A 56,120-nucleotide genomic window follows, 5' to 3' on the forward strand; every position below is an offset into this window, starting at 1 on the left:
CGCGGTCAAGGGGTTCAGCTACAGCGGCGGCAATCTCAATCTGCGCACGCCATTGCTGACCGGCGAGGCCGCCTCGGTCAGTGAACTCAAGGCGGGCAACAACCTGACTCTGAGTGGTAGCGCCACAACGGCTGCCGCTGATGCCCTCGGTGCGCAACTGAGCCTGACGGCACGCAGTGTTGTGCTCGACAGTCGCATCGTCCTCGCCAGCGGCAAGCTGCTGGTCAATGCCGAGGATGATCTGCTGCTTGGCAGCGGCGCGCAGGTGGACATGGCGGGCCGGGTTCTGCCGTTCAATGATGTGCAGAAATACAGCTGGGGCGGCGACGTGTTGTTGCAGAGCAACAACGGCAATATTCGTCAGTTGGCGGGCTCGCGAATCGATCTGTCCGCCGTCAACAATCAGGCCGGGCAATTAAACGTTGTGGCCCTGGCCACTGACGCTGGACAGGTTGATCTGCAAGGGCAGATTGTCGGCAGCAGCAGTGGCTATTACGACGCGGGCGGTACGTGGGTGCCGTACAAGGCCGCTGGCGTGGACATTCGCGCCCAGCGCCTGGCGGGTGATTTGAGCGAGGCCTTTGCCAGCCTTAACCTGCGCTTGAATGCCGGCGGGGTAGTGGGCAGTCGAAGTTTCCAGTTCAAGCAGGGCAATCTGCGTATCGGTAACGAACTCAAAGCGGGCCAAGTCAATGTCTCGGTGGACAACGGCAACCTGACCGTGGACGGGGTGATCGATGCCAGTGGTGAACGGGTCGGCAGCATTCGCCTTGCCGGCAAAAACGGTTTGAACCTGACGGGCAACGCGCTGCTCGATGCCCATGGCCGCGTACTGCGCGTCGACAGCTACGGCAAAATCATCGACGCACCGAACCGCGCCATGGTTGAACTCAATTCAGGCGACGGCGTGCTGACGCTGGCCGCTGGTGCACGGATTGATCTGCGTCACGGCACCGATGCCGTGCCTGGAAACCAGGCGGGACAACGCGATGACGTGTTGCGTGGGACGCTGGAGCTGAATGCACCGCGCCTGGGCGGCGGTGACATTGCGGTGGATGCCAGCGGTACATTGAGTATTCAAGGTGCCCGCTCCATCGGGCTGAATGCCGTGCGAAGTTACAGTGATGCTGCCGATGGCACCGATCCGGCGGCCAGCGGTCGCCCGTATCAAGTGATCGATCAAGCCTACCTGGATCGCATTCACTCAGACAGCAGCGGCTTTATCGATGCGGCGCTGGGTAACAGTGATCTGCTACAACGCAAACTGGCCGGCCTCAACAATGCGACCTATGCCGATGCGTTTCATCTGCGCCCGGGGGTGGAAATCGTCAGCAAAACCGCTGACGGCGATCTGGTGGTGCAGGGCGATCTCGACTTGTCCGGCTACCGTTACGCCAGCCTCAACCCGCACACTCGCCGGACCTCGGTGTATGGCAGCGGGGAAGCGGGCAGCCTGTTGATCCGTGCCGGTGGCAACCTCGACATCTACGGCAGCATCAACGACGGTTTCGCACCGCCGCCGGAAACCGTGGACGACGCTGGCTGGAAACTGTTGCCGGGGATACAGCCTTTCGGCGGTGACCTGATCGTACCGGGCAGTGGTGTCAGCCTTGCCGAAGGGACGCTCTTTCCGGTTGGCGCCACCTTGAATTACGACCTGCCGATTCAAGCCGCCACACTGGCCGCGGGCACGGTGTTGCCGGTTCAGAGCACTTTGGCCGCACCTTACGTGTTACAGGGTGGAACGGTGCTGGCCGGCGATGTGCATGACGCGGCGGGTAACCTGATGTATGCCGCCGGTACGTTGCTCGACAACGCTGTGACCCTGCCGGCCGGCAGTCGTTTGGGTGCAGGTATTCGCTTGAACAACGCCACCGCACTGCAGGCCCTGCTCTGGCCCAAAGGCGTGCCGCTGCCGGGTGCGGTTGATGCCGACAATAAAACGGTGGGTGTTGTGTTGAACGGAACGTTGGCGCTGTTGCGGGGTTCGCTGATCCCCTCCATGACCAACGTGAAGCTCGCCGATGGCACGGTATTCCTCGACCTGCGTCCTGCCAATGGAAACCAGCAAGGTCGAAACTGGGCGATCGCCAGCATGCTGCCGGCGGGCAGTGCGTCGTGGTCGATGCGCATGGTGGCAGGGGCCGATCTGACCGCGGCCGACAGCCGTAGCGTGAAACCTCAGGCTAGCGTTGGCAACTTGCAGATGGCCGACACTCACTATGGTGTGAGCATGATCGAGGTGGCCGGCAAACTGGTCTGGGCGGTGGATAACGAGTATGGCTTTACACCGTACGAACCGGTTCCCGAGGAATACCTTGTGCTCTGTGATATCGCTCCCGGTTCTTGCGCGCCCATGGCGCGCAGTGTGTGGGCGCCTGGCAACTGGATGGGCATGCCGGATTACACACCGATGAACGATGACGAATTGTTCTGGTGCTCCATCGACCCGGCACTGTGCATTGAAAACAATCCGAGCAAGAGCGCCCAGGCCCACACGCAGATGTTCAGCGTTTTGCGTACTGGCACCGGCGACCTGGACTTGATAGCGGCCGGTAACCTGAGCATGGCTTCACCTTTCGGCGTCTACACCGCCGGCACCCAATCGGCAGACGTCGACGCGCGTTATAACCAGCCCCGCGGAAGGCTGTCGGCTGATGGCTCGGTATTGGGCAGCGCTGGCAGCGATTACGAAAAATGGGTCGATGGCGGCAGTGCCAGCCTCTATCAGGCCTGGTATCCGCAGATGGGCGGTAACCTGACGATCAATGCCGGTGGGTCTGTGTCGGGTGACGTGCTTGGCCGTCGCTCGGTCGCCACGGGCGACGGTACGCGGGAGCAGGTTCCGAGTGTGGCGGTGGGCAATTGGCTCTGGCGCCAAGGTACCGGCAACAACGATGTACCGACTGCCTGGTGGATCAATTTCGGCAGCTACGCTGCGCAGCCATTGCCAGCGCTGGGCGAGGAAACGAGACCTTATCTGGTGGGCTTTACCGGGTTCGGTACGCTGGGCGGCGGCAACATCAGTCTGAGCGCCGGCGGGGATGCTGGCATGCTCAAGACCATGGGCGACGACAGGTATGCGTCGTACCCTCGCAGTCAGGGGTTGATCGTGGCTGTCGGCAGTACGGGCCGCGTGGACAGTGACGGGAACCTGCAACTGACCGGTGGCGGAGATCTGGATATTCGTCTGGGCGGTGTCCTTAATCCGTCTCTGCAGGCACGTGCCGGCCTCGCGGGTACCGGCACGCCGACGCACGACTTGCAGGGCGCGCTCATCAACCTGCGCGGTGCGGCGCAACTGACGGGCGCCGCGTTGGGCGGTATCAATCTGCAGTACGGCGCCTCGGCGCTGTTTCATGACCCACGGGAAACGCGCGCCTTCGACCCGTTCAACTCGACGGCCAGTAATGCCAGTGGTGGGCTGGTGCTGATTCCCGGTGACTCCGGCATGCGCCTCAACACCCGCGGCGATCTGGTGTTGGGTGGCGCCGCCGATCCGGGCCGCGTGAGGTTGCAGAACTCCACACCGTTTACCACGGAGGATGGCATTTACCATGCCGGTGGCGGTTTGAGTGGTTTCTCGCTGTGGACCGATCACACGGCCATCGATTTGTTCTCGGCCGGCGGCAACCTGACGCCCAGCACCCAGTTGATGGAAACCACCGGGCAGGACCCCGTCGCCGGGCTTAACGGGTCACCGACCGATGACCGCTTCGTCTTTCCTTCGATATTGCGTGCCGTGGCCGGCCAGGGCTCGATTTATGCGGGACCATCAGCGGCCTACGGCATAGGCAACCCGGCGCCGGCTCTGGCCTGGTCATTGCTGTTGGCACCTTCCAGCGCGGGGCAGCTTGAACTGATCGCTGGGGATTCGATCTATGCCGGCGGCTACGCCATCAACCAGTCAGGGGCCAGCCCGGCGGCGCTCGCCACACCGTTTGCACCCGCGTTCAATGGCTACGGCAACAACCAGTCCGCTCGGCCGATTACGACCAACGCCGGCAGCGATGGTGTGCTGGCGCAAACCAATTCGCGCTATCCACTGTTTGCCTTTGGTCCCGATAGCTACTCGGGGTTGAGCAGTGTTCAGGGGCCGGCGCGCTTCTATGCACTGACCGGTGACCTGGTAGGAATTCGCACGGGCGAAACGCTGGCGTTCGCGACCACGAAGCGCACCTGGTATGAATCGGCAGGCCCGGTGTGGATGGTGGCGGGGCGTGACATCGTGGCGTCCGGTACCAATTTGGGGCAACCCACGTTTGCGCCCGTTGGGGCCATGGGTCGCAATAACGAACAGATCGCGTCTACCGGCAATCTGTTCGTGCATAACGATGCGCGCGACATTTCGCGGATTTCGGCCGGGCGAGACATTCTCTACAGCAGCTTCGACATTGCCGGCCCGGGTGTTCTGGACGTCAATGCCGGGCGCAATATCCTGATGGAAGATCGCGCCAGCATCACCAGCCTCGGTCCTGTCGTGGCAGGCGATCAGCGCCCCGGGGCGAGCATCGTGATGCAAGCGGGTGCGGGGGCGCAGGGGCCGGATTACTCACGGTTAATTGCGCGTTATCTGAACCCGCAAAACGTCGCGGATTCGGCTGTGGCCCTGAGCGCGCAACCGGGCAAAGTGGTCAAGACCTACGTCGAAGAACTGCAGAGTTGGCTGAGCCTGGGTTATGGCTTCAAGGGTGGCGACGAACAGGCGCAAGCGTTCTTCGCCGCACTTCCAAGTACCGAACAGGCGATCTTCGCCCGCCAGGTGTACTTCGCCGAATTGCGTGCCGGTGGCCTGGAATACACCGATGCCGATGGCCCACGCACTGGCAGTTACCTGCGCGGTCGCAACGCCATTGCGGCGCTGTTCCCGACCACTGATGTCGCCGGCAATCCGATTCGCTACGACGGCGATATCACGATGTACGGCGGCGCCGGGGTCAAGACGCTGTTTGGCGGCGATATCCAGATGCTCACGCCGGGCGGTGGTCAGGTGTTCGGCATCGAAGGCGCGGCGCCGCCGTCGACGGCGGGGATCATCACCCAAGGTTCGGGCGACATTCAGTTGTACTCGCAAGGCAGCATTCTGCTCGGCCAGAGCCGGATCATGACCACCTTCGGCGGCTCGATTCTCGGCTGGTCCGCCGAGGGCGACATCAACGCCGGTCGCGGCTCGAAAACCACTGTGGTCTACACGCCGCCAAAACGTGTCTACGACACCTGGGGCAACGTCACGCTGTCGCCGTCGGTGCCGAGTACCGGGGCCGGTATCGCCACACTCAACCCGATCGCCGAAGTGGCACCGGGCAACATCGACCTGATCGCGCCACTGGGCACCATCGATGCCGGCGAGGCGGGGATTCGCGTCTCCGGCAACGTCAACATTGCCGCGCTGACGGTGGTCAACGCCGCGAACATTTCGGTGCAGGGCAAGGCAACCGGCGTGCCGGTGGTGTCGGCGGTGAATACCGGCGCGATCACCTCGGCCAGTTCGGCGGCATCCTCAGCCACCCAAGCCGCCGAAGACGTCGCGCGGCAGCAACAGGCAGCGGCGCGGCAGAACCAAGCCTCGGTATTCACTGTGCAGGTGCTCAGCTTCGGCAACGAGCAACTGGCACCAACGCGCGATGGTGCCAGTCGCGCGCCAGCGACGGGTTATAACCCGGACAGCCCGGTGCAGGTGCTGGGCGCCGGGGCATTGGATGAACAGGCTAAGCAGCAGCTGACCGAGGAGGAGCGTGGGCAGCTGACGTTGTAAAAGGCTCTCGTGCAGTACGTTTGGGCGGCCGGTTGGCCGCCTTTTTTTATGAATGGTTATGGATATTTTTTACGGGCGTGCAACACCGTCAGAATTTTGATGTGGTCTGTCACCTGATAGACCAGTAAATAATTCGAGTTGATGACCATTTCGCGAGTGCCCGGTATTCGGCCGGAGCGGAAACCATGCGGTATCCAGGAAAGCCTTCGCGCTGCGGCGCTGAGCCTTTGGTGCAGTGCAACTGAAGCGACAGTGTTGCGTTGTTCTACGTATTCGATGATGTCAGCCAGGTCTCCAAGAGCCGGTTTACTCCAGCTAACCGGCAGCGCGTCGATTCTTGCGTCTCTCTTCCAGCATCTGACCTAGCAGCACCATTGCCTCATCGTGGGGAATAGGCGGACGTGGATCATCAAGTGCGGCTTGTACCTTGGCGCGATACCAAAGATCGTAATCCGCAGCCTCTTCTTCGGTTTCGAAGTCTGAAACGATAAGTGAAAGTTCAGCGCTCATCATGACCTCCATGATCAATGTGAAGCAGTCTAAGGGGATGTGGGCTCGTTGTCGTCACTGGCGGGACGAGGGAGACATCATCCGCAAACAGACGATGCAAATCTGTCAGACGCTTCGCTTGTGATGCACGTGAAGTCGATCAGCTGTGTAGTTCAATTCTGTAGGAAATCAGCTTTTGGTCATCGGGCTGACAGCCGCCGCTCAAAGCTGCGGCCACAGCCACGCTGCACTCAGTTACCGTCTGCAACCTTACGCTCGATCTCATCGACTTTGCGCTGTAGCTCTTCAGCTTCCTGCTCTTTGACCCGAGTGGAAGACGGCGTGATGATTTTGTCCACGCCTTCGGTTTTGCCGTCGCGGTCCTGCAGATCGCGCTCGACCACGTTCACCGGTTTGCCGCTGGCATCGGTGGGTGGGGCGTTGGGAGTTTTGTCGTCGTTGGGGTTCATGGCGCTGGCCTCCTGTGGGTGTACACATTGGAGACAGCGCGGCGGCAGACGTTCGAAATTTTTCAGCTGCGAGGCCCTCTCCGGCAGGAGAGGGCGCTGCGGCTTTTTCAGTCCTTGAGAATGTCGCGATCCTTGGTTTCCGGCAGGAAGAACGTGCCGAGTATTGCCGTCGCCACTGCAATCACGATCGGGTACCAGAGCCCGTAGTAGATATCGCCGGTGGCCGCGACCATGGCGAACGCCACGGTCGGCAGGAAGCCGCCGAACCAGCCGTTGCCGATGTGGTAGGGCAGCGACATCGACGTGTAGCGGATGCGCGTCGGGAACAGTTCGACCAGCCACGCGGCGATCGGGCCATAAACCATGGTCACGTAGATCACCAGCACGGTGAGCAGGAGCAGCATCATCGGGTAATTGATTTTCGCCGGGTCGGCTTTTTCCGGATAACCGGCGTCTTTCAACGCTGCGCCGAGGCTGGCGGTGAAGGCGTCGTTGCGGGCCTTGAAGTCGGCGGCGGTGAGGGCGCTGCCTTCGAAGCTCTCGACAACGCGGTCACCGATGCGCACCTGCGCGACGGTGTTCGGTTCGGCGGCGACGTTCTCGTACGGGATCGCGCGTTTCGCCAGCAAGGTTTTCGCCAGGTCACAGGAGCTGGTGAATCTGGCCTTGCCCACCGGATCGAACTGGAACGAACACTGATCAGGATTGGCGATCACTTTGACCGGATTTTTTCCTGAGCGACGAACACGTCCGGGTTGCCGTACTGGGTCAGCGCAGTAAAGATCGGAAAGTAGGTCAAAGCAGCCAGAATGCACCCGGCCATGATGATCGGTTTGCGCCCGATGCGATCGGACAGGCTGCCGAAAATCACGAAGAACGGTGTGCCGATCAGTAGCGATCCGGCGATCAGCAGGTTGGCGGTCTGCGCGTCGATCTTCAATGTTTGCAACAGGAAGAACAGCGCATAGAACTGCCCGGTGTACCAGACCACTGCTTGCCCGGCGGTGCCGCCCAGCAGCGACATGATCACCACTTTGAGATTGTCCCAGCGCGCAAAGGATTCGGTCAGCGGTGCTTTCGAGGCCTTGCCTTCGTCCTTCATTTTCTGGAACACCGGCGACTCGCTCAGTTGCAGGCGGATGTACACCGACACGGCCAGCAGAATGATCGACAGCAGAAACGGAATCCGCCAGCCCCAAGCCTCGAACGCCTCGTTACCCAGCGCGGTGCGACAGGCGAGAATCACCAGCAGCGACATGAACAGACCGAGGGTGGCGGTGGTTTGAATCCACGAAGTGAAAAAGCCACGGCGGTTGCGTGGCGCGTGCTCGGCGACGTAGGTCGCCGCGCCGCCGTATTCACCACCCAGCGCCAGGCCTTGCAGCAAGCGTAGGGTGATCAGAATCACCGGGGCAGCGACGCCGATGGTGGCGTAGCCGGGCAGGAGACCGACGATTGCGGTGGACACGCCCATGATCACAATGGTGATCAGAAACGTGTGCTTGCGCCCGATCATGTCACCCAGACGCCCGAAGACGATGGCGCCGAACGGCCGCACCGCAAACCCGGCGGCGAAGGCCAGCAGGGCAAAGATGAATGCGGTGGTTTCGTTGACGCCGGCGAAGAAGTGTTTGGCGATGATCGCCGCCAGCGAGCCGTAGAGGTAAAAGTCGTACCACTCGAAAACCGTGCCCAGCGAGGAAGCGAAGATGACCTTGCGCTCCTCCTTCGTGATACCGCCGCTGCGGGGCGGTGTGCCGGTGGATGCTGTGTCGATTGTGGCCATGGGTGTTCTCCGTCGTGCTTATTGTTGTAGGCCGGAGTCCCCCGTTACTGCCTGTCGCACTCTGGCCCGTTGGCATCTGCCGCCGTTGCTCTAGCGTGAAGCTTGCACAGTCTGAAGCCCGGAAGCATAATCAGCTTTTGCCAGATATCCACTCGGCCTACGCTTTGACCCAACGCTGCCGGCTCCAGGCGCTCAACCAATCGACCAGAAACACCAGCAACAGCATCGCCAGAATCACCGTACTGGCCTGGGCTTCCTGGAACAGACTCAAGCTGACATACAGCATCTGGCCCAGGCCGCCAGCACCGACAAAGCCCAGCACGCTGGCCATGCGGATGTTGTTTTCCCAGCGATACAGGCAGTAGGCGAGCAGTTGCGGGGCAAGGTTAGGCAGGGTGCCGTAGCAGAACGCGAGGATCGGATTGCCGCCCTGCAAACGGATCGCCTCGGCCGGTTGTGGCGGAGTGTTTTCCAATGCTTCGGCAAATAGCCGACCGAGCACCCCAGTGGTGTGCAGGGCAAGGGCGAGGGTGCCGGCGTTCGGTCCGAGACCGGCGGCAAGCACCATCAGCGCCGCCCAAACCAGCTCTGGAATCGCCCGCAAGCCGTTGAGCAGCAGGCGCGCCGCACTTTGCAGCGGCCAGCCGAAACGCCCGGCAGCGGGCAGCGCGAGAACGATGCCGAACAGTGCCGCAAGCAGGGTGCCCAACGCGGACATGGCCAGGGTTTCCAGCGAACCGTGGGCAATGGCTTTCAGGTAACCGGCGCTCAAGTCGGGACTTAGAAAGCGCTGCACGTAACTGCCCATCTGCTTGAGGCTGTTGGCGCTGCCGAGTTCGGCGAGATCCAGTTCCAGATAGGCAAAAGAGGCGACCACCGCGACCGCAATGGCGGCGAGCAGCAGCAGGTTGATCAGGCGCCTCATGCCAGCCTCCAGCGCAGCAAGCGGCTGAGTTGATCAGCGCACAGCACCAGCAGCAGGAACGTCAGCAACATGCTGGCGACTTCACCGCCGGCAAACATGCGGATCGACAGGTCGATCTGTTGCCCCAGCCCACCGGCACCAACAAAGCCCATCACCACTGAGGCACGGATCGCGCACTCCCAGCGATACACCGTGTACGAGAGCAGTTCGGCGGCGACATTCGGCAGCGTGCCGTAGGCAAACGCCGCCAGTCGACCGCTGCCGGCCTGCAACAATGCGTGCGCCGGGCGCTGGTCGGTGGATTCGAAAATTTCTGCGTAGACCTTGCCGAGCATGCCGCTGTAGGTGATGGCGATGGCCAACACGCCAGCCGCCGGGCCGAGGCCGACCGCGCGCACAAACAACAGTGCCCAGACGATCTCCGGCACGCTGCGCAGAAAGATCAGCAAGCCACGCACCGGCCAGCGCAGCAAACGCCCGGGCAGGCTCGGCACGCCGCCCCGGGACGCCGCCGAGAGCGACAGCGCGCGGCTCGCGATCAGGCTCGCCGGCACCGCCAGCAGCAACGCCAAGGCAATTCCCGCCGTGGCAATCGCCAGGGTTTGCAGGGTGGCTTTGAGCAACAGTTGCAGGAACGCTTGATCGTGCGCCGGCGGCCAGAATGCCGAAACAAAACGGCCCATTTCGTTCTGGCTATCGGCCTGAAACAACACGCCCAAGTCCAGTTCGCTGAGCTGAATGCCCGGCCACAGCAGGGCCAGCGCCAGCAATGTCAGCAACAATCGCGGCCACGCCGCAGGGTCCCGTGAATCGGCCTTCAGCATCGCGGAATCTGCACAATCAAAGGCGCGACCGCTGGTGCAGGCGATTGCAGTTGTTCATTGGCGTACAGCGCATCGAGTTTGTCGCGGCTGACTTCAGCAGAAGGGCAATCGAAAAGAATCTGCCCGTCGCGCAAACCGATGATCCGTGGAAAGTGCGCCAGCGCCAGGTCCACCGCGTGCAGGCTCGCCACCAGCGTGACGTTGTGCTCACGGGCGTGGCGCGACAGGATCGACAGCGTGTGGCCGGCAAGCACCGGGTCCATGGCCGAGACAGGTTCGTCGGCAAGCAATATTTCCGGCGCCTGATACAGCACTCGCGCAATGCCGACGCGCTGCAATTGCCCGCCGGACAACTGCTGGCAATGGGCGAAGAGTTTGTCGCCCAGATCCAGCCGCGCCAACGCCGCGCGAGCGCCCGCCACATCCAGTGGATGCAGCAGGTTCAGCAGACTTTTGCCCAGACTCCACTGACCGAGCTTGCCGGCCAGCACCGCCGTAATGACCCGCTGACGCGGCGGAATCGGCGGCGCCTGATGCACCAGGCCGATGCGCGCACGCAGGCGCTGCCGCTGGTGCGCCGACAAATGCCAGGCGCGTTCGCCGAGCACTTCGATGTCGCCACTGCTGGGCTTGAGCGCGGTGGCCAGCAGATTGAGCAGGCTCGACTTGCCAGCGCCGGACGGGCCGATGATTGCGACCTGTTCGCCAGCGCCAATCTGCACGTCGATGTTACGAAGGGCATCGACGCCATTCGCATGGCGCAGGCTGCCCTGGGTGAGGCGTAGGGTCATTTCAGCAGTTCGGCAGCGCGGGCGGCTTCCTCGATGCCCTTGTAGTTCTCGGGCTTGGTCTCGATGAAGCGACTGGCGGCCTGCAGATCGAGGATCTTCTTCTGCTCAGGATTGGCCGGGTCGAGGTCGAGGAAGGCTTGCTTGATCTTCGCGGCCAGCTTCGGATCAAGGGTGCCGCGCACGGTCCAGTTGTAATCGAAGTAGGTCGGGGTGGTGGCGAAGACTTTGACTTTGCTGGTGTCGACTTTGCCGGCGTCGACCAGTTTCTGCCAGACGCTGGCGTTCAATACACCAGCGTCGACCTTGCCGGCCTGCACCCAGGCAACGGTGGCGTCATGCGCGCCGGAGTAGGCGACGCGGCTGAAATAGCCTTCAGGCTTGATGCCGTCGTTTTTCAGCATGAAGTAACGCGGCATCAGGCTGCCCGAGGTGGACGACACCGAACCGAAGGCGAAGGTTTTGCCCTTCAGATCGGCGAGGCTTTTCACGTTCGGGTCGGCGGTGATGAATTTGCTGGTGAACTGCGCATCCTGTTCGCGCTGCACCAGCGGGATCACAGGTGTAGTGGCGTCGGTCTTCAAACGTGCCTGCACAAAAGTGAAACCGCCGAGCCAGGCCATGTCGAGGCGATCGGTGGCCAGCGCTTCAACCACCGCCGGGTAGTCGGCGACAGGCACAAACTGCACCTTCATGCCCAGTTGCTGTTCAAGATAAGCGCCCAGTGGTTCGAACTTGCGCAGCAGCTCGGTCGGGGCTTCGTCGGGAATCGCGCTGACGCGCAGGACATCAGCGGCTTGCGTCATCAGGGCAGAAAAGGACAGCGCCAGACCGGCGGTGAGGGCGAGGGTACGCTTGAACATAGAATTCTCCGTTTCGTAAGCGTCAACATTCGAAGGGCAGCCGCTACCGGGCGGCGCGCCACGTCAGGGTAGACGAAACGGCGAGGTTATACGCATTCGCGAGGAGATTGGCCAGCCTCCGTGCCGGCGCGGTGTGTCTGTTTGTGTACGGTTGCGGTCAAGCCGCTTCCGGCAGTTTGGCAATCACCTTGATTTCAAAATCGAAACCCGCCAGCCAGGTCACGCCGACAGCGGTGATGGTCGGAAACGGCGCTTCGCCCCAAAACTCCGGCACCACAGTCCAGATCGTTTCGAACGTCGAGTGCGGATCGACCATGAACACGGTGACATCCACCGCATCATCGAAGCTGCAACCGGCCGCAGCGAGGATCGCGTTGAGGTTGTGGAAGGCGGTGCGCACCTGATCGCGCAGATCGGCCTCGGGCGAGCCATCCTCACGGCTGCCGACTTGTCCGGAGACAAACAGGAAACCGTTGGAGCGAATCGCCGGCGAGTAACGGTGACGTTCATACAGGGCGTGGCGGGCGGGTGGGAACACTACATCGCGCTTGGACATGGGGCTGACTCCATCAGTGGTTGATGGAGTGACTTTAGGTATTTGCAGCTGCTGGATAAACGCGCAAGCTTGGCGTTCACTGTTTGCAAATTCCAAACAATCGAGGGGCGCGGATGGACCGGTTCGATGCGATGCAGGCCTTTGCCCGGGTGGTCGAGGCGGGCAGTTTCACCAAAGCTGCCGAAACCCTGCACATGAGCAAGACCACGGTGACGCAACTGGTGCAGCAGCTGGAGGCGCGGCTGCGGGTCAAGCTGCTCAATCGCACTACGCGCAAGGTCAACGTCACTGCCGATGGTGCAGCGTATTACGAGCGGGTGATCAAGTTGCTGGCCGACATGGATGACGCCGAAACCAGCCTGCCCGGTGCCGCCGCACGGCCACGGGGGCGCTTGCGCATCGACGTGCCGAGCCCGTTCGCGCGGCACATTCTGGTGCCGGCGTTGCCGGAGTTTCATGCGCGCTACCCGGACATCCAGATCGACATGGGCGTCAGCGACCGCATCGTCGACATCATCGATGAGAACGTCGATTGCGTGGTGCGCGGCGGTGAATTGCTCGATCAATCGCTGATGGCGCGCAAGCTCGCCAATCTGCCCTTGGGGGTATTTGCCGCGCCGGCTTATCTGGCCCGAGAAGGGACGCCTGAGCACCCGCTGGAACTGCAAGACTCCCATCACCGCGTCGTCGCTTTCCTCTGGGCTCGCACTGGTAAACCTCTTCCGTACACGTTGCACAACGGCACCGAGCGCCTGCAGATCAAGGGCCGGCATGTGCTTGCGGTGGATGACGGCAATGCCTATCTGGCGGCGGGACTGGCGGGCATGGGGGTGCTGTGGTTGCCGACGTATATGGCCGATGCGCATGTCGCGCGCGGAGAGCTCGTGCCGCTGTTTGAGGGCTGGCGCCTGGAAAGCATGCCGCTTTACGTCGCGTATCCGCCGAACCGGCATGTCAGCTTGAAATTGCGGGTGTTTATCGACTGGATTGTGGCGTTAATGGCGTAGGGCTCTGGTGCGCTTATTGCTTTACGTGAAGGCAAGTCGTCAGAAAAACAACCAACCCGGCGACCCGAACGTGCTCGTGATGAGAGGCGCACGTTCGACCCAAGGAGCTATGCGCGTAATGAATATGTACATCGATATCGTCGGCGCCTGCAATCTGAGCTGCCCGTCATGCCCGATGGGTAATTCGGAAAATGCCAATTTCAAGAAAGCCATGCAGCTCGATATGTTCACGCAGATTGTCGACAAGGCACGGCGTGAAGGGGTCAAGGCGATCTTTTTGTACAACTGGACCGAGCCGTTGATTCACCCGCGCATCGGTGAGTTCGTCGAAATCATTAACGCTGCAGGTTTGCAAAGCGGCATCAGCTCCAACCTGAACCTGGCCAAGAACATTGAAAGCGCGATGCTCGCCAATCCCTGGTTCTTCCGTGTCTCCCTTTCCGGGTTCCACCAGGACACCTACCGCCAAGGGCATGTCGGCGGCGACATCGAAGTGGTCAAGCAGAACATGATCAAGCTGCATGACCTCAAGCAGCGTCACGGCCTGAATACGCTCATCGAGGTCTATTACCACCGCTATCTGGATAACCTCGAAGAAGAGGGGCTGATGCGCGAGTTCAGTGAGCGCCTGGGTTTCAATTTCTCCACCGGCTACTCGGTGATGATGCCGCTGGAAAAAACCTTCGCCATCGTCGAAGACGATGCCTCGGTCACCGACACGGACCGGGAAACCCTCAAGCGCCTGGCGTTGCCACCGTATGCAGACCTGGTCAATCTGGTCAAGCAATACCCCAAACAGGCGTGCACCCTGAAAGATGATTGGCTGGTACTCGATTGCAATGGCAATACCGTGCTGTGCTGCACGATTTTCAATCAGGCGGAATACAGCGTCGGCAAGTATCTGGACATGCCGGTGCAGGAATTGATGAGTCGCAAATCCACGCAAAAGAACTGCGTGGACTTGTGCAACCGCTGCGCGAAGAACGGTCTGCACATCTACTCCGCATCGCCCAACAAGGGGCCGCTGGAAAGTCATGCGGTCAATCGCATCATCGACTTTCAACGACGCACGATTCTCGAACAGCCGATCGATAGCGAACGTCTGGGCCGTACAGGTGAAGTCAGCGCCGAGCACTTCGATGAGGAGCAATATTTGCGCCTCAATGCCGACGTAAAGACTGCAATCGCCACAGGCGCCTTCTCCAGTGGCTATCAACACTACGTCCTGTTTGGGCGTCTCGAAGGGCGGCTCGGGGCGGGGTTGAATACGATCGTTTGAGATACCCGGGGCGACGGCCATGGGTTGTTTGAAGGTGTGGCCTGATGACGTGATTGACTCTTTACCGGTTCCGGCCAACTATCGGCGCACAACAATGTGACCGATGGATTGAAACTTGACCGAACGACGCCAATTCAGCGGAGGCATGAAGGGGAAAAACCTCCGCTATCTGAATGAGCAAAGCGATAACGCGCAGTTGACGCGCACCGGTTTTCTGCTGCTCGAACACTTTTCGCTACCGGCCTTTACGCAGACGCTGGACGCCGTGGTGACTACCAATCTGTTGCGCCCGGGGCTGTTTACCTCGCGCACCTTCGGGCTGGGTGAGGGCGAGGTCATCAGCGACCTGGGGCTGGTGATCCGCCCCGATGCGCGTCTGGACTCAGCAGCGCTCGAGGAATTGGATCTGCTGGTGGTCTGCGGCGGTTACCGCACTGAACTGCGAGCGAGCGATGGGTTTGTGCACTTGCTCAAACTCGCGGCGGAGCGGGGCGTCAGTCTGGCCGGGTTGTGGAATGGTTCGTGGTTTCTCGGGCGTGCCGGGTTGCTCGACGGCTACCGTTGCGCGATTCACCCGGAACATCGCCCCGCGTTGACGGAAATTGCCAAGGCTACGCACGTCAGCAGCGAGCCTTATGTGATCGACCGCGACCGTCTCACCGCGTCGAGCCCATCGGGGGCTTTCCACATGGCGCTGGACTGGATCAAAGGCCTGCACGGCAAGGCGCTGGTCGAGGGTGTCGAGGACATTCTGGCGTTTGAGGAATCGCGCTACCGGCGGATCAAGCCGGATGAAAACATCTGCGTCAGCGCGCCGTTGCGGGAAGTGATCAAGCTTATGGACGCCAACCTCGAAGAACCGCTGGAGCTGGAACAATTGGCGGTCTACGCCGGCCGCTCGCGGCGCCAGCTCGAGCGCTTGTTCAAGGAGCAACTGGGCACCACGCCGCAGCGCTATTACCTGGAACTGCGCATCACCGAAGCACGGCGCCTGCTGCAACACACCGAGCTGTCGCAGGTGGAAGTGCTGGTGGCGTGTGGTTTTGTCTCGCCGAGCCATTTCAGCAAGTGCTATAGCTCGTACTTTGGTTATCGGCCTTCGAAGGAAAAACGGCTGGTTAAATAGATCGACCGGTGCAATCCCCAAAAACCCTCACCCCAGCCCTCTCCCAGAGGGAGAGGGAGCCGACCGAGGTATCTTGCGCTGTACATCGACCTGAAAGATGGACGTCGACTTTGGATTCAATACAGCGCTTTCAGGTCGGCGTAAATCTCGAATATCCCCCAATCAGTTCCCTCTCCCTCCGGGAGAGGGCTAGGGTGAGGGGTATTGAGGGCGGGTCTGTCAGAGACGATCAGCATCGATTACAGCTTGCGCAAACGCCGCCGGGCTTTCCTGGGGCAAATTGTGCCCAACCCCACCCTCAATCAACCGGAACTGATATTTCCCGGTAAAACGCTTGGCATAGTCCTCAGGCTTGGGATGTGGCGCACCATTGGCGTCGCCTTCCAGGGTAATCGTCGGCACGCTGATCGAAGGCGCAGTAGCCAATTTTTCTTCCAGCGCGGCATATTTCGCCTCGCCCTGCACCAGGCCCAGCCGCCAGCGGTAGTTGAACACGGTGATTTCGACGTGATCGGGGTTCTGCAACGCTTGGGCGCTGCGGTCGAAAGTGGCGTCGTCGAACTTCCACTGCGGCGAAGCCAGCTGCCAGATCAGTTTGGCGAAGTCGTGGGTGTTCTTTTTATAGCCGGCACGGCCGCGTTCGGTGGCGAAGTAGAACTGGTACCACCACTGCAATTCGGCTTTCGGCGGCAGCGGGTTTTGCCCGGCGGCCTGATTGCCGATCAGGTAGCCGCTGACCGCCACCAGCGCCTTCACGCGCTCTGGCCATAGCGCTGCGACGATGTCCGCCGAACGCGCGCCCCAGTCGTAGCCGCCCAGCACTGCTTGTTTGATTTTCAGCGCGTCCATGAAGTCGATCACGTCGCTGGCCAGCGCCGCAGGTTGGCCGTTGCGCAGGGTGTTTTTGGACAGGAACTGCGTGTCGCCATAACCCCGTGCATACGGCATCAGCACGCGGTAACCCTTGGCCGCGAGCAGTGGTGCGACATCGTCGTAGCTGTGAATGTCGTAGGGCCAGCCGTGCAGCAGGATCACCACCGGGCCATCGGCAGGACCGGTTTCGGCGTAGGCTACGTCGAGCAAGCCAGCCTTGATGTGCTTCAGCGGGCCGAAAGGAGAGGGTGCGGAATAGCTGACGGCGGCGGGTTCTGTGGTTTGCGCCTGAGCGCTGCCGACGGCGCCGAACAGTGACAGCGCCAGGACTGACAAGCCGAGCGCGGCGGTGATTTTAGAGGTGTGCAGAGCCTGTTTCATGCTGACGTCTCCTTTGCGAGCCTGTGGCCAAGGGGCTGGATGAACCCTTGAAACCCTGGGTGCATTGAAGCGTGGCGAGGTATCTGCTCTGTGTCGCCAGAGAGCGTTTTTGCATTGGGTTGTGTAGCAGCGGGGCGCGTACACAGTGTGATACATGGCGATGAAACGGTGAGTTTTCGCGCGAAAATAATAAGTGGCTGTTTTAAAACAAAAAAAATTTTATTTCGGGCTTCCCAAATGAAATGAATGTTGTTAAATTGCGCACCGTTCTCACAGCGATCCTAACGGAGCCGCTGATCAGAGCTACAGGGGCGTCGCCAAGCGGTAAGGCAGCAGGTTTTGATCCTGCCATGCGTTGGTTCGAATCCAGCCGCCCCTGCCATCTACGAAAAAAACGCCAACTTCGCAAGAAGTTGGCGTTTTTTTATGCCTGCGATTTACCGCGCTCGAGCCAGGCATGCGTGCGCGATGCCGAAGCACCGCGCACGCCGGTCACTCAGTGCGGTGCGCGCGGGATGGTTTTCATCAGGTCTTCAGGGCTGATGTGGCCGACCACGCTGCCCGGCTGCGGCAGGTTCAGAATGTGGCCTTTCATCTTGCCGATGATGTGCATCTCGCACGGCTTGCAATCGAACTTCAACGTCAGCACTTCATCGCCGTGGATCAACTGCATCGGCGCGACCTTGGTGCGCACGCCGGTCACGCCTTTGGCCTGTTTCGGGCACAGGTTGAAGGAGAAACGCAGGCAGTGCTTGGTGATCATCACCGGCACCTCGCCTGGCTCTTCGTGAGCTTCGTACGCCGCGTCGATCAGCTTGACGCCGTGACGGTGGTAGAAGTCGCGGGCCTTCTGATTGTAGACGTTGGCGAGGAAGGTCAGGTGCGAATCCGGGTACACCGGTGGCGGCGTGGTTTCGGCCTTGCGGCTGCCACGCGGATGCGCGGCGACGCGGGCCGCCGTCAGCGCTTCGATCACTTCACGACGCAGGGATTTGAGTTGCGAGTTGGGAATGAAGAACGCTTGCGGCGCATCCAGCTTGATGTCGGTGGCGTGGTACTGCGTGGTGCCGAGCTGGCCGAGCAGGTCGCGCAGTTGCTCCAGCGCTTGTTCAGGCTTGTTGGCAACGCCGAACGGCCCGTTCAGCGTGACGCTGGCGCTGATGCCTTCTTCGCTGGTCGCGGTCACTTCCAACTGTTCTTCGCGCAGGCGGGCGAACCAGCTCAGGGCTACGCGACGTTCCGAAGAAGTCTTCTGCAACGCCTGTTGCCAGTTGTGATCAAGGTTGCGATTCAACGGGTGGCTTGGACGCAGCTTGAACAGGCCCTCGGGCATTTCGTTCGGCTCGACGCGGTAGCGGTAGCGCTTCTCGCCGTCTTCTTCGAACTCGCCTTTGGCCTCGGCGATGTTGGCGCGGAAACCGACCACTTCGCGCTTGACCAGCACGTTCAGGCCGTCGCCGTTGGACAGCGGCTCGTGAGTGACAACCTGCATGTCACGCTTGCCGACTTTTTCCACCGTGCCGACCGGCAGCCCGGTGAAGGTTGGTGAATCGAAGGCGCCGATGTCGATCTTGCGATCGGTGACGAAGTAATCGGTGCTGCCACGGTGGAAGGTCTTTTCCGGGTCGGGCAGGAAGAAATGCACGGTCCGGCCGCTGGAGGCGCGGGCCAGGTCAGGGCGGTCTTCGAGCACGTCGTCCAGACGCTGGCGGTAATAGGCAGTGATGTTCTTCACATAGCCCATGTCCTTGTAGCGACCTTCGATCTTGAACGAACGCACGCCTGCTTCGACCAGCGCGCGGATGTTGGCGCTCTGGTTGTTGTCTTTCATCGACAGCAGGTGTTTTTCGTAAGCGATCACGCCACCCTTTTCGTCTTTCAAGGTGTACGGCAAGCGGCAAGCCTGGGAGCAGTCGCCACGGTTGGCGCTGCGGCCGGTTTGCGCGTGAGAGATGTTGCACTGACCGGAGAAGGCCACGCACAGCGCGCCGTGGATGAAGAACTCGATGGCCGCGTCGGTTTCATCGGCGATGGCGCGGATTTCCTGCAGGTTCAGTTCTCGGGCCAATACCAACTGGGAGAAACCGGCCTGATCGAGGAACTTCGCCCGCTCCAGCGTGCGGATATCGGTCTGGGTCGAGGCGTGCAGCTCTATCGGCGGAATGTCCAGCTCCATCACGCCCAGGTCCTGAACGATCAGCGCATCGACGCCGGCGTCGTACAACTGATGGATCAGCTTGCGCGCCGGCTCCAGTTCGTTGTCGTGCAGGATGGTGTTGATGGTGGTGAAGATGCGCGCGTGGTAACGGCGGGCGAATTCGACCAGTTCGGCGATTTCGCTGACTTCGTTGCAGGCGTTGTGGCGTGCGCCGAAGCTCGGGCCGCCGATGTACACGGCGTCAGCGCCATGCAGGATGGCCTCGCGGGCAATGGCGACATCGCGGGCAGGGCTGAGCAATTCCAGGTGATGCTTGGGCAAGGACATAGTTTTTTAGTCAGGCGGTCACGGGCAAGGGGCCCATTCTACCCGTGAAACGCGCGGCGGGCACGTGTGCGCTGCCCGATGGTGGCTGGCGATCGGGTCAGTTCGGTTGGCGGTTGTGTTGAATGTTCCGGCCCCTTCGCGGGCAAGCCCGCTCCCACAGGGTTAGCTCCGGGCCGGAATACATCCACTGTGGGAGCGAGCCTGCTCGCGAAAGCGGTCTGTCATCCGAAAACCATTGAGTGACATCCGCAAATTCGATCAGCCCTTGGCGGCCATCGCCGTCACTTCCACACGCATCCCCTCAACCGCCAGCGAGGCGACGCCCACCGCTGCCCGCACTGGCCAAGGCTTGGCGAAATAGCGTTTGTAGACTTCGTTGAACGCCGCGCGATCAGCCATGTCGGTGAGGTAAATGGTCAGGTGCAGCACCCGGTCCATCGAACTGCCAGCACGTTCCAAGGCGACTTTCAGCGCTTGCAGCGTGCACTCGCTTTGCTCGGTGATGCCGCCGAGTTCCAGGCTGCCATCGGCGCGGGTTGGAATCTGCGTGGAAACCATGATTCCGCCGAAGGTGGCGACGTCGGAAGAAATCGAATCGGTGTCCGGATCAGGCGTGAAGATGATGTCTTGATTAGCCATGGGCATCTCTTGTTTGGGTGGATGAAGATTGCGGCAGTTTACAGATTCTTTCCCACCATGGCCCGGACGGGGACCGCGACACGTTTGTATAAGCGTGTATCACCGCTCAGCCGATACACACGGCAACACCAAACTGCGCTTTCGAGACACATCCGCCTTACATGCCAAGCCCAAAGTAGCCCTCACACCAACACTACGTTCAAGAGGGCACCACCATGTACCGTCCACTGTTTCTGGCTTCTGCCGTTGTCTTCGCCTCCCTTGCCGGTTTCGCCCATGCGGCGGATGCACCGGCGACGAGTTGGCAGAAAGGTCTGAGCCGTACTGATCTGGTTCGCCAGGATCTCGGCGCTGACAATCGCGAAGTGATTCAGGCGCGTATCGATTTTGATGCTGGCGTCACTTCGCCTCGGCATGCTCATCCCGGCGTGGAAGTCGCCTATGTCATCAGCGGCACGTTCGAGTATCAGCTTGAAGGGCGAGCGCCGGTGATACTCAAGGCCGGCGATTCGTTGTTCATTCCGGCGGGCGTTGCGCATGTGGCCAAAAACGTTGGCAACGACAAAGCCGTGGAACTGGCCACTTATGTCGTGCCGAAGGGCGAACCGCTGCTGATCCTCAAGCCGTGATGCGTCGGCCTGCTATTTCGAGCGCGGCTTGCTCATTGCGCGCTTGATGCGCATCCAGTCCTGATAGGCCGCCGTTCGCTTGGCGTCGGCCAGGGCTTTTGCTTCGCTGAAGCGAGCCCAGTCCTCAGGACTGTCGGCGTCATGCTCAATGATTCTGTAGGCCGCCTCTTCCAGCAGGTCGGCCTCGCGGAACATCGCGGCGTTTTCTGCCATCTCGTCACCCCAGGATCGGCCGAAACCGAATTTCAACGTGTGCTCATTCATTTTGCGTGATCCTCCTCCCAGACCAGGGGTACTGATTCTCGCCATCGCACCCCGGTCACGCCAAAGCGCTCCGCCATCGGTTTGGAAAAACGTTTCAACGGAGGCCTACCGGGGCGGGGGATGGGCGCGATTCCTGCGTCGCAACTTGCCCACTGCCACGCTTCGGCGTTGTTCATGTTTTTTGTGCGAATGACGAATGACCTGGGCTTTCCATGTAACAGGTACTCGATCACGTACAAGTCCACTGCGCTCATACATTTCCTCCGTCTGTTAAAAAGAGGGATGTCTGGCGAAATGAATAATTCAGAGAAAATTCTTTTGGCTGGGATGACCGGCATACGCCGCTTGTTTAGCGTTATACCGCGCGTTGGGGCGTGTACAAGTTGAGGCGCCAATGCACTACATGATCTTGTAATGTCGCTGCTGAGAGTGGCGATCTGAATAGAATGAAACGCATCTAAAACGACGCGTTATTCAGGAGGGGCTTCAGGAGTAAATGCATGAGCAGACAAAGTCTGCGTGAATCTCGGTGTCTTCAACCGCTGTGATCAGCCCGGCATGCAAAGCTTCTTCAGGATTGATAATGCGCGGAGCCGCTGTCAGGTATTTCTCTGTCTCCAACGCATTTTTCCCGTTACTGGTACGCTCGGCGACAATCTGCGCGTACAGATGCAAGTCGTAATCCAGACTCATGGCATATTCCGACATGCGCGAATGATCAACCGCTCCCTGCAAGTGCCAATGAAAAGGGTGAAACAGAAACTTGCTATGAGTGCACGCAGTGCGGCGCTGGCCGGCGAGGAAAACGATATTGCCCATCGACTCGACCGTTCCCAGGTTATGCGTGTGTACCGGCACGGGCAGCGCCATCAGAAAGTTGTACATCGTGAAACCGTAACTGCATTCGCCACCCATGGTAGCGATGTTCAGAATCAACCTGGGGGCATCTTCCTTTAGCGCACGCGAGGCTCTGTCAATCAGCTGACCGCAGGTTGAAGCATTGATCGGGCCGGTAAAGTTAATCACGTGAACAGGCATGGCAATTTCCTCGACGGGCCGGGGCTCTGCGAACGGGCTCTTTGCGCAAGGACTGGTGCCCGTGAGTCAGGAGCAGCGTTCGTACGTTGGCGTCGTTTGCGTTTCTCGAGAGTTTTCAGAGTCAACGTTCAACTGCCTGCGCTCGTAACATTCATGTTGGGCACGATCGCTGTGCTGCGGGTGGCCTGGTTCTCTTTCAATGCACGAAGACCCAGCGTCGTCCGGCAGTTTCTCCGGGGAGCTGCGCGTCGCTTCTGCTACAACTTCAGCGCCTTCGTGTTGGTGTAACTGGCTTGGAGGCGTATGTGTGGAGGTGTTCATCTTTGCGCTCCGTCGAATATTACAAGGGCAGCGAGGCTGCCCTTGTATTGCTCATTTACGACTTGCGACCTCCACTGTGGCTGGATTGTCCGCCCTTGCGACCAGCTTCGGATGCTTTTTCACGATCGTTGGCGAAGTTGCCGCCAGACTGTCCGCCTTTTTTCCCGGACTCTTGCATCTTGTCACGATCGTTGCCGGCGTTACCTGTATTTTTATTTCCGGTGGTCATGATAGCTCTCCGATATCTATTAACGTTTCGCTAGTGATGTCCGTTTTCGTCATGGACACCTACTTCGATTACATATCGGTTCACGGTGTTTTGATTTTTTTAATTGATCCGATGAGCGGTGCCTGCACTTTCAACTTGTATTGGCCAGTAGTGCATATATACCTAAAGGGGCTACGCTCAATCGCGATGGATAATAAAGAAAAACACTTACACCGATGCCGAGCCGGTTGTTGAAGTTAATTGAACCTCGACTATCTGAATCGTGGCAACGGCCGATCAATTGGCTTGAGCGTCGAAAGCGTATCGCGAATAAGCGGCGCATCTTTTTCGATGTCATGCAGTCGGTCGCGAATGCGCAAAGCTGTCGGATGCCCGCCTTGATGATCAACCCAGTCGGCGATCTCTTTGCAGGCGGCTGCCAGGCGCGCCTGACGGGCGTCGAGCAGGGTGAGGAGGGTGGTGATGGACTCTTTCTCGGACATGAAACACCTCCGTTCGCTGAAACGGCTGAGTTGCAACAAAAAGCCCGCGTGGCGCGAACCTTCAGATCAACTATAGAAGCCCTGCGCGATCGTGCAAAAAATACCCGGCTCAGCTCATCGGCAAATCTTGTAGGAGTGAGCCTGCAGGGGGTTGTGCGACTCAGGACGCCTCGCTCACCTCACACATCCGCTCGAGAAACATCGCCAAGGCCACTTCCTCGGCGCGCAGGCCTTTGCGCACTCGCGGGCGGGGCAGTTCGGCGAGGGCACCGAGCATGAAATGTTCGAGCACGGCAGGGTGGATGTAGCATTTGCGACACACCGCTGGCGTGTTGCCCAGCTGTTTGGCGACGTTCTTCACCGCTTCGACCACATGGCGCTTTGCCTCGGTTTCCGACTCATGCTGCAGCTCGCGCAGCACTGCCAAGCCAATGCGCTGCCCGCCCAGGTGCGGTAGTCCTTGGCGGTGAATTCAGCGCCGGTGAGCTTTTGCAGATAGGCGTTTACGTCGGAGGAAGTGACGGTGTGCCGTTCGCCGTGTTCATCAAGATACTGAAACAGGTTTTGCCCGGGAATCTCCAGGCAGCGCTTGATGATTCGCGCCAGACGCCGATCCTTGACGGTGATCTGGTGCTCGATGCCGCTCTTGCCGCGGAACTGGAACAGGATCGCGCTGCCATTGACCTCGACATGCCGGCTGCGCAACGTGGTCAGGCCATAAGAGCGATTGTCCCGCGCATATTGGGTATTGCCGACGCGGATCAGCGTGGCGTCGAGCAAGGTGATGACCGTGGCCATGACCTTGTCGCGGCTGAAGCCCGGGGCGTCGAGCAGCGCCTCAAGCTGGCGCCGCAGTTTGGGCAGGGCCAGGCCGAATTCGCGCAGGCGCGAGTATTTGTCGGCGTCGCGCACTTCGCGCCAGCGCGCGTGATAACGGTACTGCTTGCGCCCGCGCGCATCGCGGCCGGTGGCTTGCAGATGGCCGCACGGGTCGGCGCAGATCCACACATCGGTGTAAGCCGGCGGCACCGCGAGGGCATTGATGCGTTTGATTTCGTCCGGGTCGGTGATGCGCTGGCCCGACGGTTCGAAATAGACGAACTTGCCGCGCAGTTTTTTCCGGGTGATACCAGGCTGAGTGTCATCGACGTAATGCAGATCGGCGGGCAGAGCATCTGTCAGCACGGTATCGGGCATGGCGGTTTCCTTCGGTCATACGGCAGTCTGTAACTGATTGACCGCAGGCGCTGGCCGTCGTGCCGAATGATTTACGCGAGCACCGCCACCGCCTTGATCTGCGCCCACAGCCGCTGGCCCGGGTGCACGCCCAATTGGTCACGCGAGAAGCGGGTGATCCGCGCCAGCAGCGGCGTGCCGCCGGCATCGAGGCGGATCAGCACATGGGCACTGTTGTCAGCGGCCTGTTCGCTGATGACGGTAACGGGCAGACGATTGAGAATGCTGCTGGCCGCATCATTGTTCAGCGCCAGGCTGATGTCGCGGGCGTGCACCTTGCAGCGCAGGGCCTGACCCACGGCCATGGGCGCATGGGTGACGCGAATATTCATGTCCGTGGCCGGCAGTTGCAGGCTAAGCAATTGATAGGTGGCGTCGTAGGCGCTGACCTGACCTTCGATGATCACCCCGGCGTCATCGCCCAGCGCCAAAGGCAGATCCAGACGCGCCAGGGTCTCGCCGATCGGACCACTGGCGAGGGTTTTGCCATCGCTCAGCAACACCAGATGATCGGCCAGACGCGCGACTTCATCCTGGGCATGGCTGACGTACAGCAGCGGAATATCCAGTTCGTCATGGAGGCGTTGCAGGTATGGGAGGATTTCGCTCTTGCGCCGGCTGTCGAGAGCCGCCAGCGGTTCGTCCATCAGCAACAGTTTCGGGCTGGTCAGCAGGGCGCGGGCGATGCCGACGCGCTGCCGCTCGCCGCCGGACAGATGCTGCGGATGGCGCTCGAGCAAATGGCCGATGCCGAGCAGTTCGGTCGCTTGGTTGATATCGACCCGGCGTTGCGACTTGGCGATGCGTTTGAGACCAAACTCCAGATTGGCCAGCACCGACAGATGCGGGAACAGGCTGGCTTCCTGAAACACGTAGCCAAGCGCACGTTTATGCGGCGGGACGAAGACGCCCTTGGCACTGTCCTGCCAGACCTCGTCGTTGACCTGCACAAAACCCTGCTCGGCGCGCTCCAGCCCGGCGATGCAGCGCAGGCAGGTGGTTTTGCCCGAGCCGGAATCGCCAAACAGCGCCGTGACGCCCCGGCCCGGCACTTGCAGATCAACATCCAGTTCGAACCCCGGATAAGTGCGTTTCAGGCGTACATCTATCATCGATCAGCTCCAGCCTGCGCGGGTTTTGCGGCTGGAATACAGCGCCAGCAACACCAGAAACGAGAACACCAGCATCGCCGCGGACAGCCAGTGCGCCTGGGCATATTCCAGTGCTTCGACGTGGTCGTAGATTTGCACGGAGACCACGCGGGTCTTGTCGGGAATGTTGCCGCCGATCATCAGCACCACGCCGAATTCACCGACGGTGTGGGCAAAACCGAGGATCGCTGCGGTGATGAAACCGGGGCGCGCCAGCGGCAGGATCACGCTGAAGAACGTGTCCCAGGGATTGGCGCGCAACGTCGCGGCGACCTCCAGCGGGCGGGTGCCGATTGCCGAGAAAGCGTTTTGCAGCGGTTGCACCACGAACGGCATGGAGTAGATCACCGAGCCGATGACCAGCCCGGTGAAACTGAACGTCAGCGTGCCCAGCCCCAGCCATTGAGTGAACTGGCCGAGAAAACCGTGCGGCCCCAGCGCCAGCAACAGATAAAAGCCGATCACCGTCGGCGGCAGCACCAGCGGCAGGGCGACGATGGCGCCAATCGGGCCGCGCAACCAAGACGAGGTGCGCGACAGCCATAACGCGATCGGTGTGCCGATCACCAGCAGGATCACGGTGGTCAGCGACGCCAGTTTCAGGGTCAGCCAGATCGCGGCGAAGTCGGCACTGGTCAGCGACATTTACAGTTCATATCCGAAGGACTTGATCACCGCAGCGGCTTTCGGGCCTTTGAGATAATCGATCAGGGCCTTGGCAGCAGCGCTGTCCTTGCCTTTGTTCAAGATCACCGCGTCCTGTTTGATCGGATCATGCAGGGTGGCGGGAACAATCCATGCCGAGCCGCTGCTGATTTTGCCGTTCTTGAAGATTTGCGACAGCGCCACAAAGCCCAGTTCGGCGTTGCCGGTGGAGACGAACTGGTAGGCCTGAGTAATGTTCTGGCCTTCGACGATTTTGCTTTTCGTGGCTTCGCTCAACTGGAGTTTTTCCAGCACCTGGGTGGCGGCGAGACCGTATGGCGCGGCTTTCGGGTTGGCGATGGACAAGTGCTGGTATTGGTTGGTTTTCAGCACGTCACCCTGTGCATCCACATAACCTTCTTTTGCCGACCACAGCGCCAGCGTGCCAATGGCGTAGGTGAAGCGCGAGCCTTTGACGGCTTCGCCTTCCTGCTCGAGCTTTGCCGGGGTGCTGTCGTCAGCGGCGAGAAACACTTGGAAGGGCGCGCCGTTTTTGATCTGGGTGTAGAACTGGCCGGTTGCGCCGTAAGCAGCGACCAGTTTGTGCCCGGTGTCTTTTTCGAAGTCGGCAGCGATGGCCTGGATTGGCGCGGTGAAATTGGCGGCGACCGCCACTTGCACTTCGTCAGCCTGCGCGGCGCCGATGCTGAAAAATGCGAGGAATGAGGCGAGACAGGCAGGGGCGAGGCGTGTGGCAGCAGGTGTCATGTAAAGGCTCCGTGATCGGCATTGAATGCTTTGCTTTGGATAACGCCGATACACGGGCGCAATCGCTGTATACGGAAATATATAGCGATATGCCGCCAAGTGGCGAGGGAATAAATCCGCTCGCCGCGTAAATTCAATGACGGTTGAGTTTCGCCAATGCGCCCTCGGCGAGTTGCCGGGTCAGTTCAGCGCTGCCGATATCCTTGCCCAACGTCAGCGCCTGACCGGCCCACAGATTGGCAAAATCGGCGTCATCCTTGGCTCGCAGCGGCATCAGCGCGCCGCCGGCCAACGGAAAGGCTGGCGCTTGCGCTGACATCGGGCCGAGTTCGCGCATCGCCCGATTGACAATGCCCCGCGCCGGACGTCCGGTGAAAATGTTGGTGATGGCGGTCTGGCTTTCCTTGGCGGTGCGCAGGGCCTTGTGGTGCGAGGCGCTGACCTTCGCCTCCGGGGTAAACAGAAACGCCGTGCCGACTTGCACCGCCGAGGCTCCGAGCATCAACGCGGCTGCAACGCCTCGGGCATCGCTAATCGCACCCGCCGCAATCACCGGCACTTTCACCGCGTCGACCACCTGCGGCACCAGTGCAAAGGTGCCGACCTGGCTGCTCAGATCATCGCTGAGAAACATCCCGCGATGCCCGCCCGCCTCATAACCCATGGCGATGATCGCATCGCAGCCGTGTTGCTCCAGCCAGATCGCTTCTTCGACCGTAGTCGCAGACGAAAGGATTTTCGCCCCGGTTGCCTTGACCCGATCAAGCAGATTTTTCTCCGGCAACCCGAAATGAAAACTCACCACTTCGGGGCGGAATTCTTCGAGCACGGCACACGCAGTCTCGTCGAAAGGAGCACGGTTGGACACCGGTGTCGGCGCCTCGAAATCGGCACCGAGTTCGCGGTAGTAAGGTTCGAGCAGATTTTTCCAGTCCCGGGCTCGCTGCTCATCAGGCGCCGGTGGCTGATGGCAGAAGAAATTGACGTTGAACGGCTTGGTGGTGTGCTGGCGAATCGTCTTCAGTTCTTCGCGCAGTTGCTCGATGCTCAGCATCGCCGCCGGCATTGAACCGAGGCCGCCGGCATTGCACACGGCAATCACCATCGAAGAATTGGTCGCACCGGCCATCGGGCCTTGGATAATCGGCAGTTCGATACCGAGAAGATCAAGGATACGGGTGTCTGGCCACTGGCTCATAAAGCAATTCTCCGAACGATGAAACGGGCAGGGACGGCAAGCGGTTTTAGCAGCAAAACCGGCTGCGGGGCCAGTCTGAAATTCTGAACATTACGTGCAGTTTTTCAGCGTCGGTGCGGGTGGCTTAGCGAAAGTCGAGTGTGGCAATGTGTTGCGATGTGTTATTTCAGGGCACGCTTTCTTCCCATTATTTTCGAGGGGCCGTCATGTTCAATGCCATTCTGATCGACAAAGACGACAGCGGTTATCGCGCCAATCTGCAGCAAATCGATGAGCAGCAACTGCCCGAAGGCAACGTCAGCGTGAGCGTCGCGTACAGCACCCTGAATTTCAAAGACGGCCTGGCGATCACCGGCAGCAGCCCGGTGGTACGCAAGTTTCCCATGGTGCCGGGGATCGATCTGACGGGGACTGTAGAGTCGAGTTCGCATGCCGATTTCAAGCCGGGCGATCAGGTGCTGCTCAACGGTTGGGGCGTCGGTGAAAGCCACTGGGGCGGACTGGCGCAAAAGGCCCGGCTCAATGGTGACTGGCTTATTCCGTTGCCCGAAGCTTTCACGCCGGCGCAAGCCATGGCCATCGGCACCGCAGGTTACACGGCAATGCTGTGCATTCTGGCGCTGGAGCGCCATGGTCTGACACCGGATCACGGCGAAGTGCTGGTCACCGGCGCCAATGGCGGGGTCGGCAGCTTTGCCATCGCCTTGCTCAGCAAGTTGGGCTACCGCGTGGTGGCATCCACCGGCCGTGTATCCGAGCATGAATACCTGCAGCAATTGGGTGCTGCCGAAATCATCGATCGAGCCACCTTGTCCGAACCGGGCAAGCCGTTGGCGAAAGAGCGCTGGGCGGCGGTGGTCGATTCGGTCGGTAGTCATACGCTGGCGAATGCTTGCGCCAGCACACGCTCGGAAGGCGTGGTCGCGGCATGCGGGTTGGCGCAAGGCATGGATTTCCCGGCCTCGGTAGCACCGTTCATTCTGCGCGGCGTAACGCTGGCCGGGATCAACAGCGTGACCCAGCCCAAGGCGCGCCGTATCGAGGCCTGGGGCCGACTGGCCAAGGATCTGGATTTCTCGTTATTGCACTTGATCAGTCACGAAATCAGCTTGAGCGAAGCCCTTGAGGCCGCGCCCAGATTACTCGCCGGGCAACTGCGGGGCAGGGTGGTGGTCGACGTCAATCGTTGAGTTCGCGCTCAAGCAGTTGGCGTTTGCGCTCGACGCCCCAGCGGTAGCCGGAAAGATTGCCGTCACTGCGCACCACGCGGTGGCAGGGAATCGCCACCGCCAAACGGTTGGCCCCGCAAGCCTGGGCCACGGCGCGCATCGAAGTCGGCGCGCCGATGCGTTGCGCGATTTCGGCGTAACTTGCGGTGCTGCCTGCGGGGATCTCACGCAGCGCCTGCCAGACGCGCTCCTGAAACGCTGTGCCGCGTATATCCAGCGGCAAGTTCAGGCCCGTCGCGGGCGCTTCAACAAAGCCGACGACGCTGGCGATCAACTGTTCAAATTCGCGGTCGGCGCCGATCAGGTTGGCCTTGCGAAACTGATCCTGCAGGTTGCAGACCAGCTGATGCGGATCGTCGCCGAGCAGAATCGCGCAGATCCCCCGTTCGCTTTGCGCCACCAGAATCGCCCCCAGCGAGCATTGGCCAACGGCAAAGCGAATGTCGTTGTTCTGCCCGGCGGCGCGGTAATCGGTGGGCTTCATGCCCAGCAGTTGATCGGCTGATTCGTAAAAGCGGCTGTTGGAATTGAAGCCAGCGTCATACAGCGCGTCGGTCACCGAGCCGCCGTCCGCCAGGCGCGCACGCAGTTTGCGTGAGCGATGCGCCGTGGCGTAAGCCTTGGGCGTCAGGCCGGTCGCGGCTTTGAATAGCCGGTGGAAATGAAAAGGGCTGAGGCCAGCGGTGGCCGCGAGGCTGTTGAGCGCCGGCAGCGTCTCACAGGTCTCGATCTGCCGACAGGCTGCAGCCACGATCGCTGCATGCTGCGCATCACTCTGATCCTTGCTGGCGCGTTTGCTTGGCCGATACCCGGCAGCTTCGGCCAGTTCGGCGCTGTCGAAAAACTCGACGTTCTGCGGTTTCGGCAGGCGCGCAAGACTGCTCGGCCGGCAATAGACACCAGTAGTTTTGACCGCATAGACAAATTGCCCGTCGGCACGCGGATCGCGCGCCACCACAGCGGCCCAGCGGGGATCGTGTTCAATGCTGATTGTCTTCGAAAGCTTGTCCATGAGAGGGGATCCGTTGACCTGTTTGAGTCAGGTTAACCAGCATCGTAACCCGCAACACTCCGCGCCTTGCGGTCAAACTTTTATTGATCGCCAGCAACGCGGAAGGTGATGTTGATGCGCCGTTCGCCCAAGAGCGGGTGATGGCCAGGTTTGATTGGCAGCACGCCGTGATAGCGCAGGCGGTCCACGCCGCCCCAGACCACCATGTCGCCATGCAACAGCGGAATGCGCTGGGTTTTATCGTTGCGTTCGAAGCCGCCGAACAGAAACATTGCCGGCAAACCTAGCGACAGCGAAACGATGGGCGCGGCATAACCTTTTTCGTCTTTGTCCTGATGCAGCGACATCTTGGCGCCGGGGACGTATTGGTTGATCAGGCAGGAGTCGGCTTGAAAATCCGTAAACCCGGCGCGTTCCGCCGCCTCGTGCGCCAGATCGGCAAACGCCGCCGGCATCGACGGCCACGGCAAGCCGCTGAGTGGATCGACGCTGGAATAACGGTAACCGCTGCGATCGGTGATCCAGCCCAGCTGTCCGCAACTGCTGGTGCCGACCGACATGCTGAAACCGCCGGGCGTGACCATGTGGCGTAGCGGGGCGGCGGCAAGAATGGCGTCGAGCCCGGTCAGCAGTTGCTCGACCTGCGGCAAGGCGAACCCGCGCAGCACCCACGATTGTTCGCCGATCTGCTCGGCGCGGGGCTGCTGTACGGGTTCGTTGTCGGCGAACAGGTCAAACGTGGTCGGTTGCATGACTCGGTTACAGCGCTTTGCTGACCTTGATGTCACTGAGTTCTTCGTCAGCGTGCATTTTCTTCAGCGCCGCTTTCGCTTCCTCGTCAGTGCCGGTTTCCAGTTCAGCGAATTCGAAACGCTGTTCACCGTCCAGTTTGTACTTGATCACGTATTTGGTTTTTTGCGCCACGGTCATGTTTCCCTTGCAGAATAGGCTGCGCGTCTCAGCTCAGTTTAGTGCTGGAGCGACGGATGATCTTGATCGAGTGGGTCAGCGTCGGCTTGCGCGTCACGCTGATTGCGCGGCGGTTGACGGTGTCGATGGTGATGTTCCAGAAGCCGGTGCTCGGTGCGGTGATGCGTGCCGGGAACGTGTCGAACGCGCCGCCGTGGTAGGTGTGACGGCCGCCGTTTTTGAAGCTGCGGAAGTTGGCGTCGTTCATCAAACGGATGTTGCACATCTGCGAGCATTGAATGACGACGATGTCGTCTTCGTTGAGGTGCTCGCGCTGGTGAATGAATTTCATGGGCGCCTCCAGAAGGGCTTTTTCTACTAAATCAAAACGATAGCTTGTCGATGGGCGCAGTTTATCAGCCCGCACGGGTTATTATCTGGCCGTCGGGCGTTGCTTTGACAAATTTTGAACAGAACTTCGCCATGGCGGGCGGGTTAAATGCACAAGGCCCCGGAGAAAAGCGGCATTTGTGCTGTCGGACGGTCTTTAACGGAGGATTTCTATGAAGTGGGGTGTGGTGTGTGTGCCGTTGATTCTGGCGATGGCCGGTTGTGCAAATGTTTCCGAAATCAATGAAACGCTGCCAACCATGAGCGTGATCTCCGGCAAAAAGCCCCAGGAGTATGCGCAGTGTCTGACCGACAAGCTCGCTGACAGTCGTGGTGCGTTGCAAGTCCAGCCGCAGAAGGACGGTGTACGCGTCATCGTTCCCGGCAAACTTTCGTCAGGCCCGGCAGCCGTGTTTGATATCGAGGATCGCGCCGGCGGCAGCAGCATCAAGCTGCATGAGCGCATGTCCAACGTGCCGGTTCGCCCTCGCGATGTACAGAAAGCTGCGAACGCCTGTATTTCCGGCTGATAGACTAGCGAACATCAGCGCCCGATGCCGTCACAGTCCTGCTGTGGCGGCATTGTCATTTATGGAGTCGCAATGAAGCGAGAGCACGTGCGGGAGCGCCACGCAGAGGGCCTTATCTCTGCCACTCATGTCATCCAGAACCCGGCGAATCCGGGTGAATGGATCGTGTTTTTCAAGAAGAGTGCAGGGCGCAGCTACTTTTTGGTGGATGACAATGATGAAGTCGAATCCTTCAATCGGCTCGACGATCTCATCGAGGTCGTCCGTGGCCTCGGGATCAAGTTCGCTGAAATCCACATGTAAGGCTTACTTGCAGACGACCACGACGTTACGGGTCTTGTAATTGCCAACGTCAACGCCCAGGGTTTTGTCATCTTCCTTGGGCGCCGGTGTGCCATCAGTGCCGACGATGCGATAGCCGGTGCCGGCGCAGGAGGCATCGGCCTTTTCGTAGCACATGGCCCATGAGTTGGCTTCGCCGGAACAGTCGATGCTCAGACCCTGTTCGCCATTGTTCAGATAGGTGGGCTGCGAAGTGGCACAGCCGCTCAGTACCAATACCGCGAAAAGCGGCTGCAGTTTGTTCAGGTTCATGGTTGCGAGGTCTTCAAGTGGGGGACTGGTTGCTCTGACAGCGCCGCGATGAAAAGGTTATAGCGATTGGCCACTTGTTTGCCAACAAAGCACAAAAAAGCCCTGCATGCTGGCAGGGCTTTGCGCAAGTGCTAAAAGGATCAGTCCTGATCTTTGCCTCGGCGCTTGGAAGAAGCAGGCGTATCAGTGAACACCGAGGCCACATCTGTCGCCATCTGCTCGCTGTCGAAAGGCCCGGCGATGTGTTCGCCATTGGTAGTGGTCAGCGTCCACTTGCCGTCTTTCTTGTCGATCACATACCCGTTGATGATTTTTACCGCGGCCATCTAGTCTGTCTCATTCGCTGGTTCAAAGGCGCCATGATAGCGGCAAATGCTCGCAATGGGGGCTGATAAGCGTATGGTGATCCTGTTTGCCCGGATCTTGAGCTACGCTGACGCCGCCGCTGAAATACCCGGATGGAACTATCCGCGCGAATATTTCTCTATGTTGGCATCGGTTAGCCAGCGCGGGGCATTGTAAGGCGCACGCCGCCTGATTAGACTGCCTCGAAACTCGTACACACAGCCTTTTCAAGGACTTATATGATCAAGAAATGCTTGTTTCCAGCAGCCGGTTACGGCACTCGCTTCCTCCCAGCGACCAAAGCCATGCCTAAAGAAATGCTGCCGGTGGTAAACAAGCCACTGATCCAGTACGGCGTTGAAGAAGCACTGGACGCGGGCCTGACGGAAATCTCCATCGTCACCGGCCGTGGCAAGCGTGCTCTGGAAGACCACTTCGACATCAGTTACGAGCTGGAAAACCAGATCAAGGGCACCGACAAGGAAAAATACTTGGTCGGTATCCGCAAGCTGTTGGACGAGTGCTCGTTCTCCTACACCCGTCAGACCGAAATGAAAGGTTTGGGCCACGCAATCCTGACTGGCCGCCCACTGATCGGTGACGAACCGTTCGCCGTGGTCCTGGCGGATGACCTGTGCGTCAACATCGACGGCGACGGCGTACTGACCCAGATGGTCAAGCTGTACAAGCAGTTCCGCTGCTCGATCGTCGCGATCCAGGAAGTCGATCCGCAGGAAACCAACAAGTACGGTGTCATCGCCGGCGAAATGATCCGCGACGACATCTACCGCGTGCACAGCATGGTCGAGAAGCCAAAGCCGGAAGACGCGCCGTCGAACCTGGCGATCATCGGTCGTTACATCCTGACCCCGGACATCTTCGATCTGATCGAGCAGACCGAACCAGGCAAGGGCGGCGAAATCCAGATCACCGACGCCCTGATGAAGCAGGCCCAGAACGGCTGCGTCATGGCCTACAAGTTCAAGGGCAAGCGTTTCGACTGCGGTGGTGCTGAAGGCTACATCGACGCGACCAACTTCTGCTTCGAAAATTTCTACAAGACTGGCAAGGCTTACTAATAGTCTTCGCCTCGTCTGCAAAAGAAAGCCACCTTCGGGTGGCTTTTTCATTTTCCGCCCTTATATGGATGGCAGTGCTTGCCCAATGAATGGCTGCGGGTATGCTGATGGCCTGCCGAGGAGATAGAAATGGCCTACGATTTTGACCTTTATGTGATTGGTGCCGGTTCCGGCGGTGTGCGGGCTGCGCGGTTTGCCGCCGGCTTCGGGGCGAAAGTGGCGGTGGCCGAAAGCCGTTACCTGGGCGGCACCTGCGTCAACGTCGGCTGCGTGCCGAAAAAGCTGTTGGTCTACGGCGCGCACTTTGCCGAGGACTTCGAGCAGGCGTCCGGTTTCGGCTGGAACCTGGGCGAAGCCAACTTCGACTGGGCCACGCTGATCGCCAACAAGGATCGCGAGATCAATCGCCTCAACGGCATTTATCGCAATCTGCTGGTCAACAGCGGCGTGACCCTGCACGAGGCGCACGCGAAAATCGTCGGGCCGCACGAGGTCGAGGTTAATGGCGAGCGCTTCACCGCGAAAAACATTCTGATCGCCACCGGCGGCTGGCCGCAGATCCCTGAAATTCCGGGGCATGAGCATGCGATCGGTTCGAATGAAGCGTTCTTCCTCAAAGAGCTGCCCAAGCGTGTGCTGGTGGTCGGCGGCGGTTATATTGCCGTCGAGTTCGCCGGAATTTTCCATGGCCTCGGCGCCAACACCACGCTGCTGTATCGCGGCGATCTGTTCCTGCGTGGTTTCGACGGGTCGGTGCGCAAGCACCTGCAAGAGGAATTGACCAAGCGTGGCCTCGATCTGCAATTCAATGCCGACATTGCGCGCATCGACAAGCAGGCCGACGGTAGCTTGAAGGCGACGCTCAAGGATGGTCGCGTACTCGAAGCCGACTGCGTGTTCTACGCCACCGGCCGCCGTCCGATGCTGGACAATCTGGGCCTGGAAAACACCGATGTGCAGCTCGACGACAAGGGCTTTATCAAAGTCGACGACGAGTATCAAACCACCGAGCCGTCGATTCTGGCGCTGGGCGACGTCATTGGTCGCGTGCAACTGACCCCGGTCGCTCTGGCCGAAGGTATGGCCGTGGCGCGGCGTCTGTTCAAGCCGGAGCAATACCGTCCGGTGGACTACAAGATGATTCCGACCGCCGTGTTCAGCCTGCCGAACATCGGCACGGTCGGTTTGAGCGAAGAAGAAGCGCGCGAATGCGGCCACGAGGTGGTGATCTTCGAGAGCCGCTTCCGGCCGATGAAGCTGACCTTGACTGACTGCCAGGAGAAAACCCTGATGAAGCTGGTGGTCGACGCCAAAACCGACAAGGTGCTTGGCTGCCACATGGTCGGCCCGGACGCTGGCGAGATCGTGCAAGGTCTGGCGATCGCCTTGAAGGCCGGCGCGACCAAGCGCGACTTCGACGACACCATCGGGGTGCACCCGACGGCCGCCGAAGAGTTCGTCACCATGCGTACGCCGGTCAGCGCTTAAGCGTCTGTCGCTTTGGCCGAGTCTGGCGCTGCCGCAACGGCAGACGCCAGACGCTGGCTGTCTTCAAGGCTTGCCTGAACCTTGAGCAATTCCTTCTCCAGTGACTGATTGAGCTGCGTCTGCTCGTCGACGCTCTGTTTGAGCGCCTGGCTTTCCAGTGCCGCCACGCGCAGACGTTCCTGGAGGAGGGTGCGCTCGCTGTCCATACGCGTGGCCTGCTCGAGCAACTGATCCTGACGCTGATTGCTGTGCTTGAGCTGATCCTGCACCAGGTTCAGCTCGCGCTGAGTGCCACGGTTTTCGGTGAGCAAGCGTTCGTTGTCACGGTGCAACTGTGTGATCTCATCCTGACGCACCAACGCGCTCTGCTGGGCTTGACGCAATTCTGCCTGTATCTGCTGAAGTTGCCCTTCATGGCGGGCCTGCTCCTGCTCGCGCTGTTCCTTGGTTGCGTTACGGTAATGCTCAAGCGCATCGCGGGCGTGCAGGTGCTTCTCTTCCAGTGAGCGAATCTGTTCGTCCTTGTCCTGCAAGCGCAATTCAAAGTCAGCCAATGCCTGGTTGAGGCCGGCGTTGCGCGTCTGTTCGGTTTGCAGCATCGAGCGGGTGTTGCTCAGCGCCTCGGATTCGCGTTGCAGCGCGGCGCCTTGAATGTCGTGGTCGTGCTCGAGTTTTTCCAGCGCCTGGCGCGTCTGCTTCAGCTCGGTTTCCAGTGCTTGGCGTTGCTCCTCGAACTGTTCGCGGGCTTGCTCGATGGGTTCCTGTGCTTGTTCTTTCAGGCGCTGGGCGAGTCGAGAGACGAGGGCGGTGAGCTCATCATCGATCGGTTCTGCCGACGCCTCATTCGGCTGGGCGCCGTCGTCCAGTTCTTTCAGATAGCGATGGATCGTGGTTTTCGAGCCGGTGTTGCCCATTTCAATGCGTACTGCATCGATGCTTGGGTGTTCGCCGCGAGCCAGGATCGCTGTGCGTGCGATTTGCACCAGTGCTTTGGTAATGCCGCCACGGGCCATGTGAACTCCTACGTTTACGTACTGTGGTACATGCCACTAAAGTACGCAGTGTACCATGCTGAAAATATAGGTAAATCGTTAAGGTAAAACAGGCGGGATATACTGGTATTACCCAATGTCAGCGGGCAAAATGCGCATCTGCATGCCTGAACCCGTACGCCAGCGAGAAAACTGCCCGTGAGTGAGATTGATCGATATCTGCAAGCCGCTACCCGGGACAACACCCGCCGCAGCTATCGCATGGCGATCGAGCATTTCGAGGTGACGTGGGGCGGATTTCTCCCGGCCACTGCCGATAGCGTGGCGCGCTATCTGGTGGCGCACGCTGGCGTGCTGTCGATCAACACGCTGAAGCTGCGTCTGTCGGCGCTGGCGCAGTGGCACAACAGTCAGGGTTTTGCCGATCCGACCAAGGCGCCAGTGGTGCGCAAGGTGTTCAAGGGCATTCGCGCTTTGCACCCAGCGCAGGAAAAACAGGCTGAGCCGCTGCAATTGCAGGATCTGCAGCGCGTGATCGATTGGCTTGAGCAGGAGGTGCAGACGGCCCGGGAAGAACAGGACCGCCCGACCTTGCTCAAGGCGTATCGGGATCGCGCGCTGATTCTGTTGGGCTTCTGGCGCGGCTTTCGCAGCGACGAGTTGTGCCGCTTGCAGATCGAGCATGTGCAGGCGAGTGCTGGCAAAGGAATCACTCTGTATTTGCCGCGCAGCAAGGGCGACCGGGAAAACCTCGGGCAGACTTATCAGGCCCCGGCGCTGCTGAAGCTGTGCCCGGTGCAGGCCTATATCGATTGGATTACAGAGGCTGCGCTGGTACGCGGCGCGGTGTTCCGCAGCATTGATCGCTGGGGCAATCTGAGCGAGGAGGGCCTGCACGCCAACAGCATTATTCCGCTGCTCCGCCAGGCGTTGCAGCGTGCCGGGATTGCCGCCGCCAACTACACCAGCCATTCACTGCGGCGTGGCTTTGCCACATGGGCGCATCAAAGCGGCTGGGACCTGAAATCGCTGATGAGTTATGTTGGCTGGAAGGACATGAAATCCGCCATGCGCTATGTTGAGGTCAGCCCATTCCAGGGAATGGCTCGGATTATGGATAAGCCGGATCAGCCGTAGAGATCGTTTTCTTCTATTAATACAGTCAGCTAATAGCGAAAACAAATCAGCAGTATCAGGTTTGCCAATGAGCCTTCCGTCGAGTGAGTGGGTAGGATTCACCCATCAACTTCATAACCCCTGACGGAGAGTCATCGATGCCTATCATCAACAGCCAAGTAAAACCGTTCAAAGCTACCGCGTTCAAAAACGGCGACTTCGTTCAAGTCTCGGATGCTGACTTGAAAGGCAAGTGGTCCGTAGTGTTCTTCTACCCAGCCGACTTCACCTTCGTGTGCCCAACCGAGCTGGAAGACCTGGCTGACAACTACGCTGAGTTCAAGAAGCTGGGCGTGGAAATCTACAGTGTTTCGACCGACACCCACTTTGCTCACGCTGCCTGGCACAACACTTCGCCAGCCATCGGCAAAATCGAATACACCATGATCGGCGACCCTACCCACGTCATCTCCCGCAACTTCGACGTGCTGATCGAAGAAGCTGGTCTGGCTGACCGTGGCACCTTCGTGATCAACCCTGAAGGCCAGATCAAAATCGTTGAACTGAACGATGGCGGCGTTGGCCGTGACGCTTCCGAGCTGCTGCGCAAGATCAAGGCTGCTCAGTACGTCGCTGCACACCCAGGCGAAGTTTGCCCGGCCAAGTGGAAAGAAGGCGAGGCCACTCTGGCTCCATCGCTGGACCTGGTCGGCAAGATCTAAGTCTGTGACATGCAACGCAGGGCGGCACGCCGCACCTTCTTAAGTTAGCTGCACCGCCCAATAAAAATGCCCGGGCGAGATTCGCTCGGGCTTTTTTTCGCCTCAAATAAAGGAAATCGCCCGTATGTTGGACGCCAATCTTAAAGCCCAGTTGAAATCGTACCTGGAACGGGTCACCCAACCGATCGAGATCGTTGCATCCCTCGACGACGGTGCGAAATCCCGTGAAATGCTGGACCTGCTGAAAGACGTTGCCAGTCTTTCGAGCCTAATTACTCTGATCGACAGCGGTGACGATGCCCGCAAGCCATCGTTCTCGATCAATCGCCCTGGAGCCGACATCAGCCTGCGTTTCGCCGGCATTCCAATGGGCCACGAATTCACCTCGCTGGTGCTGGCCCTGCTGCAAGTCGGCGGCCACCCGTCGAAGGCCAGCGTTGAAGTCATCGAGCAGATCCGCTCGCTCAAAGGCGAGTTCAGCTTCGAGACTTACTTCTCGCTGTCTTGCCAGAACTGCCCGGACGTCGTTCAGGCGCTGAACCTGATGGCCGTGCTCAACCCGAATATCCGCCACGTCGCCATCGACGGCGCGCTGTTCCAGGACGAAGTCAACGATCGCAAGATCATGGCTGTGCCGAGCATCTACCTCAATGGCGAAAACTTCGGTCAGGGCCGCATGGGCCTGGAGGAAATTCTCGCCAAACTCGACACCGGCGCTATTGAGCGTCAGGCCGAGAAGATCAGCGCCAAAGAAGCCTTTGACGTGCTGGTCGTCGGCGGTGGCCCGGCGGGTGCTTCGGCCGCTATCTACGCCGCACGTAAAGGCATCCGCACCGGTGTCGCGGCTGAGCGCTTCGGCGGTCAGGTGCTGGATACCATGGCCATCGAGAACTTCATTTCCGTGCAGGAAACCGAAGGGCCGAAACTGGCCACGGCGCTGGAAGAACACGTCAAGCAGTACGACGTCGACATCATGAACCTGCAACGTGCCGACAAGCTGATCCCGGGCAAGGACGGCGAGCTGCATGAAGTCCACTTCGCCAGCGGTGCAACCCTGAAAGCCAAGAGCGTGATCCTCGCGACCGGCGCACGCTGGCGCGAAATGAACGTCCCGGGCGAGCAGGAATACCGCAACAAAGGCGTGGCGTACTGCCCGCACTGCGACGGCCCGCTGTTCAAGGGCAAGCGCGTAGCGGTGATCGGCGGCGGTAACTCCGGCGTTGAAGCGGCGATCGATCTGGCCGGTATCGTGGCGCACGTAACGCTGCTGGAATTCGACGTGCAACTGCGTGCCGACGCCGTGCTGCAGCGCAAGCTGCACAGCCTGTCGAACGTTACCGTGATCACCAGTGCGCAAACCACTGAAGTCACCGGCAATGGCGAGAAGGTCAACGGCCTGCGCTACAAGGACCGCACTACCGATGAACTGCGCACGGTTGAGCTGGAAGGCATTTTCGTGCAAATCGGTCTGCTGCCGAACACCGATTGGCTGAAGGGCACCATCGAGCTGTCGCCGCGTGGCGAGATCATTGTCGACAACCGTGGCGAGACTTCCATTGCGGGGATCTTTGCAGCGGGTGACGTGACGACTGTGCCGTACAAGCAGATCGTGATTGCAGTGGGCGAGGGCGCCAAGGCTTCGCTGAGTGCGTTCGATCACTTGATCCGGACTTCGGCCCCGGCGTAACTGCCAGGTCGAAAACGAAAAAACCCATGAGCGATCATGGGTTTTTTATTGCGCGTGGAAAGCCACCCCTCACCCCAGCCCTCTCCCGAGGGAGAGGGAGCCGACCGAGGTGTCTGAAGTCATCCATCGACCTGAGAGAGCCGGTCGATTATGGATTCACCGCCAATCGTTCAAGTCGGCGTAATTCTCCAACATCCCGCAATCAGTCCCCTCTCCCTCTGGGAGAGGGCTAGGGTGAGGGGCTTTCAGCTTTTACAGCGGCGCAGGCTGAATGATCTCGACCCAGTAGCCATCCGGGTCCTTGATGAACGCCAGGCTCTTCATCCGGCCGTCGGTCAGGCGCTTCTGGAAATCGCAACCCAGCTCTTCAAAGCGTGCACACGCTGCGACGATGTCCGGCACCGAAATGCAGATGTGACCAAAGCCACGCGGATCGGTGTTGCCATTGTGATAGGCGAAGTCGGCATCGCTTTCGGTACCGTGGTTGTGGGTCAATTCGAGAATGCCTGGAATCGATTTCATCCATTCGGTGCGCGCAGCAGCATCGGCCGGGATCTGCGCTTTATCGACCAGCGCAAGGAAGTACAGGCTGAATTCGGCTTCCGGAAAATCACGCTTCTCGACCAGCGAGAAACCCAGGACGCGGGTGTAGAAATCCAGCGACTTGGTGATGTCCTTTACGCGCAGCATGGTGTGGTTGAACACGAAGTTGCGGGTTGCGCTGTCTGGCGTGGCGGTGACGCCGGGGAAAGTGTTCAGTTCGTTGAGGCTCATGGGCCCTCCAATAACAATGGGCGAGTGAATGGGCGCAATGATACGCATGCCGGCCGGCATCGCCAAATGCAAGGCGGGCTTGCCCTGCGCGAGGGCGGGGCTCAGACTTTGCTCTCTACCTTCGAGTGCGTCCGGCAATGATCCGACTGTTCAAATCCGTGTTTGTTTTTTTGCTTTGTCATTGGCCGTGGTTTTCCCGGCCATGGCCGAACCGAGCATCACCTGGCCGGCGGGCTGGAAGGTTGAAATGTTGCCGGATACCGCGCCGCCAGTCTCGCGGCAAAGGGCGGTGAAGCTCGATGCCGACGGCAATCAGGTGATGGTGATGGAGTTGACCATGACGCAAGTGGAGCCGGGGCATCAGGTCAATTTGCAAGGCGTGTTGCTGGAGATGCGCAAGTCCATCCAGAAGGATTTCTTCCGCAGTGGTTATCAGAGCGTCTGCAACCGAATCCATCCGGCTGCGCTCGGCTCATTGAGCGGGTTGGAGACGACCTGCACGATCACCGAGAACGGCCGGCACGTATTATCACAAACGTTGGTGGCCGCCGTGGAAACAGACAAGGCTTATGTACTTTCATATGCCGGTCAGGCTGACGTTTATAAGGTAAGCGCGGACGAGATAGAGGCGGCGCGCAATAGCCTGAAATTATAAACGCCCGTACTAACTCGTAGCGGTTCGAATGCCGGAAAGGATTAAGCACATAGTTCGATCAAGCGCTCGAGGTAACATCGCGCAGCAAAATGTTTAGCCTGATGATTCAGAAGCGTTACACAAATTTCCAACTTGTTCGATGAAAATGATTTCATTTGTTAGATATTGTCAATAAAAAAGCCCTGCATCGCGCAGGGCTTTTTGTTGGCGTCAGATTAACCGCGCAACCATGAATCCACGGTGGCCGCACCGTACTGTTCTTTCCAGGCTTTCAGGCCGCGATGGTTGCCGCCCTTGGTTTCGATCAGCTCGCCAGTGTGCGGGTTCTGGTAAACCTTGACGACGCGGGCGCGGCGGGTCTTCGGCGCTGGGGCGGCCTGCAGACCGGACTTCGCCGGGTTCGGGTCGAGGATGGCGATGATGTCTTTCAGGCCTTTGCCATAGGTTTTCATCAGTCCCTGGAGCTTTTCTTCGAATTCGATTTCTTTCTTGAGCCCGGCGTCGTTCTTCAGTGACTCCAGCTGTTTGAGCTGTTCCTGAAGGGCCTTTTCAGCTGCGCGAAATTCAGCGAGTCTGGACAATATCTTTACTCCAATAGTGTGTTTGGCTGATACCAACCGCAAACAAAGCTATAAGCCAAGAGCCTGGAAGCGACTCGGTGATAATTGGCTCACCTGTCAGTCTGGCTCAGGTTGAAAAAATTGTAGTAGTTAATGCGACAAGAGTAAATCCTGATGTTGTCGCCATGTAACAACAATGACTTTTTGTATCAATTTGGTGCGGTTGTTGGACGGGCTATGCTAATGAGTTAACGATCACTTAATGCGCTGATGAAATCTGCTGCCGGCATTGGCTTGGCAAACAAATAGCCTTGCATGAAATCCACCTGATGCTCCGTCAGGTAATCGGCTTGGGCCTGTGTTTCGACACCTTCGGCAACAATGGCCAGATCCAGCTTTGCCGACAGTTCAATGATGGAGTCGAGAATATGTCGTGATAGCGCATCGATGCCGATCATGGCGACAAAGCTCTGATCGATCTTGAGAAAGTCGACCTTGAAGGCGCGCAAGTAGCCGAGGCTTGAGTGGCCAGTACCAAAATCGTCGATCGCGATTTTCACTCCAAGTGCGTGCAATTGCTCAAACAGTTGCAGGGTCATCTCATTCGGTTCGATCAGCTCGCGCTCCGTCAATTCCAGCACCAGTTCGACGCTGCCGGGCGCAAACGCCGCCAGGAGGTCGCGACAGTCTTCGACCAGTTCCAGATCCTTGCAATGGCTGGCAGTGATGTTGATGCCGATATGGAAAGGTTTGGCGAAGACCGCAGAATGCGGTCCCAGCAGGGCGGCAGTCTGTTGCATCAGCGCGCGGGTCATCGGCACGATCAAGCCTGAATGCTCGGCAAATGGAATGAACAGATCCGGGCGTACGAGGCCCTCTTTCGGGTGATTCCAGCGCATCAGCACTTCAGCGCCGGACCACTGCTTGCTGTCACCGTGAACCACCGGCTGGAAGTAAGGAATGAATTCCCCGGCCTCGAGTGCGCGAAGCATTTCGTGACTGGGCGAGTTCGAGCGTTTCTGCACGACATGGCCGATGGCGCCCGAGATCACGCCGAAAAATATCAGCAGGCTGAACAACGGCGGATAATTGGCCGCCATGTAACGCCAGGTCTCTCCCTCGGGAAAACCCGCCGACACGTTGAAACCGTATCGTTCGGATTCGAGCATGCTATGCGCGACTGGCAAAGCGGACAGGGGCCCTTGATGCACTCTGCCGTCGGCGGACAGCCAGTTATCGCCCACTTGCAACATCAGTAATGTCTGGCGGCCGATCAGGCGCAGGATGTTGCTCAGGTGATAACCATCAAGCGTGGTCAGCGCGCCGCCACGACCGTCGCTGAGGCGGTAGATCAACAATGCCGTGTCGGGAGTGACGGGATTGCCGTTCATCAACCACAGTTTGCCTTGATGATAGTCCCCGGCATTGACCGCTTCCTTGAACTGCCCGAACAGTGAGCTGCAGTAGAGCGTGTTGTCCCAGACCAGATTGGTCGAGCGCACGAAGGGGCGGCGGGTCACTTGTTCGCGCAGGGCCAGTTTCACGTCTTCGCAATTTTTCCCGGCCAGAGGCAGCAGAACCCGAGCGGCTTCTGCCGTGTTGTCGAGCATCAGATCGAACTGTTGCAACGCTTGTTCGGCCGTTTCCCCGGCACTTTGCTCCAGCGTTCGTTTTGCCTGCATATAAAGAATCCCACTGCCCAGCACGATTGGCAGCAGACCGCTGAGCAAAGTCACGGCGATTCGGGTGCTGCGTTTGCGGCGGGATCTGTGGGTCAATGGCATGGGCACATCCTGTGGTTTAGAAATCCGACCCGATAAACAATTGGGCCAGAGGGGAGAATAGATGGCAGATGGCGCTTGTGCCGTAGGTAAAAAAGCGGATTTTATACAGAGGGCAGACAGGTCTGGTTACGCTGTGTAGAATCGGGTTACGCATACAATAATAATCGTCTTCTGGCAGCAGAAGCCTCGCCCGCAAGAGCCTTGGGTCGACAATGAAGATATTCGGGTTTCAACTGATCTACGGAGACTTCCTCGCGCGCAGCGTGCGTGGCATCTCCTGCGCGCCGCCCTCCACATCACTTTCCTGACAAATAACCCTGGTTAATTGATAAGAAATGATGAGGCGTCACCATGGCAGATTTATACGAAAACCCAATGGGCCTGATGGGCTTTGAATTCATCGAGTTCGCAGCGCCGACTCCTGGCACACTGGAGCCGATCTTCGAGATCATGGGCTTCACCAAAGTCGCGACCCACCGTTCCAAGAACGTGCACCTGTATCGTCAGGGCGCAATCAACCTGATCCTCAATAACGAACCCAACAGCGTCGCCTCGTACTTCGCCGCCGAACACGGCCCGTCCGTTTGCGGCATGGCGTTTCGCGTGAAGGATTCGCAGAAGGCCTACTCGCGCGCGCTGGAGCTCGGCGCCCAGCCGATTCACATCGAGACCGGTCCGATGGAACTGAACCTGCCGGCAATCAAAGGCATTGGCGGCGCGCCGCTGTACCTGATCGACCGTTTCGGTGAAGGCAGCTCGATCTACGACATCGACTTCGTGTTCATCGAAGGCGTTGATCGCAACCCGGTCGGTGCCGGCCTGAAGATCATCGACCACCTGACCCACAACGTTTATCGCGGTCGCATGGCCTATTGGGCGAACTTCTACGAGAAGCTGTTCAACTTCCGTGAAATCCGTTACTTCGACATCAAAGGCGAATACACCGGCCTGACCTCGAAGGCCATGACCGCACCGGATGGCATGATCCGCATTCCGCTCAACGAAGAGTCGTCCAAGGGCGCCGGGCAGATCGAAGAGTTCCTGATGCAGTTCAATGGTGAGGGTATCCAGCACGTCGCGTTCCTCACCGACGACCTGATCAAGACCTGGGATCAACTGAAGAAAATCGGCATGCGCTTCATGACCGCGCCGCCGGATACCTACTACGAAATGCTCGAAGGTCGCCTGCCGAATCACGGCGAGCCGGTCGATCAGCTGCAATCGCGCGGCATCCTGCTCGATGGCGCATCGGAGCAGGGCGACAAGCGTCTGCTGCTGCAGATTTTCTCGGAAACCCTGATGGGGCCGGTGTTCTTCGAATTCATCCAGCGCAAGGGCGACGATGGTTTCGGCGAGGGCAACTTCAAGGCCTTGTTCGAATCGATCGAGCGTGACCAGGTGCGTCGTGGTGTGTTGACCACCGAGTAATCTGAAATGAAAAAGATCCCGGCCTGCAGAAATGCAGGGCCGGGATTTTTTTGCTTCATACAAAACCTGTGGGAGCGAGCCTGCTCGCGAATGCGGACTTTCATTCAACAGTCATGTTGACTGGTCTGACGACTTCGCGAGCAGGCTCGCTCCCACATTTGTCTTGTGTTGCATTCAAGAGCGGCGTTGGCGCGTCAAGTGTTTGAAACCCTCGAAAACCAGCACCACAACCGCCAGCCAGATCGGGATGTAAGTCAGCCACTCGCCCGACTTGATGCTCTCTCCCAGCAACAATGCCACCGCGAGCAACAGCACCGGTTCGACATAACTCAACAACCCAAACAGACTGAACGGTAGCAAGCGGCTCGCGATGATATACACCACCAGCGCAGACGCACTGATCAGGCCGAGCAGTGGAATCAGCCACATCAGTCCCGGATATTGATCGAACACGGCCAGACCCTGTTCGCCGCCCTGCACAAACCAGTAGGCGACCGGCAGCATCAGGGTCATGTCGACCCACAGGCCACCGAGGTTGTCGGTTTTCAGGTATTTGCGCAGCACGAAATACAGCGGATAACCGACCACGACCACCAGCGTCGCCCAGGAAAATCCGCCAACCTGATACAGCTCGTTCAACACGCCAAGACTGGCGAAAAATACCGCGATTTTCTGCAGGTAAGACAGGCTCTCGCCATAGGCAATCCGCCCGGTCAGCACCATCGCCAGTGGCAACAGGAAATAGCCCAGTGATACATCCAGGCTGTAATCATTGAGCGGTGCCCACATGAACAGCCACAGCTGAACCCCGAGCAGGGCGGAAGAAACCAGCAGCCCGGCGATCAGCTTCGGCCTGGCGGCCATCAATCGGAACAGCTCCAGCACCCGCCGCCATTCCCCGGAAACCAGCATGAACACCGTCATGCACGGCACGGTCAGAAGCATGCGCCAGCCGAAGATTTCCACGCCGCTCAGAGGGGTCAGCAGCGACGTGTAGTAATACATGACGGCAAACAGCACGGAGGCTGAAACCGATAGAGCGATACCTTTAGACAAACTGTCCTCGCGACGTGATGGTTGAACGGGGCGCGCAGGATACGTGGTTTTTGTGCTGAATATTGAGCGGATGCTCATTATTTCCCACATCCTGGAGCCAAGCACAAAACCTGTGGGAGCGAGCCTGCTCGCGAAGAGGCCAGCAGATTCAGCATAGATGTTGCGTCGACTGGCGCTATGCATGATTGCACCGCTTAAACGCAAAAGATCGCAACCTTCGGCAGCTCCTACAGGGAACGCATTCCAGAGTAGGAGCTGCCGAAGGCTGCGATCTTTTGATCTGCGCGTCTGATTAGGCCCGCAACGTCCGCGTCATCCGCAACGCCAGCAGACTCCCGCCGACGATCACCGCCGCCAGCACGTACAACGCTGCATCCGTCGAACCCGTGCTGTCCTTGACCCAACCCACCAGGTACGGGCTGAGGAACCCGGCCATCTGCCCCATCGAGTTGATCAGCGCCAGCCCACCAGCCGCTGCGCCCGCGCTCAGCATGGCGGTCGGCACCGGCCAGAACATCGGCAGGCCGGTCAGTGCGCCCATGGTCGCGATGGTCAGGCCGAGAATCGCAATCGCCGGATTGGCCGCGAAATTCACTGCGATCACCAGCCCGACAGCGCCCATCAGCATCGGCACCACCAAGTGCCAGCGGCGCTCCTTGCGCAAGTCCGCCGAACGCCCGACGACCAGCATGAACACTGCCGCGAGCAGATACGGAATCGCACTCAGCCAGCCGATCACCAGGTTATCGCTGAAGCCGAGGTTCTTGATGATCGACGGCAGCCAGAAGTTGATCGCATACACGCCGCTCTGGATGCAGAAATAGATCAGGCCGAAGGCCCAGATCGCAGGGTTCTTGAACACCGCAAGCAGTGAGTCGGTGGCGGTTTTAGGTTTATTGGCGAGGTCTTCGGCGTGGTCGGCTTCGAGCACCGAACGTTCATGGGCCGTCAGCCATTTGGCATTGGCGAAGCTGTCGCTCAACAGGAAATACGCCAGTGCGCCGAGGATCACCGTCGGAATGCCTTGCAGGAGGAACATCCACTGCCAGCCGGCCAGGCCACCCTGGCCAGCGGCGAAGTGGTTGAGAATCCAGCCGGAAAACGGGCTGCCGAGCAAACCGGAGACCGGGATTGCCGACATGAACAACGCCATGATCCGGCCACGGCGGAAGGTCGGGAACCACTGCGAGAGATACAGCACGACGCCCGGGAAGAAACCGGCTTCAGCGGCACCGGTGAAAAAGCGCAGGGTGTAGAACTCGGTCGGGGTGGTGACGAACAACAGGCAGGTCGACAGCGTGCCCCAGGTGATCATCATCAAGGCAATCCAGCGCCGAGGACCGAAGCGGGACAGTGCCAGGTTGCTCGGCACGCCGCACAGCACGTAACCGATGAAGAAGATGCCGGCGCCGAGGCCGTACACCGTTTCGCTGAATTTCAGTGCATCGAGCATCTGCAGTTTGGCGAAGCCGACGTTGACCCGGTCGAGGTAGTTGAACAGGTAGCAGATGAAAATGAAGGGAATCAAACGCAGGGTGATGCGTTTGTAGACGGCGTTTTTACCGTCGTCGATGGTCTGGGTAGCTGCGGCGCTCTGCGACATAGCGGCTCTCTCTTTATTATGATTTTTTGCGATGCAAAGGGTAACGTTGATCGCCCTGAGAGTCTCGGCCACCTTTGGCCGGATTGTCTTTGTGCCTGAGCACAGGGTTTGCCGCCAGACCCTGTGCGGCTGAACAACCGTTCGTGCCTGAACTGAAGGATTGCCGCCGTTATGTTCGAACTCGATCACGACCTTGCCCAGGACATCGTCGACCGGGCCATGGCCATTTTGCCGTACAACGTCAATGTCATGGACAGTCAGGGCCTGATCCTCGGCAGCGGCGAACCGGAACGCATCAACACCCGTCATGAAGGCGCGCAACTGGTGCTGGCCAACGGGCGTGTGGTGGAAATCGACGCGCAGACGGCGGTGCATCTCAAAGGTGTGCAACCGGGGATCAATCTGCCGCTGCTGCTCGATCAGCGCTTGATCGGCGTGCTCGGCATCACCGGCGAGCCGGAGCAATTGCGCACCTACGCCGAGCTGGTGCGCATGACCGCTGAAATGCTGGTCGGCCAGCGCAACCAGCAGGCCGAGCAACAATGGCGACGGCAGCGTTGCGATGATCTGCTGGCGTTGCTGCTGAGCGAGGCGGGGGATTCGCCGCGTCTGATCGATGAGGCGCAGCAACTAGGGCTCAAGCCGCAATTGACCCGGGTGCCGTATTTGTTTGAGCTGGGTCTTGAGCACGGCCCGGGGCAAACCGTCGAGGCACTGAGTGCGTGGCTGACCTCGCGTTATCCGGACAGTTGGTGCGTGAGTTCGGCGAAGTCTTCGTTGTTGTGGTGTCGCCCTGCGAGCCAGAACGTCGAGCACGATCGCCTGCTGGAAAAGCTCGATGGCCTCGGCTGGAAGATTTTGCGCATCGCCGTCGGCGGGCAGGCGGATGGTCTGGCCGGGTTGCGTCGCTGTTACCGACGAGTCGGCGATTTGCTCGCTTATGGTCGTGACGTGCTGCCGAATTCGAGACTGCTGACGCTCAATCGTTATCGCTTGCCGGTCATGCTGTGGCGTCATCGCAACGATGATGCGCTGGACGAACTGCTCAAGCCGCTGCGCCAGGTCATCGCCAAGGACAGCAACGGCCAGTTGCTGGCGACCCTGCGCAGTTGGTGCGAGCACGACGGGCAGAGCCAGGCCTGTGCCGAGGCGTTGGGCATTCATCGCAATAGTCTGCGTTATCGCATGGAGCGGATTGCCGAGTTGAGCGGGGTTGATCCGTTGAAGCTGGACGGGATGCTGGCGTTGTATCTTGGGGTGCAGCTGCTGCCGCAGACTGATCCATTGCCATGAGTTGTCCTTGAGGCCGCCATCGCTGGCAAGCCAGCTCCCACAGGTCAGAAGGCGTTCATAACTTCCATAGTCACCGCAGAACCCTGTGGGAGCTGGCTTGCCAGCGATGAGGCCGGTACGACCAACACATATCTTTTGTGGAAATGAACAATAAACGTCGACGCCACTTGTGCACTCGACCGGCGTCAAGGCGCAGGCCGACTGGCAGCATGAATGCCACTGCAACCGGAGAATTCCCATGAAAATCGTCATCGCCCCCGACTCGTTCAAGGACAGCCTGAGTGCCCAAGGCGTTGCCGAAGCCATTGCCCTCGGACTGGCCCAGGTCTGGCCGCAGGCGACGCTGATCAAATGCCCGATGGCCGATGGCGGCGAAGGTACGGTCGAGTCGATTCTCGCAGCCTGCGAAGGTGAGTTACGCCGCACCCGCGTGCGCGGTCCACTGGGCGCGCCGGTCGAAGCCGCGTGGGGCTGGCTGCCGCACAACCACACCGCGATCATCGAAATGGCCGAGGCCAGCGGTCTGCAACTGGTCCCGCCGGGACAGCGCGATGCCTGCATCAGCAGCACCTTTGGCACAGGTGAATTGATTCGTGCAGCGCTGGATGCCGGCGCGCAACGGGTGATTCTGGCGATTGGCGGCAGCGCGACCAATGACGCCGGCGCCGGGGCGATGCAGGCGCTGGGGGTGAAGTTGCTGGATGCGCAGAATCAGTCGCTGGTGCCCGGCGGCCTGGCCTTGGCGCAACTGGCGCGATTGGATCTGAGTGGACTTGATCGACGTCTGGCCGATGTGCGTTTCGACATCGCCGCTGATGTCAACAATCCGCTCTGCGGCCCTCACGGCGCCTCGGCCATTTTTGGCCCGCAGAAGGGCGCATCGCCCGCGCAGGTTGAGCAACTCGATCAGGCGCTGGGGCACTTTGCCAAAGTCTGCGCGCAAGCATTGGGCAAAGACGTGCGCGATGAACCGGGCAGCGGCGCGGCGGGTGGCCTGGGGTTTGCGGCCAAGGCTTTTCTCGGTGCGCAGTTTCAGGCGGGCGTCGAGGTGGTAGCGGAACTGGTCGGGCTCGCTGACGCGGTCAAGGGTGCGGATCTGGTGATTACCGGAGAAGGCCGCTTCGATGCGCAAACCCTTCGCGGCAAAACGCCGTTCGGTGTTGCGCGAGTTGCCAAACAACACGCTGTGCCGGTGATTGTGATCGCCGGGACCTTGGGCGAGGGCTACCAGGAACTCTATCAACACGGCATCGACGCTGCATTCGCCGTGACCAGCGGACCGATGACACTCGAACAAGCCTGCGCCGAAGCACCGCGCCTGCTGCGTGAACGCGCCACCGATATTGCTCGGGTCTGGCAACTCGCCGCCCAACGCTGATCGGCTTGCCTATGTAGGAGCTGTCGAGTGCAACGAGGCTGCGATCTTTTGATCCTGCTTTTAAAAGTCAAAAGATCGCAGCCTCGTTGCACTCGACAGCTCCTACCAAGGGCAGCGGAGCAGTTTTTGATTGTTGCCACGTCCTGAAAAATATTTACCGCAGACCCGAAACCTTCCTCAAGCCTGGCCGATACAACGGTCAGGCGCACACAAAACCACAATTCAGTGCCGCCGGACTGTCGCCCGCTATGGGCCAGTGCTCACGGCATGGACGCTCGTAGTTTCTTTCTTTCGAGAGTCCGACCATGTCCCTGCGTAACCTGAATATCGCGCCACGTGCTTTCCTCGGTTTTGCCTTTATCGCCTTGCTGGTGATTGTCCTCGGCGTGTTCGCGGTCAGCCGCATGACGGTCATTCGTCAGGCGTCGGTCGACATGGACACCAACCAATTGCCTAGCGTGACCCACCTCAGCGTGGTCACGGAAAACGTCCTGCGCATGCGCATTCTCTCGTTCCGTGTGCTGGTCAATCGCGAACCGGCCAGCCTGCAAGAGGCAGAAACCCGCATCGCGGTGCTGGTCGACAAGGTGCGCAAAGCTCAGGCCAGCTACGCTGCGTTGCCGGCAGGTCCTGAAGAGCACGCAGTTTTCCAGACGTTTTCGACCACCCTCGACAACTACCTGCAAGCCCAGAACCGGATGCTTGAGCTGTCGCGTCAGGGCGATCTGGAAGCAATGCGTGCCTTGATCAACACCCGCATCAAGGAAGGCACCGATCAAATGGGCGAGCAGCTCAACAAGTTGATCGGCATGAATACAGCGGGGGCGAAAGCAGCGGCGACGCAAGCCAGTGAAAACTATGACAGCGCCATCACCGGGATCATTATCGTCGCCGTGATTGCGGCGCTGGCCACTGTGTTGCTCGCCTGGTTGCTGACCCGCAGCATCGTCACGCCGCTCAACCGCGCCGTGCTCGCTGCGCAAACCATTGCCGACGGTGACCTCAGCAAAGCCATCGAAGTCGACGGCAAGGACGAACCGGCGCGCCTGCTCGAAGCCCTGGCCGCGATGCAGACCAACCTGCGCAAAACCATCGAGCAGATCGCCGGTTCCGCCACGCAACTGGGCGCCGCTGCCGAAGAACTCAGCGCGGTCACCGAAGAAGCGTCGCGCGGGCTGCAGCAGCAGAACAACGAAATCGAACAGGCCGCCACGGCCGTCAACGAGATGACCGCTGCGGTGGAAGAAGTGGCGCGCAACGCCGTTTCGACTTCCGAAGCTTCCAATCAGTCGACCCACGCCGCCCGCGAAGGTCGCGATCAAGTGGTGAAAACCGTCGACGCAATCCAGACCATGACCCACGACGTGCAGAACACTGCGCAGATGATCGAAGGCCTCGCCGCGCAAGGGCGCGACATCGGCAAAGTGCTGGACGTGATTCGCGCCATCGCCGAGCAGACCAACTTGCTGGCGCTCAACGCTGCGATTGAAGCCGCGCGTGCCGGCGAGGCTGGCCGTGGCTTTGCCGTGGTGGCTGACGAAGTGCGCGCCTTGGCCCATCGCACCGCGCAGTCGACCCAGGAAATCGAGAAAATGGTTGCCGGCATCCAGAACGGCACCGGTGAAGCGGTCTCCTCGATGCAGCAAAGCAACCAGCGTACCCAGTCCACTCTGGAAATGGCCCGCGCGGCTGGCGTGGCACTGGAGCAGATCACGCAATCGATTCACCAGATCAACGAACGCAACCTGGTCATCGCCAGCGCGTCGGAAGAGCAGGCGCAAGTCTCGCGCGAAGTCGATCGCAACCTGGTCAACATCCGCGACCTCGCCACGCAATCGGCCGCCGGCGCCAATCAGACCAGTGCCGCGACCCACGAACTGTCGCGACTGGCAGTGGATTTGAACGCCATGGTGGCGCGTTTCGTGATTTGAGATACGGTGAAGGCTGGAAACCGCGCTAACAGGAGACGTACATGCGCTATTCAGCCTTGACCCAACGAATCGCCGGGGAGGGTGCCGCTGCCTGGCAGATTCACGACCGAGCGCTGGAACTGCGCGCCGAGGGCGTTGATGTTTTGTTGTTGAGCGTCGGCGATCCGGATTTCGATACGCCGTTGCCGATCGTCCATGGCGCGATCGATAGCCTGTTGGCCGGCGATACCCATTACGCCGATGTGCGTGGGCGGTTTGAGCTGCGCAGGCTGATTGCCGAGCGTCATCGCCAGCGCAGTGGTCAACGGGTTGATCCTGATCAGGTGATTGTCCTGCCCGGCGCGCAATGCGCGGTGTACTCGGTGGCGCAGTGCTTGCTCGATCCGGGCGATGAAGTGATCGTCGCCGAGCCGATGTACGTCACTTACGAAGGTGTGTTTGGCGCCTGCGGTGCCAAGGTGATTGCGGTACCGGTTCGCCCCGATAACGGTTTTCGTGTCGACCCGGCCGATGTCGCTGCGCGCATCACGCCGAGAACGCGCGCCATGCTGCTCAATAGTCCGAACAACCCCAGCGGCGCGAGTTTGTCCTTGCTGATCTGGCAGGGACTGGCAGCGCTGTGCATTCGTCATGATCTGTGGCTGATCAGCGATGAGGTGTACAGCGAGCTTTTATACGAAGGCGAACACATCAGTCCGGCGAGCCTGCCGGGCATGGCCGAGCGCACCGCGACGATCAACAGTCTGTCGAAATCCCATGCGATGACCGGCTGGCGCATCGGCTGGATGATCGGCCCGAAACCCTTGGCCGAGCATCTGGTGAATCTGTCGCTGAGCATGCTCTTCGGTCTCCCGGATTTCGTACAGAAGGCCGCGCAAGTGGCGCTGCAAAGCGATCTGCCGGAAGTCTCTCAGATGCGCGAGGAGTATCGCTTGCGCCGCGATCTGGTGTGCGAGCGTTTGCACGGTTGCCCTGGGTTGCAGCCGATTCGCCCGGATGGCGGCATGTTCGTGATGGTCGATGTGCGCCAGACTGGCCTCGGCGCCCAGGCATTTGCCGAGCGCTTGCTGGAAGGTTACGGGGTATCAGTGTTGGCCGGTGAAGCGTTCGGGCCGAGCGCGGCGGGGCATATTCGCATCGGGCTGGTGGTGGATCGGGTCAAACTGGCGGATGCCTGCGCGCGGATTGCGTTGTGTGCGGTGCAGCTGTTGCAGGCGCGCAGTGCCTGAGGGTCTTGCATTGCCTGAACCGGCGCCTTGCTGATCGTTCCCACGCTCCGCGTGGGAATGCCTCTAGGGACGCTCCGCGTTCCAACTTTCGGAAGGGACGCGGAGCGTCCGGGCTGCATTCCCACGCTGAGCGTGGGAACGATCAGCAACGATCAGTTAAGAGGATTAACCAGATTCGCCGGCCGCTGTCCTTTCAACGCCGCCAACAGATTCTCCACCGCACACCTCGCCATTGCCTCACGCGTTTCATGGGTCGCCGAGCCCATGTGCGGCGTCGCCACCACGTTGCTCAACTGCAACAACGGCGAATCATGATTCAACGGCTCGCGCTCGAACACATCCAGCCCCGCAGCGCGGATACGGTTGCTGCGCAACGCCTCGATCATCGCCGCCTCATCAACCACCTTGCCCCGCGAGATATTGATGAAAATACTTTCCGGCCGCATGAGCGCAAATTGCTCGGCGCCGATCAAGCGTTCGGTCTGTGCCGTCAGTGGCAAGGTCAGGCAAATGAAATCGGCCTGCTGGAGCAACTCTTCGAGGCTGCGATATTGTGCGTCGAAACGCTCCTCGACCGCCGGTTTGCGCGACTGGCTGTGGTAGATCACCGGCATGCCGAAACCGAAATGCCCGCGCTGGGCCAGGGCTTCGCCGATGCGGCCCATGCCGATGATGCCCAGCGTCTTGCCGTGCACATCGGTGCCGAAATGCGCCGGGCCGATGTTGCGGCTCCACTGCCCGCCACGGACCATGTTCGCCAGTTCAACCACACGCCGCGCGGCAGCGAGGATCAGGGCGAAACCGGTGTCGGCGGTGGTTTCGGTGAGCACGTCGGGGGTGTTGGTCAGCAGAATCTTGCGCCGATTCAGATACTCGATGTCGTAGTTGTCGACACCCACCGAGACGCTGGCAATCGCCTCCAGCTGCGGCGCCAGATCCAGCAACGCCGCATCCAGTTTCAGGCTGGCGCCGAGCAAACCGTGGGCGCGGGGCAGGGCATCGCGCAACTGCATGAGGCCATCGGCGTTGAGGCTTTCGATCAGCGTTACGTCAAACTGCTCTTGCAGGCGCGCCATCAGCGCGGGCGAAAGTTTCTTGTACAGCACGACCTGTTTTTTCATGGCAAAAGTCCTTTCAGGAATGCGCCGGCACACGCGGTGTGGCGACGGCTTTGGCGACGACGCGATCACTGGCGCCGGGCTTGAGGAAAATCGTCAGTACCACCGACAGCAACAGCGCGCCGCTCATCAATAAATAGGAAGCGCCGGGCGAACCGGTCGAGCTGTTCAGATAGCCGACCAGATACGAGCCGCCAAAAGAACCGAGCGCGCCCATGCTGTTGATCAGCGCCATGGCGCCACCGGCAACGTTGGCCGGCAGGATCTCCGGGACGATGGCGAAGAACGGCCCGTATGGCGCGTACATGCAGGCGCCGGCAATGACCAGCAGGGTGTACGACCACCAGAAGTGTTCGGCGCCCAAGGCATACGAGCCATAGAACGCGATAGAGGCGATCAGCAGCGGCGGCCAGACGAAGCGTTTGCGCTTCTGCAATTTGTCCGAACCCCACGACACCGCGAGCATGCCGATCACCGCCGCCAGATACGGCAGCGCCGACAGCCAGCCAGCCTCGATCATGTCCATCTGCGCGCCGGCCTTGAGGATCGACGGCAGCCACAACACGAAACCGTAGACGCCGATGCTCCAGCAGAAAAACTGCAGCGCCAGGATGATCACCTTCGGCGAACGGAAAGCCTCGGCGTAGTTCTTCACGGCTTTGATGCCGACCTGCTCAGCGGCGAGCGCGTTTTCCAGATCGTGCTTTTCCTGCTCATTGAGCCACTTGGCCTGGGCCGGGCGGTCGTCGGCCAGACGCCACCAGATAAACGCCCACAGCACCGCCGGCAGACCTTCGATGATGAACATCCAGCGCCAGCTGAAATGCTGTACCAGATAGCCCGACACCACCGACATCCACAGCATGGTCACCGGGTTACCGAGGATCAGAAAGGTGTTGGCCCGCGAACGTTCGGCACGGGTGAACCAATGGCACAGATACACCAGCATCGCCGGCATCACCGCCGCTTCGACCACGCCGAGCATGAAGCGAATGACGATCAGCCAATAGG

At 59.8% G+C, this 56,120-nt stretch carries 51 protein-coding genes, 1 tRNA gene and 4 pseudogenes (2 of these 56 cut by a window edge); 20 read left to right on the plus strand and 36 right to left on the minus strand.

The genetic code is table 11. The annotated features are described in order from the left end of the window. On the plus strand, positions 1–5,755 hold the end of the coding sequence (locus tag ACZZ0K_RS09225) for a filamentous haemagglutinin family protein (RefSeq protein WP_258706785.1). 6,731 nt of this gene lie to the left of the window's left edge; only the last 5,755 of its 12,486 coding nucleotides appear in the window; the start codon falls outside the window, past its left edge; its stop codon occupies positions 5,753–5,755. Between the two features lie 56 nt (positions 5,756–5,811). Here the strand turns inward: ACZZ0K_RS09225 and ACZZ0K_RS09230 are convergent, their stop codons facing one another. From ACZZ0K_RS09230 to ACZZ0K_RS09270, 9 genes and pseudogenes are all read right to left on the minus strand, one after another. Beyond that, positions 5,812–6,090 carry a type II toxin-antitoxin system RelE/ParE family toxin gene (locus ACZZ0K_RS09230; protein WP_353187844.1) on the minus strand — a complete coding sequence of 93 codons (279 nt, stop codon included), beginning with the start codon at positions 6,088–6,090 and terminating at the stop codon, positions 5,812–5,814. Beyond that, entirely contained in the window at positions 6,071–6,265 is a 195-nt protein-coding gene (gene relB, locus ACZZ0K_RS09235) for a type II toxin-antitoxin system RelB family antitoxin (protein WP_056789559.1), read from the minus strand. Before relB ends, ACZZ0K_RS09230 begins: the two co-directional genes overlap by 20 nt. 230 nt (positions 6,266–6,495) lie before the next feature. After that, positions 6,496–6,714: a hypothetical protein gene (locus tag ACZZ0K_RS09240; protein ID WP_056789562.1), complete on the minus strand. Its 219-nt coding sequence runs from the start codon at positions 6,712–6,714 to the stop codon at positions 6,496–6,498. A 107-nt stretch (positions 6,715–6,821) separates the two neighbouring features. Continuing rightward, positions 6,822–8,500: pseudogene (locus ACZZ0K_RS09245) on the minus strand (MFS transporter). 157 nt (positions 8,501–8,657) lie between these two features. Next, complete coding sequence (phnE, locus tag ACZZ0K_RS09250) at positions 8,658–9,425, minus strand: phosphonate ABC transporter, permease protein PhnE (RefSeq protein WP_016774956.1); 768 nt, start codon at positions 9,423–9,425, stop codon at positions 8,658–8,660. Further along, a complete protein-coding gene (locus ACZZ0K_RS09255) occupies positions 9,422–10,249 on the minus strand; it encodes a PhnE/PtxC family ABC transporter permease (RefSeq protein WP_252884319.1) in 828 nt (275 codons plus the stop codon). The genes phnE and ACZZ0K_RS09255 overlap by 4 nt, the downstream gene beginning before the upstream one ends. Beyond that, entirely contained in the window at positions 10,243–11,040 is a 798-nt protein-coding gene (locus ACZZ0K_RS09260) for a phosphonate ABC transporter ATP-binding protein (protein WP_252878308.1), read from the minus strand. Before ACZZ0K_RS09260 ends, ACZZ0K_RS09255 begins: the two co-directional genes overlap by 7 nt. Next, complete coding sequence (locus tag ACZZ0K_RS09265) at positions 11,037–11,900, minus strand: putative selenate ABC transporter substrate-binding protein (RefSeq protein ID WP_056789576.1); 864 nt, start codon at positions 11,898–11,900, stop codon at positions 11,037–11,039. Before ACZZ0K_RS09265 ends, ACZZ0K_RS09260 begins: the two co-directional genes overlap by 4 nt. Before the next feature lie 157 nt (positions 11,901–12,057). Beyond that, a complete protein-coding gene (locus tag ACZZ0K_RS09270) occupies positions 12,058–12,456 on the minus strand; it encodes a RidA family protein (protein ID WP_041480136.1) in 399 nt (132 codons plus the stop codon). Positions 12,457–12,569: 113 nt separating this feature from the next. On the opposite strand from ACZZ0K_RS09270, the gene ACZZ0K_RS09275 reads away from it, so the two are divergent. From ACZZ0K_RS09275 to ACZZ0K_RS09285, 3 genes are all read left to right on the plus strand, one after another. Beyond that, entirely contained in the window at positions 12,570–13,463 is an 894-nt protein-coding gene (locus ACZZ0K_RS09275) for a LysR family transcriptional regulator (protein WP_252882141.1), read from the plus strand. A gap of 118 nt (positions 13,464–13,581) precedes the next feature. Continuing rightward, positions 13,582–14,742 (plus strand): radical SAM protein, encoded by a 1,161-nt coding sequence (locus ACZZ0K_RS09280; RefSeq protein WP_258706784.1) that lies wholly within the window; start codon positions 13,582–13,584, stop codon positions 14,740–14,742. A gap of 115 nt (positions 14,743–14,857) precedes the next feature. Then, positions 14,858–15,868, plus strand: a complete 1,011-nt coding sequence (locus ACZZ0K_RS09285; RefSeq protein ID WP_177342730.1) for a GlxA family transcriptional regulator — start codon at positions 14,858–14,860, stop codon at positions 15,866–15,868. A gap of 219 nt (positions 15,869–16,087) precedes the next feature. Here the strand turns inward: ACZZ0K_RS09285 and ACZZ0K_RS09290 are convergent, their stop codons facing one another. After that, positions 16,088–17,122 carry an alpha/beta fold hydrolase gene (locus ACZZ0K_RS09290; RefSeq protein WP_252878305.1) on the minus strand — a complete coding sequence of 345 codons (1,035 nt, stop codon included), beginning with the start codon at positions 17,120–17,122 and terminating at the stop codon, positions 16,088–16,090. Between the two features lie 307 nt (positions 17,123–17,429). Between ACZZ0K_RS09290 and ACZZ0K_RS09295 the strand changes: the two genes are divergently transcribed. Next, a tRNA-Gln gene (locus tag ACZZ0K_RS09295) sits at positions 17,430–17,504 on the plus strand. Positions 17,505–17,618: 114 nt separating this feature from the next. Here the strand turns inward: ACZZ0K_RS09295 and ACZZ0K_RS09300 are convergent. Continuing rightward, a complete protein-coding gene (locus ACZZ0K_RS09300) occupies positions 17,619–19,607 on the minus strand; it encodes a peptidase U32 family protein (RefSeq protein WP_056789588.1) in 1,989 nt (662 codons plus the stop codon). A gap of 258 nt (positions 19,608–19,865) precedes the next feature. After that, positions 19,866–20,246 (minus strand): RidA family protein, encoded by a 381-nt coding sequence (locus ACZZ0K_RS09305; RefSeq protein WP_056789594.1) that lies wholly within the window; start codon positions 20,244–20,246, stop codon positions 19,866–19,868. Positions 20,247–20,461: 215 nt separating this feature from the next. On the opposite strand from ACZZ0K_RS09305, the gene ACZZ0K_RS09310 reads away from it, so the two are divergent. Beyond that, the gene (locus ACZZ0K_RS09310) at positions 20,462–20,875 is read left to right on the plus strand and encodes a cupin domain-containing protein (RefSeq protein WP_041480145.1); all 414 of its coding nucleotides are present in this window, start codon (positions 20,462–20,464) and stop codon (positions 20,873–20,875) included. A gap of 12 nt (positions 20,876–20,887) precedes the next feature. Here the strand turns inward: ACZZ0K_RS09310 and ACZZ0K_RS09315 are convergent, their stop codons facing one another. The 10 genes and pseudogenes from ACZZ0K_RS09315 to ACZZ0K_RS09360 form a co-directional block, all read right to left on the minus strand. Next, entirely contained in the window at positions 20,888–21,124 is a 237-nt protein-coding gene (locus tag ACZZ0K_RS09315) for a hypothetical protein (protein ID WP_463559078.1), read from the minus strand. Positions 21,125–21,135: 11 nt separating this feature from the next. Beyond that, the gene (locus tag ACZZ0K_RS09320) at positions 21,136–21,393 is read right to left on the minus strand and encodes a DUF6555 family protein (RefSeq protein WP_258706782.1); all 258 of its coding nucleotides are present in this window, start codon (positions 21,391–21,393) and stop codon (positions 21,136–21,138) included. Positions 21,394–21,625: 232 nt separating this feature from the next. Continuing rightward, the gene (locus ACZZ0K_RS09325) at positions 21,626–22,177 is read right to left on the minus strand and encodes an ATP-dependent Clp protease proteolytic subunit (RefSeq protein ID WP_150740955.1); all 552 of its coding nucleotides are present in this window, start codon (positions 22,175–22,177) and stop codon (positions 21,626–21,628) included. Positions 22,178–22,553: 376 nt separating this feature from the next. After that, a pseudogene (locus tag ACZZ0K_RS09330) lies at positions 22,554–22,670 on the minus strand (con-10 family general stress protein); the annotation flags it as partial. Positions 22,671–22,978: 308 nt separating this feature from the next. Continuing rightward, the gene (locus ACZZ0K_RS09335) at positions 22,979–23,209 is read right to left on the minus strand and encodes a hypothetical protein (RefSeq protein ID WP_016774936.1); all 231 of its coding nucleotides are present in this window, start codon (positions 23,207–23,209) and stop codon (positions 22,979–22,981) included. Positions 23,210–23,369: 160 nt separating this feature from the next. Next, positions 23,370–24,406, minus strand: a pseudogene (locus ACZZ0K_RS09340) (DNA topoisomerase IB). Positions 24,407–24,477: 71 nt separating this feature from the next. Continuing rightward, a complete protein-coding gene (gene modC, locus ACZZ0K_RS09345) occupies positions 24,478–25,557 on the minus strand; it encodes a molybdenum ABC transporter ATP-binding protein (protein ID WP_258706781.1) in 1,080 nt (359 codons plus the stop codon). Between the two features lie 3 nt (positions 25,558–25,560). Continuing rightward, the gene (gene modB, locus ACZZ0K_RS09350; RefSeq protein ID WP_122611386.1) at positions 25,561–26,241 is read right to left on the minus strand and encodes a molybdate ABC transporter permease subunit; all 681 of its coding nucleotides are present in this window, start codon (positions 26,239–26,241) and stop codon (positions 25,561–25,563) included. Beyond that, positions 26,242–27,009 (minus strand): molybdate ABC transporter substrate-binding protein, encoded by a 768-nt coding sequence (modA, locus tag ACZZ0K_RS09355; protein ID WP_252878300.1) that lies wholly within the window; start codon positions 27,007–27,009, stop codon positions 26,242–26,244. 133 nt (positions 27,010–27,142) lie between these two features. After that, positions 27,143–28,207 carry an NAD(P)H-dependent flavin oxidoreductase gene (locus ACZZ0K_RS09360; protein ID WP_256810028.1) on the minus strand — a complete coding sequence of 355 codons (1,065 nt, stop codon included), beginning with the start codon at positions 28,205–28,207 and terminating at the stop codon, positions 27,143–27,145. Positions 28,208–28,413: 206 nt separating this feature from the next. Between ACZZ0K_RS09360 and acuI the strand changes: the two genes are divergently transcribed. Then, the gene (gene acuI, locus ACZZ0K_RS09365; protein ID WP_258706780.1) at positions 28,414–29,397 is read left to right on the plus strand and encodes an acrylyl-CoA reductase (NADPH); all 984 of its coding nucleotides are present in this window, start codon (positions 28,414–28,416) and stop codon (positions 29,395–29,397) included. Here acuI and ada read toward each other — a convergent pair. From ada to ACZZ0K_RS09385, 4 genes are all read right to left on the minus strand, one after another. Continuing rightward, positions 29,387–30,448, minus strand: a complete 1,062-nt coding sequence (ada, locus tag ACZZ0K_RS09370) for a bifunctional DNA-binding transcriptional regulator/O6-methylguanine-DNA methyltransferase Ada (protein WP_258706779.1) — start codon at positions 30,446–30,448, stop codon at positions 29,387–29,389. The two genes, acuI and ada, sit on opposite strands and share 11 nt — an antisense overlap. An 80-nt stretch (positions 30,449–30,528) precedes the next feature. After that, on the minus strand, positions 30,529–31,200 hold the full coding sequence (alkB, locus tag ACZZ0K_RS09375; RefSeq protein WP_258706778.1) for a DNA oxidative demethylase AlkB: 672 nt from the start codon (positions 31,198–31,200) through the stop codon (positions 30,529–30,531). A gap of 7 nt (positions 31,201–31,207) precedes the next feature. Next, positions 31,208–31,378 (minus strand): hypothetical protein, encoded by a 171-nt coding sequence (locus ACZZ0K_RS09380; protein WP_016774926.1) that lies wholly within the window; start codon positions 31,376–31,378, stop codon positions 31,208–31,210. Between the two features lie 28 nt (positions 31,379–31,406). Then, positions 31,407–31,709, minus strand: coding sequence for a DUF1883 domain-containing protein (locus tag ACZZ0K_RS09385; protein WP_007912251.1), 303 nt, complete (start codon positions 31,707–31,709; stop codon positions 31,407–31,409). 211 nt (positions 31,710–31,920) lie between these two features. Between ACZZ0K_RS09385 and ACZZ0K_RS09390 the strand changes: the two genes are divergently transcribed. Both ACZZ0K_RS09390 and ACZZ0K_RS09395 read left to right on the plus strand, forming a co-directional pair. After that, positions 31,921–32,277 (plus strand): hypothetical protein, encoded by a 357-nt coding sequence (locus ACZZ0K_RS09390; RefSeq protein WP_016774925.1) that lies wholly within the window; start codon positions 31,921–31,923, stop codon positions 32,275–32,277. Positions 32,278–32,349: 72 nt separating this feature from the next. Further along, positions 32,350–32,580: a hypothetical protein gene (locus ACZZ0K_RS09395; RefSeq protein WP_016774924.1), complete on the plus strand. Its 231-nt coding sequence runs from the start codon at positions 32,350–32,352 to the stop codon at positions 32,578–32,580. A gap of 3 nt (positions 32,581–32,583) precedes the next feature. On the opposite strand, the gene ACZZ0K_RS09400 is transcribed toward ACZZ0K_RS09395, so the two are convergent. Then, positions 32,584–32,871: a hypothetical protein gene (locus ACZZ0K_RS09400; protein ID WP_016774923.1), complete on the minus strand. Its 288-nt coding sequence runs from the start codon at positions 32,869–32,871 to the stop codon at positions 32,584–32,586. Positions 32,872–33,011: 140 nt separating this feature from the next. Next, positions 33,012–33,197 (minus strand): hypothetical protein, encoded by a 186-nt coding sequence (locus ACZZ0K_RS09405; RefSeq protein ID WP_016774922.1) that lies wholly within the window; start codon positions 33,195–33,197, stop codon positions 33,012–33,014. 258 nt (positions 33,198–33,455) lie between these two features. On the opposite strand from ACZZ0K_RS09405, the gene galU reads away from it, so the two are divergent. Beyond that, positions 33,456–34,295, plus strand: a complete 840-nt coding sequence (galU, locus tag ACZZ0K_RS09410; RefSeq protein ID WP_024013124.1) for a UTP--glucose-1-phosphate uridylyltransferase GalU — start codon at positions 33,456–33,458, stop codon at positions 34,293–34,295. Between the two features lie 129 nt (positions 34,296–34,424). Continuing rightward, the gene (gene gorA / locus ACZZ0K_RS09415; protein WP_076562656.1) at positions 34,425–35,783 is read left to right on the plus strand and encodes a glutathione-disulfide reductase; all 1,359 of its coding nucleotides are present in this window, start codon (positions 34,425–34,427) and stop codon (positions 35,781–35,783) included. Here gorA and ACZZ0K_RS09420 read toward each other — a convergent pair. Next, complete coding sequence (locus tag ACZZ0K_RS09420; protein ID WP_258706777.1) at positions 35,780–36,796, minus strand: DNA-binding protein; 1,017 nt, start codon at positions 36,794–36,796, stop codon at positions 35,780–35,782. The two genes, gorA and ACZZ0K_RS09420, sit on opposite strands and share 4 nt — an antisense overlap. Before the next feature lie 177 nt (positions 36,797–36,973). Here ACZZ0K_RS09420 and ACZZ0K_RS09425 point away from each other — a divergent pair, with 177 nt between their 5' ends. The 3 genes from ACZZ0K_RS09425 to ahpF all read left to right on the plus strand — a co-directional run bounded on the left by ACZZ0K_RS09425 (position 36,974) and on the right by ahpF (position 40,300). After that, the gene (locus tag ACZZ0K_RS09425) at positions 36,974–37,912 is read left to right on the plus strand and encodes a site-specific integrase (RefSeq protein WP_252884310.1); all 939 of its coding nucleotides are present in this window, start codon (positions 36,974–36,976) and stop codon (positions 37,910–37,912) included. 137 nt (positions 37,913–38,049) lie between these two features. Next, complete coding sequence (gene ahpC, locus ACZZ0K_RS09430) at positions 38,050–38,613, plus strand: alkyl hydroperoxide reductase subunit C (protein ID WP_016774916.1); 564 nt, start codon at positions 38,050–38,052, stop codon at positions 38,611–38,613. A gap of 124 nt (positions 38,614–38,737) precedes the next feature. After that, positions 38,738–40,300, plus strand: a complete 1,563-nt coding sequence (gene ahpF, locus ACZZ0K_RS09435; protein ID WP_258706776.1) for an alkyl hydroperoxide reductase subunit F — start codon at positions 38,738–38,740, stop codon at positions 40,298–40,300. A gap of 252 nt (positions 40,301–40,552) precedes the next feature. Here ahpF and gloA read toward each other — a convergent pair whose 3' ends face one another. Beyond that, positions 40,553–41,074 carry a lactoylglutathione lyase gene (gene gloA / locus ACZZ0K_RS09440; RefSeq protein ID WP_258706775.1) on the minus strand — a complete coding sequence of 174 codons (522 nt, stop codon included), beginning with the start codon at positions 41,072–41,074 and terminating at the stop codon, positions 40,553–40,555. A 137-nt stretch (positions 41,075–41,211) separates the two neighbouring features. Here gloA and ACZZ0K_RS09445 point away from each other — a divergent pair. After that, a pseudogene (locus ACZZ0K_RS09445) lies at positions 41,212–41,729 on the plus strand (DUF4946 domain-containing protein). A gap of 215 nt (positions 41,730–41,944) precedes the next feature. Here the strand turns inward: ACZZ0K_RS09445 and ACZZ0K_RS09450 are convergent. Further along, positions 41,945–42,310 carry a histone-like nucleoid-structuring protein, MvaT/MvaU family gene (locus ACZZ0K_RS09450; protein WP_041480175.1) on the minus strand — a complete coding sequence of 122 codons (366 nt, stop codon included), beginning with the start codon at positions 42,308–42,310 and terminating at the stop codon, positions 41,945–41,947. 227 nt (positions 42,311–42,537) lie between these two features. Then, complete coding sequence (locus tag ACZZ0K_RS09455) at positions 42,538–44,073, minus strand: EAL domain-containing protein (protein WP_258706773.1); 1,536 nt, start codon at positions 44,071–44,073, stop codon at positions 42,538–42,540. A gap of 351 nt (positions 44,074–44,424) precedes the next feature. Between ACZZ0K_RS09455 and hppD the strand changes: the two genes are divergently transcribed. Continuing rightward, entirely contained in the window at positions 44,425–45,501 is a 1,077-nt protein-coding gene (hppD, locus tag ACZZ0K_RS09460; RefSeq protein WP_016774910.1) for a 4-hydroxyphenylpyruvate dioxygenase, read from the plus strand. Between the two features lie 174 nt (positions 45,502–45,675). Here the strand turns inward: hppD and rarD are convergent, their stop codons facing one another. Further along, entirely contained in the window at positions 45,676–46,557 is an 882-nt protein-coding gene (gene rarD / locus ACZZ0K_RS09465) for an EamA family transporter RarD (RefSeq protein ID WP_071172591.1), read from the minus strand. Between the two features lie 292 nt (positions 46,558–46,849). Then, positions 46,850–48,160 (minus strand): MFS transporter, encoded by a 1,311-nt coding sequence (locus tag ACZZ0K_RS09470; RefSeq protein WP_258706772.1) that lies wholly within the window; start codon positions 48,158–48,160, stop codon positions 46,850–46,852. 171 nt (positions 48,161–48,331) lie between these two features. Here ACZZ0K_RS09470 and ACZZ0K_RS09475 point away from each other — a divergent pair, with 171 nt between their 5' ends. From ACZZ0K_RS09475 to ACZZ0K_RS09490, 4 genes are all read left to right on the plus strand, one after another. Beyond that, on the plus strand, positions 48,332–49,453 hold the full coding sequence (locus tag ACZZ0K_RS09475) for a sugar diacid recognition domain-containing protein (RefSeq protein ID WP_150635138.1): 1,122 nt from the start codon (positions 48,332–48,334) through the stop codon (positions 49,451–49,453). Between the two features lie 238 nt (positions 49,454–49,691). Continuing rightward, positions 49,692–50,831 carry a glycerate kinase gene (locus tag ACZZ0K_RS09480; RefSeq protein WP_258706771.1) on the plus strand — a complete coding sequence of 380 codons (1,140 nt, stop codon included), beginning with the start codon at positions 49,692–49,694 and terminating at the stop codon, positions 50,829–50,831. Between the two features lie 305 nt (positions 50,832–51,136). After that, entirely contained in the window at positions 51,137–52,762 is a 1,626-nt protein-coding gene (locus ACZZ0K_RS09485; protein WP_258706770.1) for a methyl-accepting chemotaxis protein, read from the plus strand. Between the two features lie 41 nt (positions 52,763–52,803). Then, positions 52,804–53,991, plus strand: a complete 1,188-nt coding sequence (locus ACZZ0K_RS09490; protein WP_258706769.1) for a pyridoxal phosphate-dependent aminotransferase — start codon at positions 52,804–52,806, stop codon at positions 53,989–53,991. A 152-nt stretch (positions 53,992–54,143) separates the two neighbouring features. On the opposite strand, the gene ACZZ0K_RS09495 is transcribed toward ACZZ0K_RS09490, so the two are convergent. Then, a complete protein-coding gene (locus ACZZ0K_RS09495) occupies positions 54,144–55,112 on the minus strand; it encodes a 2-hydroxyacid dehydrogenase (RefSeq protein WP_252882126.1) in 969 nt (322 codons plus the stop codon). Between the two features lie 13 nt (positions 55,113–55,125). Beyond that, positions 55,126–56,120, minus strand: the 3' portion of a protein-coding gene (locus tag ACZZ0K_RS09500) for an MFS transporter (protein ID WP_252882125.1). The gene runs 304 nt beyond the window's last position; 995 of the gene's 1,299 nt are visible here — the last part of the coding sequence; the start codon falls outside the window, past its right edge; it ends in the stop codon at positions 55,126–55,128.

The sequence above is a fragment of the Pseudomonas sp. AC255 genome (assembly GCF_979258175.1).

What these genes read in the sequence shown, in the direction of transcription:
- ACZZ0K_RS09335 (WP_016774936.1), bottom strand. Translation starts at nt 23,209, where the DNA reads ATGTCCGAGAAAGAGTCCATCACCACCCTCCTCACCCTGCTCGACGCC.
- ACZZ0K_RS09280 (WP_258706784.1), top strand. Translation starts at nt 13,582, where the DNA reads ATGAATATGTACATCGATATCGTCGGCGCCTGCAATCTGAGCTGCCCG.
- modA (WP_252878300.1), bottom strand. Translation starts at nt 27,009, where the DNA reads ATGACACCTGCTGCCACACGCCTCGCCCCTGCCTGTCTCGCCTCATTC.
- ACZZ0K_RS09290 (WP_252878305.1), bottom strand. Translation starts at nt 17,122, where the DNA reads ATGAAACAGGCTCTGCACACCTCTAAAATCACCGCCGCGCTCGGCTTG.
- ACZZ0K_RS09405 (WP_016774922.1), bottom strand. Translation starts at nt 33,197, where the DNA reads ATGGCCGCGGTAAAAATCATCAACGGGTATGTGATCGACAAGAAAGAC.
- ACZZ0K_RS09485 (WP_258706770.1), top strand. Translation starts at nt 51,137, where the DNA reads ATGTCCCTGCGTAACCTGAATATCGCGCCACGTGCTTTCCTCGGTTTT.
- ACZZ0K_RS09395 (WP_016774924.1), top strand. Translation starts at nt 32,350, where the DNA reads ATGAAGCGAGAGCACGTGCGGGAGCGCCACGCAGAGGGCCTTATCTCT.
- modB (WP_122611386.1), bottom strand. Translation starts at nt 26,241, where the DNA reads ATGTCGCTGACCAGTGCCGACTTCGCCGCGATCTGGCTGACCCTGAAA.
- ACZZ0K_RS09325 (WP_150740955.1), bottom strand. Translation starts at nt 22,177, where the DNA reads ATGCCTGTTCACGTGATTAACTTTACCGGCCCGATCAATGCTTCAACC.
- ACZZ0K_RS09360 (WP_256810028.1), bottom strand. Translation starts at nt 28,207, where the DNA reads ATGAGCCAGTGGCCAGACACCCGTATCCTTGATCTTCTCGGTATCGAA.
- hppD (WP_016774910.1), top strand. Translation starts at nt 44,425, where the DNA reads ATGGCAGATTTATACGAAAACCCAATGGGCCTGATGGGCTTTGAATTC.
- ACZZ0K_RS09275 (WP_252882141.1), top strand. Translation starts at nt 12,570, where the DNA reads ATGGACCGGTTCGATGCGATGCAGGCCTTTGCCCGGGTGGTCGAGGCG.
- ahpC (WP_016774916.1), top strand. Translation starts at nt 38,050, where the DNA reads ATGCCTATCATCAACAGCCAAGTAAAACCGTTCAAAGCTACCGCGTTC.
- ACZZ0K_RS09305 (WP_056789594.1), bottom strand. Translation starts at nt 20,246, where the DNA reads ATGGCTAATCAAGACATCATCTTCACGCCTGATCCGGACACCGATTCG.
- ACZZ0K_RS09480 (WP_258706771.1), top strand. Translation starts at nt 49,692, where the DNA reads ATGAAAATCGTCATCGCCCCCGACTCGTTCAAGGACAGCCTGAGTGCC.
- phnE (WP_016774956.1), bottom strand. Translation starts at nt 9,425, where the DNA reads ATGAGGCGCCTGATCAACCTGCTGCTGCTCGCCGCCATTGCGGTCGCG.
- gorA (WP_076562656.1), top strand. Translation starts at nt 34,425, where the DNA reads ATGGCCTACGATTTTGACCTTTATGTGATTGGTGCCGGTTCCGGCGGT.
- ahpF (WP_258706776.1), top strand. Translation starts at nt 38,738, where the DNA reads ATGTTGGACGCCAATCTTAAAGCCCAGTTGAAATCGTACCTGGAACGG.
- ACZZ0K_RS09400 (WP_016774923.1), bottom strand. Translation starts at nt 32,871, where the DNA reads ATGAACCTGAACAAACTGCAGCCGCTTTTCGCGGTATTGGTACTGAGC.
- ACZZ0K_RS09270 (WP_041480136.1), bottom strand. Translation starts at nt 12,456, where the DNA reads ATGTCCAAGCGCGATGTAGTGTTCCCACCCGCCCGCCACGCCCTGTAT.
- ACZZ0K_RS09265 (WP_056789576.1), bottom strand. Translation starts at nt 11,900, where the DNA reads ATGTTCAAGCGTACCCTCGCCCTCACCGCCGGTCTGGCGCTGTCCTTT.
- ACZZ0K_RS09310 (WP_041480145.1), top strand. Translation starts at nt 20,462, where the DNA reads ATGTACCGTCCACTGTTTCTGGCTTCTGCCGTTGTCTTCGCCTCCCTT.
- ada (WP_258706779.1), bottom strand. Translation starts at nt 30,448, where the DNA reads ATGGACAAGCTTTCGAAGACAATCAGCATTGAACACGATCCCCGCTGG.
- ACZZ0K_RS09420 (WP_258706777.1), bottom strand. Translation starts at nt 36,796, where the DNA reads ATGGCCCGTGGCGGCATTACCAAAGCACTGGTGCAAATCGCACGCACA.
- ACZZ0K_RS09475 (WP_150635138.1), top strand. Translation starts at nt 48,332, where the DNA reads ATGTTCGAACTCGATCACGACCTTGCCCAGGACATCGTCGACCGGGCC.
- gloA (WP_258706775.1), bottom strand. Translation starts at nt 41,074, where the DNA reads ATGAGCCTCAACGAACTGAACACTTTCCCCGGCGTCACCGCCACGCCA.
- ACZZ0K_RS09320 (WP_258706782.1), bottom strand. Translation starts at nt 21,393, where the DNA reads ATGAGCGCAGTGGACTTGTACGTGATCGAGTACCTGTTACATGGAAAG.
- ACZZ0K_RS09385 (WP_007912251.1), bottom strand. Translation starts at nt 31,709, where the DNA reads ATGAAATTCATTCACCAGCGCGAGCACCTCAACGAAGACGACATCGTC.
- ACZZ0K_RS09495 (WP_252882126.1), bottom strand. Translation starts at nt 55,112, where the DNA reads ATGAAAAAACAGGTCGTGCTGTACAAGAAACTTTCGCCCGCGCTGATG.
- modC (WP_258706781.1), bottom strand. Translation starts at nt 25,557, where the DNA reads ATGATAGATGTACGCCTGAAACGCACTTATCCGGGGTTCGAACTGGAT.
- ACZZ0K_RS09455 (WP_258706773.1), bottom strand. Translation starts at nt 44,073, where the DNA reads ATGCCATTGACCCACAGATCCCGCCGCAAACGCAGCACCCGAATCGCC.
- alkB (WP_258706778.1), bottom strand. Translation starts at nt 31,200, where the DNA reads ATGCAACCGACCACGTTTGACCTGTTCGCCGACAACGAACCCGTACAG.
- ACZZ0K_RS09260 (WP_252878308.1), bottom strand. Translation starts at nt 11,040, where the DNA reads ATGACCCTACGCCTCACCCAGGGCAGCCTGCGCCATGCGAATGGCGTC.
- relB (WP_056789559.1), bottom strand. Translation starts at nt 6,265, where the DNA reads ATGAGCGCTGAACTTTCACTTATCGTTTCAGACTTCGAAACCGAAGAA.
- ACZZ0K_RS09390 (WP_016774925.1), top strand. Translation starts at nt 31,921, where the DNA reads ATGAAGTGGGGTGTGGTGTGTGTGCCGTTGATTCTGGCGATGGCCGGT.
- ACZZ0K_RS09255 (WP_252884319.1), bottom strand. Translation starts at nt 10,249, where the DNA reads ATGCTGAAGGCCGATTCACGGGACCCTGCGGCGTGGCCGCGATTGTTG.
- galU (WP_024013124.1), top strand. Translation starts at nt 33,456, where the DNA reads ATGATCAAGAAATGCTTGTTTCCAGCAGCCGGTTACGGCACTCGCTTC.
- ACZZ0K_RS09380 (WP_016774926.1), bottom strand. Translation starts at nt 31,378, where the DNA reads ATGACCGTGGCGCAAAAAACCAAATACGTGATCAAGTACAAACTGGAC.
- ACZZ0K_RS09490 (WP_258706769.1), top strand. Translation starts at nt 52,804, where the DNA reads ATGCGCTATTCAGCCTTGACCCAACGAATCGCCGGGGAGGGTGCCGCT.
- ACZZ0K_RS09240 (WP_056789562.1), bottom strand. Translation starts at nt 6,714, where the DNA reads ATGAACCCCAACGACGACAAAACTCCCAACGCCCCACCCACCGATGCC.
- ACZZ0K_RS09300 (WP_056789588.1), bottom strand. Translation starts at nt 19,607, where the DNA reads ATGTCCTTGCCCAAGCATCACCTGGAATTGCTCAGCCCTGCCCGCGAT.
- ACZZ0K_RS09470 (WP_258706772.1), bottom strand. Translation starts at nt 48,160, where the DNA reads ATGTCGCAGAGCGCCGCAGCTACCCAGACCATCGACGACGGTAAAAAC.
- acuI (WP_258706780.1), top strand. Translation starts at nt 28,414, where the DNA reads ATGTTCAATGCCATTCTGATCGACAAAGACGACAGCGGTTATCGCGCC.